This is a genomic window from Pseudoalteromonas sp. McH1-7, from assembly GCF_013366255.1.
GTDB lineage: Bacteria > Pseudomonadota > Gammaproteobacteria > Enterobacterales > Alteromonadaceae > Pseudoalteromonas > Pseudoalteromonas peptidolytica.
The window spans coordinates 57,672-115,342 of record NZ_JABWPQ010000004.1 but is presented as its reverse complement, the minus strand read 5'-3'; the positions used below and the strand labels follow the sequence as shown (position 1 = coordinate 115,342).

The following is a 57,671-nucleotide window of genomic DNA, read 5'->3' as shown; positions in this document are numbered from 1 at the left end:
TTAACTCCAATATACAGTCGGTCAGTTGTTCAATATCTTGCGTTTCAACTTTAAGGTTTAGTTTGAACTGCGCTTCTTCAATGGATTGATTTGGTGCTTGTTCAATTGAAAACCAGTGGTGTGTTTTGCGCTTATGTGCAGGTTTTTTTGTTTCTGTGAAAGCGTTAATCGGATTATCGAACCAATAGTTGAACCAAGCTTTACTACCTTTACTTTTGCTTCTGTCCTTTTCTGATATATCTAGCTTTCTTAACTGAGGATAGTGCAATAGCACATCATAACTCTTATCTGCCAACGCTCTCAATGTAGGAGGGTAAGCTATACCATCGAGCTGAACAAAGGCTTCAAGCAAAATGGCTTTAAAGCATTTTGTCATGTTGGTCACTTCGACACCCTCTTTTAAAAACACCTTGTAGGGCGCAAGCCACGTAGTTGAAATACTACTAACGCTCTTTGCTTTTACAACGAGTTCAAACCAACTTCCATAAGCCTTTACCTTCTTAAATTCACCAAACTCATGGAAAAACTCACACGCATCGGGCGCATGACCTAGTTGCTCTGTTAAATTTTGATAATCATCAAGAGCCGTGGTTCGCTGTTCTTTAGCGAGTTGCCGCCAAAAGTCGGTAATTTCTAGGTCATAATTTACAAAACATCCTTCAGGTAGCTGAACTACTTGGTTATCTTTATTTAGTTTTGTAACTAAATCTCTAGGTGAGTGCGTAGCAAAAAGTGCATAAGGCTTGTTCAAAAAACTGTGGTGGTTGCCAATAAAATCTAAGACGACCAAATGCGTTTTCTGTTGATGGGTTCTCAGTCCACGGCCTAATTGCTGTAAGAATAAAACCTTAGATTCACTGGGCCTCAGCATCATCACAGTGTCGATACAGGGTAAGTCAGTGCCCTCATTAAACAGGTCAACACTAAAAATAATTTGTAGTTTTCCAGATGCTAAATGCGCTAAAGCCTCACTACGTTTTATGCTTGACTTTCCATGTACCGAAGCCGCTTCAATTCCCGCTTTATTGAAGTAGTTCGCCATGTAGTCGGCGTGTGCGGTCGAAATACAAAATGCCAGTGTGCGTGTTTGCGCTAACTGTTTCCAGTGCTGTAAAGCATGCTTTGCCCTGTGCTCTGTGGCAAATTGGTTGTTTAGACTGGTTGGATCAAACTTGCCGTTACGCCAAGGAATTGCGGTATAGTCAACGCTTTCATCCCAAATACCATAGTAGTGAAACGGTGCGAGCGTTTTGGCGTCAATCCCCTGCACCATATTCCGCTCATAGACGAGGTTGTTGTCACATAGACTTAAAATATCGGCTTGGTCAGTTCGCTCTGGTGTAGCAGTTAACCCAAGTAAGAATTGCGGCTCAAAATAAGACAGCAAATTTCGGTATAATTTACTACTCGCGTGGTGAAACTCATCAACAATAATGTAGTCAAAGTAATCAGCTGCAAACTGCCTCAAACTCTCTGTTTTACCAATGCTCTGTATAGAGGCAAACAAAAAATCGGCATCACTTTGTTTTTGCTTGCCGGTATAAAACCCTGCGGTACAATCAATTAATCGTGCAAACGTCTTGGCCGCTTGCTTGAGAATCTCTTCTCTATGTGCCACAAATAGAACTTTTTTAGCACCTATTTGTTGAACATCAAAAGCAGCAAGCCATGTTTTGCCCATTCCTGTCGCTAATACCACTAAGCCTCTTTTATAGCTTTGTGCTCTTGAGTTATTCAGTTTTTCTAGGGCTTCTTGCTGTTCTACTCTTGGGCTAATTAGCTCAATACTTATGTCGTCATCGACATTATTGCTAACGGCTTTAAACTGTGGCTTCTTACGGCGCTCTTGATAGTGCAGTATCCATGGGTAGCTTAAACATACTGTTTGAGAGTGAGTAAATAAACTTGCAAACGCAGCCTTAAACTGCAAGAACGTTGCCTTGTTATTAGCACTGTGACTAGCTATAAAATCATGCCGAAAACACCACTCTAACCCTTGAGTTAGTGCCACTGCACTTATATTGTTTGAACCAATAAACGCACTACCCTCATAAATTTGGCCATCTTCACCTTTGGTTTTGGTGAAAATGTATGACTTCATATGGAAACTCTCATTTCCGCGTGTTTCATATACTCGCAGCTCAGCCCCTAAAGTATGTAGTGTCATCAATTCTTTAAGTGCGAGCGGGCAAGTGAAGTCTAGATAGTCTGAAGTAAGTAACTTTAAGGTGGTGCCGTTTACTAGGGCGTCATACAAAGCATCAAAGAGTAAATCAAGACCAGAGCGCTGAATAAATGAAACGGTAATTTCAATCTCGTCAGCTTGCTCGATGGCATGAAGCAACGCAGGCAGTAAGGGGTCATCGCCCCCTACATAAAGTTGCTTATCCGTGCACAGCGCAAGTTTTCCTCCTTGGTAATTACTGCTCACTTGATTAATTCTTCCTAAGTAGAGCGTTTAACCAAAGCTCATTATCTCGGTTGGGTCTTCTATCTTCCGTCACCCATAGCTTAATGATGTTGAGGTTTGGACATGCTGCGATAACTTTTGATAACCCCTCTTCATTGAGATCTGTAAATCTGCGACCATTGTGCTCTCGTTCACCAGCACCATATTTGAACGAAACATACAACACGCCATGAGATTTAAGCGCGTCTTGTAACTTCACAAAAACATTGGATAGATCTTGCTCTGCGACATGTAAAAGACTGGCACAGGCCCAGATACCATCAAAAGCAGCAATATCTTGTATCTCTTCAAAGAATTGGTGCCTCACTTGCTGGCCTAGTTGTGTAGCGGCAATCTTCACTAGCTTTTCGCACGCATCCATTGCGCTGACTTCAAAGCCAAGTTGCTTAAACGCTACCGCGTCGCGGCCACTGCCACAGCCTGCGTCAAAAATATGGATATGACGTTTCTCACGCTTTGGTAATTCAGGAAGAAACTCCCGATAAAGCGGTTGCATGTCCACATTGAGTGTTGAGTTTGCAAATTCTTCTGCGTGTTGATCGTAATAAGCGAGCGTAATTTTGGACATTTTTTACCTAACATAACTTCATTTAGTGGCGCAGTGTAAATGACGAAAAGTATGATTTCCATGTCACCATTGAAACTCCGTCAGCTCACATTTGCTGTCCATTACCAATGTGATGCCACAGTAAAGCTGATATTACTAATCTAAATGGTTAGATAAACGCTCAAACACATAAAGATCCTGTTCGTGAGCGGTTACTTTATCCTTAACCGCTGTAAGTATTCATTTGAAATTAGATGTAAACGAATGCTGAGAGTATTAAACCCGAAAATCCATACGTTTTGTAGTGATTTGCGTCAAATTTCGATGCTTTTGTCACAAAAGTGTTAGATATATTTTGCTAACCCATTCAAGCCAGATTTAATTTAAACTGGTAAAAATAACAAATATAGATGAACTAGCCTATTACAGTACATTACAGCCATTTTTATCGATTTGCTGATTCTATTGGTATTTGTTGTGTTTATCCTGCGGTTACTTCAGTTCAGAGGTACTGCGCAAGCTTGTCTTGTATGAGGGCTTGCTTGTAGCCTGGCTAAGCGAAGTGTCGCTACGGTTTACAACTTTTACACATTCACCTACATTGGAAATGTAGCTTGGGTCTCAACAGGAAAGTCGCATGCACTTCAAAAATAAAATAACAAACGAGCGTTCTTACAATACCGGTGGCAGCGAGGCGAGTAGTCTTGAGAGCGACCGTGGGCGTATTATCAACAGTGCTGCACTTAGGCGGTTGCAACAAAAAACTCAGGTATTTCCGCTTGAGCGTAATGCGGCGGTGCGCTCGCGCTTAACGCACTCGCTGGAGGTGCAACAAAACGGCCGTTACATTGCTAAAAAAATTGTTGATGCGCTGGGGCTGCAAGGTAAGCAAGATTTGCTGCAATATGAAGATAAAAACGGCCAGCTAGTGGATTTGTCTGAGTGTTTGGTCACTCTGTCTGAAATGGCCTGCTTGATGCACGATATTGGTAACCCTGCATTTGGTCACTTTGGCGAGGCCGCTATCAATGATTGGTTCAAGCGTTATTTGAGTCAACATCGACGGTTTGCAAAAAGTACTCAGGCGGCACTCAGATATGGTTCAAATAAGAGCAAAGCGTCGGACTTGGCGGTATTAAATCAAGAAATGGAGTTACTGCTCGATATTTGTAGTTTTGAGGGTAACGCCCAAGCTATTCGCGTTATTCATACGCTTTCTCGCCTTAATCTTACCTATTCACAGTGTGCTACTGTGATGAAATATACCCGCTGCGCAACTACACCTAAATCAACTGTGGCTACTGACAAGTCTTATCTACAAAAAAAAGTTGGATATTACTTTAGTGAAAGTGGGTTTGTCAGTGAGCTGTGCGACAAACTGCAGATCCAAGTAGGTAATCGCCACCCTGTAGCTTACATCATGGAAGCGGCTGACGACATTGCTTATTGCCTTGCTGATATGGAAGACGCTGTAGAAAAAGGCATTATTTGCGTAGATGAGTTAACGGGCTGTTTAATAGAGGAATATCAAAATATCGCCGCAGGGTTTGGTATTACTGATGATAAACACTTGGAGCTAATGAGCAAAAAGCTCCACTACGCCAATGATAAAGCCAGTAAGCATATGGCAAATTTTGATAATGAGTTTTTTATTTGGCTCCGCGTGGGGTTGTTGCACCCGCTTGCTGAACATGCCAAAACGCGTTTTATCGATAATATTGAAGCGATCTACGAGGGGAGTTTTAACGCTTCGTTATTGGAAGATAACAGCCATCTTCATGCTATTGTAAAGTCGCTGAAAACGGTGGCAATCAACAAGGTGTTTTCGAACAAAGAAGTCGAGCAGTTGGAGCTTCAAGGTTATAAGATCACCAGCAGTATATTAAACGAATATCAGCGGGTGCTTGATTTAGATTCCGATGATTTTCACGCTGCATTAAATGGCGAGCATAGTTTTGCGATAGAGTCGCGATTGATTAATCGGATTTCCAAAAAATATGTTGCGGTATACCGCGAGACCATAGCGCAGCTTAGTGAAGCTGAACAAGCAGAGCCGATTTTTGAGTTTTATTATCGCTGCCGCCTTATTCAGGACTTTATCAGCGGCATGACTGACCAGTTTGCTTATGATACCTATCGTGCGTTGACCGCGTTGGATTGAGGTTGATGTTTGAGCCTTGTTGAATAGATCGCCGTGTAAAACGGCTCCCACCAGCCGTGGCATTTAAAGAATTACCCAGTGGTAATGATATGCTGTAGGAGCGGGTTTACCCCGCGATATTGTTGAAAAATCGCCGCGTAAAGCGGCTCCTACCAGCCGTGGCATTTAAAGAATTATCCAGTGGAAATGATATGTGTTGGGGGTGAGTTTACCCCGCGTTCTTGTTGGAAAGATCGCCGCGTAAAGCGGCTCCTACCGGTGGTGGCATTTAAAGAATTATCCAGTGGTCATGTTACGTGTTGGGGGTGAGTTTACCCCGCGTTCTTGTTGAAAAGATCGCCGCGTAAAGCTGCTCCTACCGGTGGGGTATTCGAAGAGTTACCCAGTGGTAATGATATGCTGTAGGAGCGGGTTTACCCCGCATTCTTGTTGAAAAGATCGCCGCGTAAAGCGGCTCCCACCGGTGGGATATTCGAAGAGTTACCCAGTGGTCATGTTATGTGTTGGGGCAAGTTTATCTCGCATTCTTGTTGAAAGATCGCCGCGTATAGCTGCTCCTACCTGTGGGGTATTCGAAGAGTTACCCAGTGGTAATGATATGCTGTAGGAGCGGGTTTACCCCGCGATATTGTTGAAAAATCGCCGTGTAAAACGGCTCCCACCAGCGGTGGTATTCGAAGAGTTACCCAGTGGTAATGATATGCTGTGGGAGCGGATTTACCCCGCGTTCTTGTTGAAAAGATCGCCGCGTAAAGCGGCTCCTACCGGTGGGGTATTCGAAGAGTTACCCAGTTGAAATGATATGCTGTAGGAGCGGGTTTACCCCGCGATATTGTTGAAAAATCGCCGTGCAAAGCGGCTCCCACCAGCGGTGGTATTCGAAGAGTTACCCAGTGGTAATGATATGCTGTGGGAGCGGATTTACCCCGCGTTCTTGTTGAAAAATCGCCGTGTAAAACGGCTCCTACCAGTGGTGGCATTTGAGGAGTTATCCAGTGGTCATGTTATGTGTTGGGGCAAGTTTATCTCGCATTCTTGTTGAAGGATCGCCGTGTAAAACGGATCCTACCGGTGGGGTATTCGAAGAGTTACCCAGTGGTCATGTTATGTGTCGGGGTGAGTTTACCCCGTATTCTTATTAAAAAGATCGCCGTGTAAAACGGCTCCCACCAGTGGTGGCATTTGAAGAATTATCCAGTGGTCATGTTATGTGTTGGGGGTGAGTTTACCCCGCGTTCTTGTTGAAAAGATCGCCATGTAAAGCGGCTCCTACCGGTGGGGTATTCGAAGAGTTACTCAGTGGTCATGTTATGTGGTGGGAGCGGGTTTACCCCGCATTCTTGTTGAAAAATCGCCGTGTAAAACGGCTCCTACCGGTGGTGGCATTTGAAGAATTATCCAATGGGTGGTGTTTGAGGTTTATCCGTCTGTGAACGTTTTTAGTGCGCCGCCCCCAGCCGTAGTAAGTTACGATTATTCTAAAACTTGAAATTTACAAGTAATTCACTAAAGTTACAAACTAGTCTATTTCGACTTTCTCGTCTTTAGTCATGCAGTATAAGGACAGCTAACAACATAATAAAAATAAGGAATATCCAATGAAACATTCCATTTTGGTATGTTCAATACTTCTTGCTGGCTGTAGCGGTAACCCAGAGTATTCTCATACAGGGGACAATAGAGTAAATATGGCTGGTGCATCACAGCTATTTCCTCATGGAGAGTTTGTTACCATCGACTTGGCACGGCAAATTGCCAACGACACACAACTGCAAAAGTGGGAAACAGATAACGGTTATATGGTGTTAGGCTATGAAATTAGTCAGGGGTCTCAAACCCCTCCAAAGGGCAAACATAAAACTGTCATTACCAGCAAAAAATTATTTTGTGAACCAGACAGTGATCCAAGTAGCAAATCTTGTATCCTCGCTCGGGCGAGACTAGATTACGCTTTTGAGCTTTACACTCAGAAGCAACCAAAAGCACAAAAAAAAATCAGAAATGAATTACAAGATCGTATTATCGCGGCATCAGAGCAGCGCTGTAACGTGTATAAAATGTATTTGAAACGCTCAGAGTCACGAAATAACTTTTGGTTGGGCACATTAACCACTGTACTTGGTGGTGCAGGCGCACTTTTTACTAACCAAGTTGGAAATCGCATTTTATCGGGTCTTGCCGGTATAAGCAGTGGTATTCGTGCTGAGTTTAACCAAGCTTACCTTGCCAGTCAGGCCGCGCAAGTAATCACAAAAGGTATTACCTCTCGGCGCAATGAGTTACGCAAAAAATTACAAGCTAAACATAATGAAGATACAACCGTATATACATTACAAGCCGCGATTGCTGATGCTATTGAATACCATGGAGCCTGCAATATTTTAACTGGTCTGGAAGCTGCTGAGTCAGCTATCGAAAAAGTAGAGAATCCAGGTCTGGATATGATGGCTAAAACGTTATACAAAAGCCGGCACATTGAAGAAATTCTCAAAGGCACAAACCCAGAACAATTTACATTTGATAAGCTGGCTAATGTTGGCGCGGCTTCTCAGTCTTCAAGCCAAGACACGGTAGCCATGCCATTTGCAACGCACTTTGTTTCATTAAAAGGAAATTTAATACAAGCGCTGTATACAAAAGCATATGCGAAGCCGGAAATAAGCGAAAAGCTATTTGCACTAATGGATGAAGAAAAGTCGGCAGGCAAAACTTGGTTAGATGCAATTGATGAAAAATATAATGACTTTGAGACAAAAATCCAAGCGGCTTATATTGATGAATTAAATAAGCTTAAAACACCTGCTTCCGAGCAAGAAAAACTCAAGGCAGAGTTAAAGTTACAGGCTTTAGATGCACAGTTAACAGCACAACGCCTGTATGTTTCGACACTACTCGAGCAGTTTTATCAGGCGCTAGACACTGTCGACAATAAAACACAATCTATTGCAGCTTATTTTCAGTCTTTGTTTGACGGATTACCAAGCTATTCGTAGTGTGTTTTTATGTGTCTATTTGATAGGCTGCCAATTCATGCGTAGCCTAATTTAAATCTCCATTCGACGAGCTACCAAGTTGTTCGTAGCCCGAGGGCTGGGAAAGTTTATGCCGCTAGCGCTAAAACTAGCGGCGGCAAGGTGTTAACTATTTGCAGCGAAAATTGACCGTAAACTATCAAATACTCGCAGGCATACCCATGCAGCTGGCATAGTAAGTCGTTGTTGCCGGCCAATCTGAAAACACACCTAACACACCGACTTCTTTTGCCAACACATCTAATACTTCGAATGTATCGCCATCGTTGTTTATCATCGTTTCACCCGCTAGGCTGCCGTTAATGCTTTGGTAATACCAGCCGCCACCATTGGCTAAGTGACCTGAACGCTCTAATGTCCATGTTATTATGCCAAGTCCTGCTGCTTTGGCTGCATTGGCATATGCTGAAGGTACGATTTTTCCATTTTCTTCTGTCAATAACATCCAAAGTGGTGGCGCAATAATTTTCACACCATCAGCCGCAAGCTCCTGCATGGTTGGTGATAATAGCTCGGGGCTATGTATTATTTGTTCAGATGAGAGCATTGCTTCCGCAGCAACCGATTGTGCCTCATATCTATCGTCAAGATACACCGCTTGCGTGCCAAACTCAGGCGCTTCTTTTATCCAGTAAAGTACATCTTCTAGGTTAAATGACTGTGCTAAAACATCTTTGGGATCAACGTTGGCAGTCTTGTACTCATTAATCATTTTTTGCGCATAGTCAGTTTGTGTAAACCCATCAAAAGGCATCGATACTGAGGGTGCTTTTAGCTCAGGTGTCATTTTGACACCTAGGCTTTTGAATAACTCAATGCTTTGCGCATGTGTCATCAAAGTCCCTCGACTTGCGTATAAGTCTGTGCGCCAGTTTGCGGTACCATTTAAATATTCATCTACTGTAGTGGCATTTGGGTTTGCTGCATCCATCTTACCTTGCAGCGTAATAAACTCCGCAAGAGTGATGTCACTGGTACAACATTTTGCTTGCGCGGCAATGCCATTGGCGGGATCTGCGGGTACAAACGGTGTTGTGCACTTCTTACCAAGCTCAGTGGCTAAAATATTGGTTGTAGTATGTAAATCACATTGAGAGTGGCGACACACAAGCGCTTTGTCTTTTGTGAAGGTTACGTCACATTCCAGCACGCCAGCACCCATTTTTGCAGCTGCTATATAAGACTCTTTGGTATGTTCAGGAAACTGCATCGGTGCTCCACGGTGCCCGATAGAAAAGTCAGTTTTGTAAAAAGGTCCGTTAGCACATTGGGCTAACTTGGTTTTCAGTGGGCTGCTTTGCATATCTTGCACCAGAAAGTCTGGTCGTGTACCAACTTGTATGTTGTCAGCACTGCCCGCAGATACTTCAACAATGACAGGAACCTCTACTACCTTCACCTCGGTTTTTGTTGTAACGACTGGCTTTTCTACCTGTACTACTTCGACGGAGTCGTCATCACACCCACAAAGTACGAGCGCCGCTGTCAGTGCTGACAAAATACTAATCTTATTCATTGTAAACCTATGCTTATTTTAAAAGGGATTAACATAAATTTGCTGACCATCTGTTCTGAATGAGGAGCGACATGTAAAGCTATCGGCTCAGAATATCGGTAAATCTCCCAAAAAAGGGACGATTACCGTAGCAAATTTGGTCATACGCTATAAGTAAAAGGTGACAATTGTAAGAATAATTAGTGATATTTATGTTAACACAATGGATTAACTACTCAGTAACCACACACTCTCAAAGGCGTGGCTCACTTCTTTTAACCCTCCTTCAAGAACCGTGCGTTCTTGAAGCTCGATGTGGTAGTGGGCACCATAATATCGCTCAACCATTTCCGGTGATACAGCAAATGGTGGTCCAGACATTAAACCTTGCTCATATTCAAAACAAATGAGAAGTTGCTTAGCTTCTTTAGTCAACGATACTAAGTGTTTTGTATAATCAGTCCGCATTGGCTCAGGTAAGGCAACTAATGCAGCGCGATCGTACACTGCATCAATACGCCCTAATAGCTGCGCACTCACAGCAAAAAAATCGCCGACAAATATTGTTAAGTTTGGCGCTTGATATACTCGAAACGCACCTTGTTGGTGAATACGAGGACTGACCTTTAATGATTCAAATAGCGCTACAACGGCTCCTTCATATAGCTCTACGCCAACCACATGTTGGCCGTGCGATAAGAAATGGGTGATGTCCATAGATTTACCACAAAGTGGTATTAGCACTCGCTCCCCCACTTTCAAATCGAGTAAGTGGTAGTACTTGTTAAGCATCCTATTAACTTGCCCTTCATGAAACCCGGTTTGGCCACTTACCCACAAGTCTTGCCAATATGTTGCTTCCATCCTGTTCTCCTATTATCAATACCTTTATTTGTACCAATTATCTTAATTAAGATAATTGGTATTATTTAGCTATTTTTGTACGGTTAAGCGGTAATCCCCGGCTCCACGGTAGGAATAAATGATAATACGATAATAGCCAGCGCTTGCGGTATAACGTATGGTTTCTTGTGACGAGGGAGTCTCAGAGATAGCGACCTGCTGCCATTGGCCATTTTTCCATGCTTCCAGTTTTAAATCAAAATCAGCACTTGCAGGCCCTGAGAGTACGGCGTCTATCACGCCGCCATTATATTGAAACCAGCGACCATTTGGCTGGATAGCTTGCTCTTTATCAGCCAAATATCCGCTATAAATATCTCCTTTAGGAGGAGGCGGTAGTGTAGCACTTACGGTAAAACGGATCTCAGCAGCGGGATCTGAAATATTACTGATCCGCAAGCCCGAATCATCACCATTCCACCACAAGGCATTGGTTCCTCTTTGCGCTAGCGCATTGGGTAAAGTAGCACTAAACTCCCCTGCTACATTGAATAAGTCACCGTTATCACCACGATTTCGACCGTTTTCTGGATCACGGCTCGCATCGCCATGCTCCATCTGTATATATGGATACCATTCATTTGAGTTGTTCCCAGCTGGGTCTACATGCCAAATCGCCAGGCCCGAGTCCAATTGTTGTGAATGCTGCCCTGATTGATGAATCGCTTCGATATAAAACGCTTCATTGGTGTTATTGGGATTACTCCATTTATAAGAGGTATTCGAACCTGAAATATGGCTTAGCTGCCCTGATGGTGCATTACTATTTAACGCGGGGTTTAGTTCAATCACGTTATCCCATCCAGCAAGCGCTCTGAAGTGTGCAACCGGCGGTGTAGGTTCAAAACGGTTTGACGTACCGATAGCACCAAAACCCATCACCCCAAAACTTGCTACTGAACCTTCCGAGCTCCCATCATAATCATATAAGTCAGGCCAATTTGTGATCAGATGCCCAGACTCATGTACAAAGGTGCCTATTGCTAAGCTATCACCCATATCTGTAATTTGATACCGATCTGTGCATACACCGTCGGCACAAAAACGTGGGCTTAACCTTGCCATATGCGGCCATAACCCTTTAGACCAAGCACTATCAGAGTTGCCTGCATAGAAGATGTTTAAGCCTCGGATCTGGCCGCTGCTGTTGGTTGTCAACGAGCGAAAGTCGAACCCTTGGTTAAACTCCAACCAATTCAATGCTTCTTTAATTAACTCTTGTGACCGAACCGTTGAGCTTAACGAACTGTCAGCATAGTATGCTTTATTATTTTTAGCTGTGTAGTACGCCGTTACCGTATTGGTATAGTCTAGTTTGCCGCCCGACACGGACGTAAAATAGCCCCGCACAGATTGCGCATTGCCAAATTCAGAGTAATTTTCGTCATTCAAAAAGCGCTCAATCTGCGCTTTTGTGATCGTACCGCGTTCATCAGGGAAATCGATAATAATCGTAAGTCCTTTTACTTTACCTGTAATTGAGGTGTTCAACTGTGTAAGCTCGGTTTTATGCTCTTCGTGTCGACGGTGAGCCAAATCGTGACTTAGTAGCCCTAGCATGCTTTGCTGAGCAGTTTTTACTTTTTTTGCAATAATGGCTGACGATAACCCTTGCTGGTAGTCCTCCGACTAACGAACTTTTACTCCCTGCTTAGCGCGATTTGAGACTAAAACACCGGTGGAAATTAACGCCTCGCCGTCTGCCGATAACTGCGCATAAGCCATACCTCGCAGCGCATCATCATAGACAACTAATTTACCTCCTACTGTGCGCTGCTGAGCAAAATAGTTATTACCATTCAAGATTAACGTAATAGTCTCGCCATCTGGTTGAGTAAATTGGTAGTGTTTATCTTGGTAAGGGATAGCAGCGTTAACTAGCGTAGTACAGGTCAGTAATGCCACAGTCATTGCGGCTGATGTGAGTTTCATATTTTTGTTCCTAGGTTACATGTTGTACAAACCATTAACATAGAACCCACATACAAAATTGCAACATCCTTTGAATAATTACAGGTACAAATTTCATCAATCACATAAATAACAATTAGTTACGAGATTAGGTTAGATAGTATATTTTTACAGTTCAGTATTTAAAAGTGAACAAAAAAAGGGCATTTAAACTATTTTTTTCAATTTTTAGTTTACAAGAGATAAACATTGCATTAGCATTGGTTTCGTTCCTTTGGGGCTGCACCTTTTTACCTGCGTACTTAGGCGTGCCTAAAGTCACAATTGAACTCCCGAGAAGTAGAGCTTGCTAACCAGGACGTTGGCATTATTGGGATTTCCTTGGCACAGCTTGTTGCTATTGGAGTTTTTATGCAGGCCAGATGGCCTGCTTTTTTTTGCAAAAATGCCATCTCGTTTTAGTTGCTCCCCCCTGTTCATCTCGCTACACTCAGACCTAGACTTTTAATCTCTATAAACTGTACCTATGTTACGAAAACCTTTTTCAGTTTTAGTTGTGATTTATAATGAGCTTGAGCAATTTTTGTTGCTACAAAGAGCAGATGACCCTGATTTTTGGCAATCGGTTACCGGAGGTATAGATCATGACGAGCTGCCAATTGAAACTGCCTATAGAGAACTCAAAGAAGAAACAGGGATCGACGCAAAAGCGCTTGGAATAGAGATACATGCCCACCATAAAACCAACCGATACCAGATCAGGCCGCAGTGGCTTCATCGCTACGAACCCGGTGTAACACTCAATACCGAATATGTTTTTAGTGTTCAGGTGCCGTCGAACACCCCTATTCAACTTGCTAAAGACGAGCATACGGACTTTGTTTGGCTAGATAAACAACAAGCATGTGAACGCGCATGGTCACCGAGTAATAAAGAGGAAATACAAGCAATTACCATCGTTGAGCCACAGAAATGCTAGCACACATCCACGCTGCCAAATGTGCTTCCTATTGATAAATAAAGCCGTCTCCTAACCAGATACACGATAGACTACATTCGCCTAGACTCAAGGTAACAAATTAACTGACTCAATCCATGCAAATTAATATAAAGTTGTTGATTATCCAGAATTTAAGTTATTTAATGCAAAGAATAACTCAAACTTCATCTATCTGAAGCTCAGGTTACCTATACCAATCAACTAAGCTTAATATGCAAAGTACGAAATTATTAGGACTTATAGACTCGGGAGAACTTACATGGATTTAGTCACATTTATCATTGAATACCTTTTTACTATTCAAGCATTTTTGCTGATTTTTGTCGTTGTCGTACTTAAAGGGAGTATCAAATTTGTGCCACAAAACCGAGCGTGGATTATTGAACGTTTCGGTAAATACCAATCTACCAAAGAAGCTGGTCTTAATTTTATCCTGCCATTTATTGACCGCGTTGCCGCTGATAGAAGTTTAAAAGAGCAGGCTGTTGATGTACCTTCGCAATCGGCTATCACCAAAGACAATATCTCACTGATTGTTGATGGCGTGCTTTACTTCAGAGTGCTAGACCCTTACAAAGCAACTTACGGTGTGGACGACTATATTTTTGCGGTAACACAACTTGCGCAAACCACCATGCGAAGTGAATTAGGCAAAATGGAACTAGACAAAACCTTTGAAGAGCGAGACCTACTGAATACCAATATTGTCGCCGCCATTAATTCAGCATCTGATCCGTGGGGGATCCAAGTATTACGCTACGAGATCAAAGATATTGTACCGCCAAATTCGGTAATGGAAGCAATGGAAGCGCAAATGAAAGCTGAACGTGTAAAACGCGCTCAAATTTTAGAGTCGGAAGGTGACCGCCAGGCTGCTATCAATGTTGCAGAAGGTAAGAAACAAGCACAAGTGCTGGCTGCTGAAGCAGAAAAAGCAGAGCAAATCTTACGAGCAGAAGGTGAAGCAAAAGCCATCATTGCCGTCGCTGATGCTCAAGCAGAGGCACTTAGAAAGGTGGGTGAAGCAGCAAACACTGACGAAGGACAAAAAGCGATCCAGCTCGACTTAGCAACAAAAGCAATTGCAGCAAAAGAAGCGATTGCTAAAGAGTCTTCGGTGGTCTTACTTCCTGATAATGGAACCGATGCCAGCTCATTAGTTGCCCAAGGCATGTCGATTATCAACTCGTTGAACAAAAAACAAGGGTGATCTTCATGGCCTTTTTACTTGAACATTTAGCTCAAGCTTTAATTGTTGTTGGGATCGCCTGCCTAATTATTGAAGTGACGGTGCTAGGCTTTGCCACTTTTGTATTGTTTTTTCTAGGCTTATCTTTAGTCATAAGTGGTGGATTAATGTATGCAGAGTTGCTAGAGCAAACTTGGCTTACCGCACTGTGGTTTAATGCTTTAGTTACAACGTTATTGGCTATTTTTTTATGGAAGCCACTCAAACGAATACAAGAAGTTACCGACAACAAAGAGGTAAAGAGCGACTTTGCAGAGCTCACTTTTACATTAGAAAAGGATCTCAACACAGACAGCCGAATATTCCACAATTATTCAGGGATTGCTTGGCAACTAAAAAGTAAGCAGCCAATTAGCGCAGGAACAGAAGTCAAAGTAGTAAAAAAAGAAGTTGGTGCGTTTTGGGTGGAGCCTAACTAAAACCAAGTTGTCAGAAAGCCGACGCAATTTTATAAAGTTACTATGACGCTAATTAACCTGAACTCGAGTTCAGGTTAATTAAGACCTGCTTTGAACAGATCAGTAGCTAAATTTTTGTCTGCCTTCAAAGCAGTAGCAAGGCGCACAAGTCATGTTGTCGCCTAGGCTTTCTTGGCTAACAACCTAACAGTAGAAAGCTTGCTTTAGCAAATTGATATTATAACTGTCAGCCGTTCTTATCTCCCTTCGCTTTGTGTTTGCTAGATTTACTCAGAGTTAATGGCTTGTTACACTGAATTTAGGGACTAGGTTTAACACCACTAAACCAACTATAAAACCAATAAAAAAACAAAGGATTAAAATAAAAATGATTCGGGTCGAAAACTTAAGTCGCGTGTACGGAAGCGGAGAAACGCAAGTGCATGCACTAAAATCCGTTTCTCTTGAAGTGATGGAAGGCGAATTTGTCGCAGTGATGGGCTCTTCTGGCTCTGGAAAGTCCACACTAATGAATATACTTGGCTGCTTAGACTCTCCAACTTCCGGTGCTTACTATCTGGCAGATCAAGAAATTCAAGCTGTAGAAGATGAAGCGCTGTCACAAATTAGAAATCAGAAAATCGGCTTTATTTTTCAAACATTTCATCTGCTCACTCGACTAACTGCACTGGACAATGTCATCTTACCACTGAGGTACACCAATACCTCACCATCAGAGGCCAAAAGTCGAGGGCTTGCTATGTTAAAAAAAGTGGGCCTTGACAGCAGAGCACATCACAAACCTTTCGAAATGTCTGGAGGACAACGCCAGCGTGTTGCAATTGCTCGTGCGCTTATCAATGAACCTAAAGTTATTTTTGCCGATGAGCCAACTGGTAACCTAGATAGTAAAACTTCACATGAAATCATGGAATTACTTTGCCAGCTGCACCAGCAAGGCCATACCATTGTGATGGTAACGCATGAAGACGATATTGCCGAATATGCTGAACGAATCATCAGAATGAAAGATGGTGAGAAAGTGGAGGATAGCCAATGCGCAGTTATATTATAAGCTTAGCCCTGCTCACCTCTTCGCAGGCTTTTGCCAAGCAAATTATTATCTCAGGTGTTATTAAGGCTGGTGAAACTCAAGTCTTTCACGCACCAATGAGCGACTCTTGGAAAACGCAAGTTCAATGGATGCTACCCGAGGGGGAAGTTGCCAACAAAGGGGATGTTGTGGTTGTCTACGATTCAGGCTCCATTGCTACCTCAATCGACCAAGACAAAGTCGCGCTTGATGCCGCAAAAGATGAATACAAGCGAATTGAACAAGACGGCGCCCAAAAGATACTCGAAGCCCAGTTTCAGTTGAAAAAAACCATTTTGCTCGTTGAAAGAGCCAAAATTGATGCAAGCGTGCCAAAAGCCAATATCAGCACCTACGACTACGAGCAATACCAGCTGACGTTAGAAAAAGCGATCATTGAAAACCATAAAGCCGAAATCAGTTTAAGCAAGGCCGAAACTGAAGCAAAGGCAAATACTCAGAAACAGCGGCTGGAGATAAAGCGATTAGAAGCAAGTCTCACGCACAACCAAGAGCAGCTAGAAAAAATGAGTCTAATGGCCAGTAACAGCGGCCCCATTCTGTATGCGGATCACCCGTGGAATGGCAACAAATTATTTGCAGGTGCAACCGTACAACCAGGGTGGAAAGTAGCAGAGATCCCTTCTACAGCGGGCCTGTATTTAGAAGCTTGGATACATGAAGTGGATGCTGCTGGTATCAAAGAAGGCCAAACTGCTGATTTAAAGTTTGACGCATTTCGCCCCTCATCAACGCCAAGTACACTTACAGAATTATCAACACAACCTGAAAAACGCCAAGACTGGGGCCAAGGTATGTATTACCGAGCTAAATTCACATTCAACACCGATTTGCCACTACTACCAGGCATGAGCGGAAGCATCACTTTGCCAGGAAGGAAAAATGAAAAGTAAGGTACTGGCATTTATCATTCCACTCTATTTACTTGGCTGTACCCAGGCTCCCAGCGATACACATATCGTTAAGTCACAGACAATCACTATCACAGTAGAAGCGAATGGTGAATTAGAATCAAAAAGCCGAGCGTTGATAGCACCTCCTTCAATCAAGCGTATGTGGCAATACAAGATAAAACAGTTAATGCCTGAAAATACCCCAGTTCAAAAAGGCCAAGTTGTTGTTTCGTTTGACGATCAGAGCGTGAGAGATCGCCTGATGGAGTACAATTCGAAGCTTAGCCAAGCACAAAAAGAACTGGAAAATAAACAAGCTCAAGTCGAGGAGCAAGAAGAAGAATACAAACTTGCACTGGCTGAAGCACAGATGAACTTCGATAAGGCAAAACGACGGGCAGAGATCATAGATAACTCACGCTCAGACAACGATCGTAAAAAAGCGCAAATCGACTTCACCATTGCAACTAATGAGTTAGAGCTTGCCCGCAGCAAACTTGCTTTTCATCTAGACAACAAAGAACTGAGTATCCAATTGGCAAAAAGTAAAGTTGCACGAACAGATGCTGAAGTAAAAGCACTAAAACGTGATATTGAGCGTTTAAAAGTTAAAGCACCAATGAATGGCTTAGTTGCTTATAGAGCAAATAGAGCAGGTGAAAAACCCAGTGTTGGTGAGTCCATGCAGTTTGGCCAGCCTGTGGTCGAGTTGTCAGTTATTGAACAAATGCAAGTAAAAGCGCAAATAAAGGAAGCCGATTTTGGGCGGATTAAATTAGGGCAAACAGTAAAAGTGACCATTGACAGTGCCGACGGTTATGTCATAAGTGGAAAACTCGTTGAAATAGGAAAGGCCTTCAGGGAGAAGTCGTATCAAGATAAAAGCCGCATTGTTGATGCGATTATTGAACTGGATAAAATCGATACTGATAAGCTAAGGCCCGGATTAAGCGCTCGTGTAGAGATAGTGACGGCCCAACTCGATAACGCCTTAACCGTTCCGCTTAACGCTTTAAAACAAAGTGCTGGCAAAGTGCTGCTAAACACAAATTACGGTGAAAAAGAGGTGACAATTTCTCATACAACACCGACGCTTGCCGTGGTTTCTTCTGGCATTAGCCAAGGCACGGAGGTAAGGCTATGAGCAAAAAATTACTCGCGTTGCTTGTCCCTATTTGGTTGCTTGGTTGTCAAGAAGCATCGGATAAACCAACACAACTGCTCTACACTGTTGAGTCAAAACCATTTTCGATAACAGTGGATGCCGAAGGCGAACTAGAAGCAGCAAGCGAAACCGTGATATCTGCCCCAACTTCAGCCAGAGGAGCGCAAACACTTGCTTGGATAGTACCGGAGTATTCTCAGGTGAAAAAAGGCGATGTGATTGCACGCTTCGATGGCAGCCAGTTAGCAAGACGAAAACGTTTTAGCGAATTCGACAAAGGCAAAGTAGCGCAAGACATGACCGTGACAGATAGTGACTTAACGACAAGAAAGTCCCATTTAGATAGCGACAAAAGCATTGTCAGTGAAGAGAAGCGCTTTGCCGAAACCTTTTCAATAGATGACGAACGGATCCGCTCAAAGCTCGATATTTTAGATCAACTACAAAATGTTGAGTATCTCAACGCAAAAGAAGCATATTTTGAGTGGCAGACAGACCAATTTTCCTCCTCTGCACTGGGAGAAATGGAGCTACTGAAACTGCAATCAAAACAGCATGAAAGCAAAATTGCGATGTACAACGCAAATTTGGAAAGTCTCGAAGTTATCGCGCCACATGACGGCTTACTTACCCTAAACGCGGATTGGCGTGGAGAGAAGCCAAAGGCAGGCCAAGCATTATGGCCAGGGCAAAAAATTGGCGGGTTACCAGACATTTCGTCTCTGCAAGCTAAGCTTTTTGTTCATGAAAAAGAAGCGCTTGGCCTTGAGGTTGGGCAAACGGTTAAGTTTACTTTACTCTCCAATAGTGATGAACGCTTTGATGGTAAAGTCACAAAAGTATCGCCCTATCCACAATCTATTCGCCGTGGAGATCCACAAAAATACTATGAGGTTATAGCTAGCCTCAACGAAACTCCAAGCCACTTTACACCTGGCAATAAAGTACTCGCTACATTGCTTGTTCAAGAACGTAAACAAGCACTACTTGTGCCGAAACATAGCATTATCAATGACAACAATGCGTTTTTTGTGCTAGTGAAAGACGGTAGCCAGTTTCAACGTGTAAAAGTGGAGTTAGGGCAAAGCAACCTAAGCCACACCGAAGTACTGGAAGGTTTGTCCCCTAACCAACAAATTGCACTGGTCGCGAATAAGGAATTGTAATGAAATATGTAGAGTTATTTACCGACGCCATGGTGCAATTAAAGCAGCATAAGCTCAGAACCCTATTGACCTTGCTCGGTATGATTTTTGGTGTGGGCGCCGTGATTGCTATGTTAAACATAGGTGAAGGTGCTGAACGAGAAGCGCTTAAAATGATTGATTCCATGGGGATTAATAATGTTATTGTCAGCGCCAAAGACATTGAAGAGAATGACCTAAAAGAACAACGAAAACACTCGCAAGGTCTTAACTTATTAGACGGCCAAGTGATAGTCGATGCTTTGCCCTTTGTTAATGATTTTTCTGCTGAACGACTGGTAGATACCTATCAGATATATAGCGAGTTCGGCAGCTTTGAAGGTGAAGCTGCCGGTGTCACTGCAAACTATTTTAGTCTTGCCCATTATGAGCTTGCGGATGGTCGCCTACTTAATGCAGAAGATAGCAAGGAATATAGGCAAGTTGCGTTACTTGGTGAAAATACCGCAAAAACGCTTTTTCCCTTAGGAGACGCAGTTGGTCAACAAGTAAAAGTAAATCATTTATGGTTTGAAGTTGTTGGTATTTTGCAAGCACCACACCTAAATAAAAAGGAGTTTCAGGGCGTGGCATTAGGTGGTGAGCAAAGTCGTATTTTTGTACCTCTGACAACCGCTATTTACCGTTTTAATAAGGGGCTACTGGAGCCAGAGATCACTGAGTTGAAACTGGCCATCGACAAATCTCACAGTCCAATTTTAGCATCTCAAGCTATTGCTAACATTCTCATGAATCGCCATAGCGACATTGACGACTATAAGTTAACCATACCAGCTGCCTTGCTTGCTCAGCAAAAACAAACGCAGGCCATTTTTAATATGGTGATGTCTTGCGTAGCCGGTATATCCCTCCTTGTCGGTGGCATTGGTATTATGAATATCATGCTCGCGACTGTACTTGAACGAACTAAAGAAATCGGATTATTACGTGCAATAGGTGCCACTCAGAAAAATATTCAGGTTCAGTTTATTACAGAGAGCTTTACTATCTCAATCTTAGGTGGGCTGCTCGGGGTGGTGTTTGGCATTGTGCTTTCAGAGATCATTGCATTTTATTCAAATTGGGCTGTGTCTTGGTCTCTCAGTGCAATTGTGCTCTCTTTTAGTATTTGTGCATTAGTTGGCTTAATATTCGGTGTATATCCCGCCATTAAAGCCTCAAAGCTGGATCCTATCGAAGCATTACAGAGTGACTAATTTTATATTTTGTATGCGCTTTAATTTTGTTTTTGAAAGCTAAATGAAAAATAGAAAAATAGAAAAATAGAAAAATTAAATTATGTTACAAGGACTTAATTCTAGCGCGAAGAAAATCTAAACACCGACAGGCCTGTGCTTTGTAATGATACCAATTAGCGTAAATACTTGCTCAAGCTGAAGGAGCAAGTTTGACACTAGTTGGTATTATAAATTGCTAAAATTTAACTCTCCTCCTCCCTCACAGTTATCAATGAGAAGCGCCTATTCAGTGTAATTTATTCGTGAGGTTTGGTATTTATTTGCTACATTAATAGAAGAACTTACCCCCAAGTAACGCGGCATCAATCTGAGTGCTTTTTTATTGATGCAAGCTAGGACATAAAGAATGAATCGTAGCCCTCAGGAATTGGAACAAGAAATACAAACGCTAAAAGCGCACTTGGCGGCGACCACATTTGAACGGGATAAATATAAATCGCTATTTCTCGCCTCAGGCGACGCGCAGTCTATTGTTGATTTGGATTCAGGGAAGTTTGTGGAGTGTAACCAAGCCGCCGTAGACTTACATGGCATTGATAGTAAGGACACCTTTTTAAAGCTTGCGCCTTCTGATATATCCCCTCCATATCAACCTTGCGGCACATCATCCAAACAATTAGCCACCTATTTTATACAAAAGTGTTATCAAGATGGCGCACAGCTTTTTCATTGGAACCACAGTAAAACTGATGGCACGGTATTCCCTTGCTCTGTTTCCCTTACTGCCGTGCACATACAAGATAAACGCTTAGTGCTCGCTACTGTGAGAGATATCTCTGAACTTATTGCAACGAAAGAGAAATTAGATAAAGCCAGTACCGATGCTAAACAGTATAAAACTGCCTACCAGACAGAAAAAATGAAATTCGAGCGCTTTGTTAACTCCGCACCTATTGGGATCGCAGTAAACGCGATGGACGATGGCATTTTCCATTATGTTAATGACGAATTTAGTGAGATGACGGGCTACTCGGTAGAGGAATTAAACAATACTGACTATTGGAAAATCACTCCCGAAAAATATAAGGCACAAGAACAGGTACAGCTCGATAATTTGCAAAAAACTGGCCGTTACGGCCCGTATCAAAAGGAATATATTCACAAAAGTGGTCAAGTATTTCCAGTTCTCTTGTCTGGCATTAAAGTAGCAGATAGTAACGGCAAAAACTTCATTTGGTCAGTTATCCAAAATATATCATCACAAGTTGAAGCGCAAAAACAACTCAAAAAAGCGAGAAACCAAGCGGACTCGTTGGCACTGAGAATGCAGCTTGCAAATAACTCTGCCCAAATCGGGGTTTGGGAGTGGGACTTACTCACCAATGAGCTGATTTGGGATGATTGGATGTTTAAATTATATGGGATCCAAAAAGCACAATTTTCAAAGGTATATGAAGCGTGGGAGAGTGCTGTTCACCCAGATGATATCAAGTTCGCCAGCGCACAATTACAAGACGCTATCAATGGTACCGGTGAATATGAACCTGAGTTTAGAGTCGTTCATCCAAACGGTGATATTAGAACGATAAAAGCCAGTGCCCAAATCATGCGCGATAAGGATAACTTGCCCATTAAAGTGATTGGTGTGAATTATGATGTGACAGAGAAAATCAAAGCCATCGAAGTATCTGAAACCGCACGGCTAGCAGCTGAACATTCTTCTAAAGCAAAAAGTGATTTCTTAGCGAATATGAGTCATGAGATCAGAACCCCTATGAATGCGATTTTAGGTGGCTTGCAGTTACTAGAAAATGCAAACCTTGACAGTGACTTAAAGAAAATACTCACTAACGCGATATTTTCAGCAAAAAGCTTGCTAACCATCATCAATGACATCCTAGATTATTCAAAAATAGAGTCTAACAAAATAGAGCTAGAAAGCGCGCCGATTTCAATTCGCAATATTCTCGATTCTGTTAAGTATGATCTTGATGCTTTAATTAGTAATAAAGGGGTAGACTTTGTTGTCAACATTGATAAACACTTTAAAGATGGTTGGCTTGGTGATTTGGTTCGAGTCAAACAGATAATACTAAACCTGGCATCAAATGCGGTAAAGTTTACACACAAAGGTAAAGTGTCTATCACAGCAACTAACGTTATACACAATAACAACGCGGCAATTCATCTAAGTATCCAAGATTCAGGGATAGGTATGGATGAGCAAACCCAAAAGCGAATATTTGAGCGGTTTTCTCAAGCAGATACCTCTACTACTAGGCAATACGGTGGTACAGGATTAGGTATGTCTATCACGGTTAATTTGATCAAACTTATGAACGGCACGATTAATCTAACCAGCAAGGCAGGAAAAGGAACCACTGTTGATGTAACACTTCCGCTTGAACAGTCCAACTCTCAATCACAAGTAACACAAACAAAAGCGCTGACGCCACCAAACTTACAAAACCTAGAGATCCTGATTGCTGAAGATAACCCGATTAATCAGATATTAGTGAAAACCATGCTAAAAGAAACGGGAGCAATTATTACGGTCGTTGAAAATGGTGACCTTGCTGTTAAAGCTTGCCGCGAAAACTCTTTCCATCTAATACTAATGGACATACATATGCCAGTAATGGATGGTGTTGATGCGATTAAAGCGATAAGGAAGCTAGATATTAAGATTCCAGTCATTGCTCTTACTGCTAATGTGATGGTTGAAGATGTAAAGCGATACTTTAAAATTGGTTTTAACGCCCATATTCCAAAGCCAATTGAGTTGTCTATCCTCTACGGAGTGTTATCGGACTATACGAGCTAAAGTCGACATCGCTGCGGATTGTAATGAACAGCTCCCCCTTATACCACTTCTCATGGCTTTGTTATTCGACTCCCCCAAAGTAGCCATTTCCTGGAATCAATAAGCTTGAATTGGACAAACATATTACTGTTTAAATTGATCGGATAGTTAAGCTTTTTGATCCGCTGGCAAATTGACCTAAACCAATAAATAATCCGCTTTTTGTTGGACTTTTTTTCACCACACGGTAAACTTTTGTGCGATTCTTATCAAAAATGATACCAATTATCTTAATTAAGAGGTCTATTTTAAGGCGAGAAAATTTTGTCGATAGCGAGGCAAAAATTTTGCTATTTAGTTGCTCTAAATAAGAAACTTTTAACGCTGTTAGCGGCAGGTTTACTCCTTCAAATTGAACAAGTATTGAGTCTAATTGGTATAACAGGAAGCATTATCGGGTATATTCGCCCAATTTGAGGGAGAGGACTGGTATTGAATTGAGATTAGGATAAGGAGTGGTTGAATATCAGTCTAGTCGATTAAGTGAGTAATCTGGTGAATTAAAGCCCCCCATACTGGAAAGTAGGCAGTAAATTTAGCAAAATTAGCTCTTAAGTAGTTGATTAAAAAAACCAGTTACTCAAAAGTCAGATCACTAACAATGAAAAAAACCGCATCACAAGAATAAATACACTTTAGAGCTAAATGCTCATACTCTCACACAGACTAGCACCGTGATGTACGCAATAGTTGTACAGTCAAGGGGCAAGCAAGTGAGCAGTGGCGATACTCATGGAACTTCAAGGATAAATAATGAAAAGACTTACACTTATTGCGCTTTCAATGGCCTCTCTAACCGCATGTAAAAGCAACGATATAAACCGCGTGGTTAATGATGGTGTAGACGGTGCTATCAACGGTATTTTTGGCAGCTCTGGCACCGTAGTGTCAGCAAATAGTAGTGGCTCGAGCAGTGACTACTCAGTTAAAAAGGAAAAAGTATGGACACATCACGCGGAGAAAACTCCGCGTAACTATGGCTCACTTGCGTTTGTTAAAACCGCTAAAAACCCTGATGGGAAAACTAGGCTAAAATTTAATGAGTGCAAGCACCCTCGGATCGGAAATATAAAGTGTAGGGGCTACTTATATGAGGTCTCACCTGAGGGGTGGCTTGTAAAAGGTGATACCATTCATTTTGGTACAAACCATTATTCAGACATTGTCATCCCAGCCGGTCAATATTATATTAAAATTGAAGGCAAGGACGTGAGTAAAGATGTTTATGCCACAGGTACTATTGAAATAGCGCCTTTTGTGACCAACTATATTAACGTCACTGTACAATAATATAGCAATAAAAAGTACCTAGCCCACCCTTACAGCCTAGGTACTTTTTACCAGAGACTGATAAATCTAATTATCCCACTTAAAAGCGACTCTCCTTATTCATTTTATTTCATCAATATTGCAAAAAAGTTCCTAATAAAAGAACAACCGCCACTACAAAAAATAAAAAAATAACGTTTTTTTACATTAACTTAGTAATTAACTCCACACTTCCGTCAAGTCCCCACAACTTTTACAGCACAAAACCGTTGAGATTTAACTAACAATAACAACCACTAACGTTAATTCATAAAAAACCAATGTTAAAATCTAAATCACCAAAGAAAACAAGAAGATATTAAATTGTTTATTTTTTGTTATTTATTTATTTGAAATTCTTTATTACCGTAGAGTTTGTGCTCAAAGTAAAAGCACTAATCGCAGACCACACTCATTCGCACAGAAGTAGTCTCAAATTGAGCAGTGACGTTTAGGTGGGAAGGAATCTTAAAAATAATTATGGAGTTAATATGCAAGGGTTTAAATATCTGTGCGTTTTAGCGTCAATGTTTTCGTTGCATTGCCACGCAACTGAACGAATTTCTCTATTTAATAACGCAGATCACATTACATCTGCATTACAAAAAAAACAACCACTGTTGGGGCGTATGGACGTGCAACAGCATAACTATTTGCTCGCATTAAACACATTCGCAACCCAATATACAGGTCAGTCGTTGGAGTTTCATCAAGAACAAATAAGCGAAACACAGCACAGCCACACAATTACTCAAAAATATCACAACATCCCAATTTGGGATCAGGATCTCGTTGTACTAACTGATAATAATGGTGTTGTCGAGCAAGTATACGGCGACATTATCGTTAATATTGAAAAAGATATTCCTCACATTGCTGAAGTAAAAGCGCAGCAACTGGAAGATGCTTTAGCCGCTGTTATTGCCCAATTTCCAGCAGAGCGCCCACGGATTTTTAAACGCAAACATGCTGAAGAGGTGATATACATTGATGATCAAGGCAAAGCCCGACATGCGGCAAAAGTAAGCTTTTTCACTGACTTTCACTCAGCGCCTTATCAGCCTCAACGAATTTTAACTTTTGTGGATCTCACCAGCAACGAAGTTATAACTCAGGCAGATGTATTACAAAAAATCGTTCATGAAGGTGGCAGTGGCCCGTCTGGAAACGACAAAGTTTCTCGTCAAGATTACAAACAAGCCGACTATGTATCATACCCACCAAAAACTTTTGTTGTGTCTATGCAAGCAAATGGACAGCAAACCAACTGCTTGTTCGATGCAAAAAATGTTGAAACACGCAACTACAATCATAGTACGGCACAGATAAGTGTCCCCTATAGCTACGATTGTTCAAATTCAACAAGAAACGACTATAAAGAATATCATGGCGCTCGTTCGGCATTGAATGATGCCCACCACTTTGGTCAAACAGCGAGCTTGATGTTTGAAGCTTACCTCGGTCAGAAACCCTATTTTGATAAAAAGATCATTCAAAATGTCCATTACGGCCTAAACATGGACCAAGCATTCTATGAAAGTGGTGAAGTGTATTTTGGTGATGGTGATTATCTCTTTTACCCTATGGTTTCTCTTGATGTAGTCGCGCATGAAATAGCTCATGGCTTTACTGAAGAATATGGGTCAAATACACCAAAGTCTATGCTCACTGGGCAGGCTCGAGCAATTAACGAAGCATTTTCAGATATGGCTGGAGAAGCAGCTGAGTTTTTTTATTCCGGTGTCAATGACTGGAAAAGTAATCATGAAACGTTTCGGCTCGGTGATGCTTTGCGTTATTTCAAAACCCCCACCCTCGATGGCAACTCGATTGATCATATAGATGATTATGATGACTCCATCACGTCTCACCATGGTGCCGGTGTATTTAATAAGGCGTTCTACTATCTCTCTACAGCAGAGCTTGCCAATGAACCTTCGCCATGGAATACCAAATATTCTTTTATTCTTTTCGCCAATGCTAACAAAAACTGTTGGACGAGTAACAGCACCTATCTTACAGCCGCAGATTGCGTGATGCGACAAGCCAGCAGTATAAGCGATCGATTAAGACAAGACGGCGTCAGCAAGCAAGACGGAAGCCAATGGCAAACCTCTGAGCTGAAAAACCATGTTCGTAAAGCTTTTTCACAAGTGGGAATTAAGCTAACAGTTAATCAAGGGTTAGAGTCCGAGCTTAACTTTGATCGTAAATTTTTATCTTTTGATTTTAAGAACTTAACCAGAAAAGATGGACAGCACATTTCCGCAGAAAACAGTGAAGGTTGGCAATGGGAATGGAACTTTGGAGATGGTAGCGCAACCAATAGTGCCTTTGAAATCAGCCATAGCTATAACGCCGCAGGAAAGTATGATGTCTCCTTGAAAGCAACCGACCCATCTGGTCAGTCAGATACCTACACACTCCCTATTGACGTGTACGCTGACTATTGCTCGGCACAAGGGGTTAACCATAGTAAATACTACCTTTCTTCAGTCACATTGAATGATTACATAAATGAATCTGCTTCTAGTAATTACAGTGATTACTCAAGCAATGTCATTGATATTAAAGATGGAAAAGCGCTGAACATCACACTCGTGGCAGCCCCTCATCCAGATACAAAGGATAAAACTAAAAACTTTTATGTCTGGTTGGATAGGAATAACGACGGCCTCTTTCATAAAACTGAAGAGCTGGCACTTTTTGGCAGCAATAAAACACAGTTGAGCGGAGATATTTCACTAAGCGGCGAATTAAACCAAACTTATCGCATTCGTACCATGGTGTCATTTGGAATTGTTAAGTCGGCATGCGGCGATATCTCTTGGGGTGAAATCGAAGACTACACCGTCAAGTTAATTGAAAATAACGATCCAGTAGAGATGAAGATCGCTGCAAATCAAGGTGTCAACCAGATCAACTTTGTTAATAACACTGTTGATGATCGCGTTAAGCGTTGGCAATGGCAGTTTGGAGATGGAGCAACAAGCTCGAAAATGTCGCCATCACATGCCTACGCAAAATCAGGAAGTTATGCCGTTAGTGTAAAAGCGTACGACAGATTTAATAAAGAAATCGGTAGCTGGAATAAACAAGTACCGTTTAGCACCACGATTACACCATTGTTTACTCCGCGTGTTTCAGGCAACACTGTGTTTGTAAATACTGACCAAAGTGTGATGCCAGCAGGAAGCACCGTGGAGTGGCAATTTGGAGATGGTGCGACTTCGTTGGTGCAAAATACCCAGCACACCTATCAAAATGATGGCGAATATACGATCACGCTAACCATACGCCATGAAGATGGCGAGCAAGCGCTCAGTAAAGCAGTAAAAATAGGCCAATCTTCTTTTACTCCAGAAGTCAGTTTTACAGTAACAGAGTTGAGTGATGGTACGTTTGAAGTCACATTTAATAACACTACCTCAAAACCAGATAATGCCGCACGCAACCCAGATGTCACCCTAGTCTGGAACTTTGGCGACGGTACTACGCTGACCCAACATGGCGACTTTGGCCAAGATACACAACACATATATCAGTCTGCCGGAGCGTTTAGTGCCAGTCTCTCAATCAGTTATGACAAGCCTTGGTGGGATGACTGGGGAGATAGAGTGACAGGCACCAAGAATATGTTGATAACGCTTGAGTCTGCGCAGCCTGTTGAATATTGCACAGCCGCCGGTCTGACCGATTATGAACACATTGCAAACATCACCTTTAACCAAGATGGGCCATTTGATAATAACCAACAAGCTGGTGTGGTAAACCCTAACAACCCCATCAAGCTATACGCAACACAAAATAATACCTATCGAATTGAAGCAGGTTATGCCGGTAGTGAGGCATTCGCGGAAAATTACCATGTTTGGATAGACCTCAATGGTGACGGCCAGTTTGGCAATGGTGATTGGAGAAATGACAAGTCTGAATTACTCATTATGGACTTTGATCAAACAAACCAAGACTACGGTAAAGGCTATGTTGAGGGAGAGTTTAGTATCCCAAGTAATCAACTCTCACAACCTGTCACAACAACACGAATGAGAATTTTGCAGTACTACGGATTTAGCAGAGTAAATAGTATTGACCCTTGCTCTGACTATAGCAGTGCCGCTACCTCGGGGAGCGGAGAAATTGAAGACTACTTAGTAGAAATTTATAAGAATTAAGGAAAATAATATGAAAAAGTTTAACAAAAAGATATTCATTCCGCTCACAGTCGCGCTGGCCGTCAGCAATGCAGTAGCAGCCAACACTATCAACGAGTCGCACTTAGACAGTAGTATAGTGTCAACTCAATCAGGGCCTGCTGCTTTATATGGTCAAGCAGTTACAACGCCCGATAAATTCGGGATCCGTAAATTAGACATGAGTAACCCGCTTCATTATAAGTTGGCTACATCACGCCTCAATCAAGCTGGGCGAAAAGAAAGTCAGTTCCCACAGCTACATAAAACACTAGAGGTTGCCAAACAGCAACATCTCGTAGCAAAAACAGCGAAGTTGACAGCAACGCCACCACCGGTAAGTGAATCAGAAGTTGATATTATCAAAGAAGCACATTTCTTTATGGATATGAACTTGGCTATCTCAGCAGATACCAATGAGCCTTACATCATTGTCAGAGCAAAAAGCACACGGTTTGGAGGCACAAAAGCGACTTATATTGACCTACTACTTGAAGATGAGCACGGTAACCAATTGGCACCAGCGGGGTCTACATTGAATGTGCTTGACGGTAAAGATACCACAGCTGTTTCGACTATTTCACTTAAGTCTTTAAAGAAGCACTTTCCAAACATCGACACTATCTATGCTAGCTCTTTTGTAGAATTAGAGAATGAAGATGGCACCATCAGCTCGACCATAAAATATACTGAGTACCCATTCTCATGGGAACACGCTGAGACAATATATGGCGCGGTTGCTAAAGACAGTACAAATAAATCCAGTGTAGCAGAAATGGGTATTACACCAGCGCTTTATGATGGTCGCCCTCAATACAACGCAACGGCACCAATAGATAAAAATAACGACGCAGTAATTAAAGTTTGCTTAAACCGCCAACACTCAGACTGTGATTACATGCCAGATCAAGTTGGCGATCCAAATGAAATCACCGATGTAAATATTCCGTTCAATGGTGAGCTTCGTGTCCCTCATGAAATTTTAGAGATCTACCCTACTGAGGGCGCGTTACCAAATGGTATTGATGAACCTACTAATATCTACCTCCAAGAGGGGGTATACGGTGGGGCAACAAAACAAAGCTACCGAGGTATCGAAAATGCAATCAAGCAATTCTCTGACTATCTAGACGTGGAAGTCGATCCGGTCAATAAAGAATCCATTATTCGCTGGAATATCCCTCGCAACGAAGGACGCTTTGGCAACGCGAAATTGTTTTCCAATATTGCAACAGCAAACTGGTACATGACATTTGCAGTTAAAGGGAACCCATATTTCAAAACAGGCCGACGTGGGCCGGTGGCTTTCCAAGTTTCATTAACGTCTGAGGCGTCAACGCGTTTTGGTAACTTCTATAGTGAAGTACTACCTATGATGAAATTGGGTTATAGCTGCCTAGCAAAAGGTACGTTAATCACCATGGCAGATGGCTCTCAGCAAGCTATTGAAAATATCGGTAAAGGAGATCTTGTGCTTGGGGCATTGGCTTCCAACGCAAATGTGAAAGAGCCGATGCAAGTGGTCGATGTGTCAGTCGGTATCGAAGCTATCAAAATGTACCGCATTAAAGGTGCAGATGGCTCTGATATTTTAATGACAGAAACACACCCAATCTCCACGTCTAACAAAGGCATAGTATGGGCAAAAGAGCTTAAAGTGGGCGACCGTATTTTAACTGAAGGGGGTTCTGTACTCGTCACAGACATAACCAAAGAAAAATATAAAGACAAGATATACAACTTAAAACTTGCGCCAACAGCGGAGTCTGTATTGTCTGAGTCTCGTAACTTTGCCATGTTTGCCAACGGTATGGCGGTTGGTGATTTAGCAACTCAAGATGAGTTTAACTATAAAGATCAGGAAATTCGCATGTCAGAAGAAGAAATCCTACAACGTCTTCCTGAGAAATGGAAAACAGATTACATCAATAGTTTGAACTAATCACTACCCGGTGACCTTTCTGCTTGAAAGGTCACACTTCTCTGTAAGGAATTCAATATGAAATTTAGTTATTCTCCATTGGCACAGGCCATGGGGGTAGTGGGACTTTTTGCCTGTAGTTTGTCAGCAAACGCAGCTGATACCAAAGAGTTCACTGCCCAAAAAAACAATTCAAACCTAGATTCGGTAACATTGGGCACTGCATATCATAGCGAAAAAGAAGGCTTTTATGCGTTGCAAAGTGTACAAGGAATGGTTGATGAGACCTATGGTAACACTGAAATGGATTTTGTCGTTGGCGTCGACATGAGTTATAGCCAACTCTCTAGTATGTTGGACGGTAACTTAGGTGCAGCACTAGATGTTCCCGTTATCAAAGTTGGAGTCGGAGCCAGCTACGCCAAGCAAAACGCCGCTGATAACTACACCGGTACTTATACTCTGTTTCTTTCTTTGAAGCCAAAAAAACGCATGCTGGTTGCCGATCCGCAAATTGGCTTTCGACCAACTCAAGTTGCATTGGACTTAGCGAACGCCAATCCTGGCGACAAATTTAACAATATTGGTAATGAGTTTGTATCAACGATTGAGTATGGCTCTCAAGTGATGATTAACCTCAAATTTCAATATAAAAATGATGAAGATAAGGTGAAATGGGGAGGCCAGCTTGGTGTTGACTGGGCCGGCAAAGTCAGTGTCAGCGGTAAACTACAAAAAGTTGATGAAGACGTAAAACGTAATATTAAAATCACCGTTTCAGCGTTGCAGCTTGGTGGTGACCCTACTGAGCTACTGAAGGTGATCCCAAACCAGCTCGTAAATTGTACGATGGAAAATCCTACACCATGTTTCGATGTGTTCAAAAACAGTATTGATTACATCAAAACCAACTATGTCACTCAATTTGACACTTTAGACAAATATAACGTCAGCCGTGTATTCACTGAAAGCTATACCGATTCAGGACCAAGTTTATCTGCATTGGTACCAGATGATATCTACCCTGCAAAAAGTATCTTAACCAAACTGGCACTTAAAAATATGAGCGATGATTGGGTGCAGGCGATCCTTGATAACCGTCGCGCCGACAACCTCCTGAATTACTATGCAAGTGAGCTCAATAACGCACACCGAACAGCATTAGAAACCATTCGTGATAATGCGTTATTCAATTCGTTCATCCTTGCTGACGCAGTTGATTATTGTAAACGTAATCCAATTGGTAATTACTGCCGCGATAGAGAGCTACAAACCCGTGATCGCGTTCATCAGTATGACCGCAAATGGCTAGAATTATAAGGAATAAGACTATGTTAAAAGTCATGCTTACCAGCACATTTATTGCCTCTGTTGCGGCCATTATTGCGCCGACCGTACAGGCAAATACAACGCTATTTGAATCCCGTGATGTGTTAACTCCCCAGCAGGCGCTTGGGCGTTTTCAATGGTTAGAGAAATGCTATCCGGGGTTACTGGTGGAAGTCTCTGACAATATCTTTGATCCCACAACCCCAATTCCCAACGAAGAAAAAATTGCTAACCTCAAAAAAGTCATGCTGTATAAGAATAGCGCGCTGAGAAATGATGCGAAGTACCTTACCTTTGGGGATGAAGACAACGCCAACCCAAAAAATTGGTTTGCTGGCATATCTCCAACAACCTCCTGCTTACAAATCCCTTCAGATTACCGTATCAGCGCTGTAATGGTCACCCCAGCAATGCCTAACTATTGTGAGACTCGTTCGCGCGAGCGCGATTATGAACACATCAAATCGGTGAAGTTTTCAAATCTCGATAACACCAGTAGCAATACTTTCTACAGTAATTATGTTGGTGATACGGCAAAAATATATGCGGACAAAAGCTACCAGCTGACACTTACTCCAGGGTTCAGTGGTGCTGAAACATACCCTGAAACTTGGCATGTTTTTATTGACTGGAACCAAGATGGTGACTTTAAAGATAGCAAAGAGATGCTATTTGCAGGTGTCTCTGAACAAGCGCTACAAGTTGAAATCACTCCTCCGACAGGAGCGAAGAAAGGAATGACAAAAATGCGCGTAACTATGGACTACTTAGGTGGCAGTAATGACGCATGTAAAGAAGTAGACTCAGGTGAGGTAGAAGATTACCTCCTTTACGTGAAGTAATAGGTGGCAACATGAATTTATACAAAAACACTATCGTGGCACTACTTGCAAGCTCAGCTCCATTTGTTTGGGCTGAAACCAACTTTGTAAATGAAGCCACATTGATGCAAAAAGCACAAAATGTAAATACGTTTCAAAGTGAAATACCCGGCTTGATGAATGATCACGTGGTATTGGGTACCGCGTTTAATAGCGACCAGAAACGATTTCTGAATGTACAAACTGTTGCTGGTGAAACCGTAGAAACTCTTGGTAATACCCGCGTACAATTCGAACTCGTTAATAACGGCAGCTACGATGAAGTTCTGCGCCAACTAAACGGAAATGTTGATGTTGATGTAGGCTTTCCCGTCATTCGCGTCAAAGCTGGAGGCCACTTAGCTAAAGAAATGTCCTCTACTGAGTTTTCAAATACTTACACCTTTCAGGCATCATTAACACCGAAAAAGCGTGTGCTCATGCCCGACGATCCTAATATCGGTTATACCCTGACTCCATCAGGAAACACATTAGCCAATGAATATCAAAGCAAGCTAATGAGTATGGCTGGCGATGCGTTTATCAGTGAAATTGAATATGGTGCTCAGCTACTCATTAATATGAAAATTGAATATTTGAGTGAGCAGCATAAAAGCGAGATTGGCGGTTACTTAGGCGTCAGCTACGGTGCTGGAAATATAGGGATAAGCGTTGATGGTAAACTTAACTATATAGATGAAGATCTCAAAAAGAGTGTCCGAATTACCGTCAGGGCGTTACAAAAAGGCGGTGATCCGAAACAACTGTTGAGCATCATTCCAAACAATATTATCACCTGTTCGCTTGATAACTACGAACCTTGTTTTACCTTGTTTGAGCAAGCGGTAAATTATGCAAAAAATGACTTTGGTGATCAGTTTAATGCGTTATCTGATTACAACGTAGTGCGTTACAAAGCGACTCCATACGAGATCAGCTCACAAGATGTTCGTCGTTTAGATTCTGGTAATAAAGATATTCGTTTTGAAACGACCTACCGTACTTTGTGGCTGGAAGATCAATTTAAAAAGTCAGTTAATCATGAACATCGTGCTAGAGGCGTACTTGCACAATACGCCAGTTGGATGAATGATGAGCAAAGACAAAAGGCGCAAGGGGTGCAGACCGCGGCGTATAACAATGCGTGGATCTACGAGCAGTATGCCAGAATTTGTCGTGATAACCCTTATGGTACAGCATGTACAGATGCCTGGAATGATTATCAAAATACCTGTAGTGGCAGCGGTGTTGGCTGTATTCAGAATTACACGCTGGCTGATTTGAATATTCCTTCAGATAATATGACGCAATATTTCAAATGTGAAAATGCGCGAGAAGCAACGGCAAACTTCGGTGTCGAGGAAAATCACGTTTCACTCGGGTTTAGACAGCTTGGTTGGGCACCGTCTTTTGTTGATGCTAACGACCCAGCAGCTGGAGTGATGGTGTGGCTGCCATGTAAATCGGCACTGCCCACTTACGGGACAGCCTTCGAAAACTAAATGCCATTTGTTCACTGGGGTATACTTGCGCGTCGCCGTGAGCATACCCCTAATACCGTTAATCATACCGATTGTATTGATTTAAAAAGCAGCTTGGAAGCAGAGCACTCCTCAGCAACAAAGTTAACGTTAGCCATTTTGATATGAGTAAATATAAATGTGGCTTAACGCAGTTGGATCAGCTCCAAAGCGCAGCGAATTAAGTCAATTGGTTTCACCTACAGGAATGTATGTATGCACTTAAGATCCATACTAATAGTGCTCTGTGGCCTGTTGAGCTCTACTGCAAATGCACACACCTACTACTCATTAAACACAGCAAAAGAAACGCTAGGTCAAGGGTTCGAACAAACGCTTGGCATTCCCTTAGAGCCCTGTTTGGATGGTCAATGGCAATTTCAAGGCGGCAGCATGGGCGACTTGGTTTATCGTGGCGATTTTGACTCTGACACCATGATCAATACCATTACTGGTAGTGTAAAGGCTGGTATCAACTTGGTTATTTTTGGTGGCTCAGCCAAATTTTCCATGCGCAGAAAAGTAACCAAAAATAGAAATTCAGCAGCTTCAGCGGTCGAGTTAACTTATGAAAAAGGCAGCTACAACTTTGAAAATAGAACTACAAAGCCCAACATCTCTGACCTATTGAACACCAGCCCCTCTGAAGTCAGAGGTCGCTGCGGCGATAGTTTTATCCACAATATAAAGCTAGGTTCTCGTATTTATGTCACTGCAAAACTTCACTTTGCAGATCAAACCAAATACGAATGGTTTCAAACTAAAATCAAAGTAAAATTTTTATTTTTTAGTAAAACATTTACCAAAACAAAAGTGTTCCAAGATGCAACCAAAGATGCTGTATACACTATTCAAGTAAATACCGACGGTGGCATGACACCAGAGCTGGCAAGGCTAACTAAAAATGGCACAATGCACTGCAAAACCGATAATCTAACTCCTTGCATAACATACGCAGACAACTTATTTAGCTATTTGTTAGATGGTGGAGATTATGTAGACGACCTTAAAGATGAACATTTAAACGTTTTAAAATACGAAGTCGAAAGCTATGAGGATTCCGGCCACTATGACCTAGCTTACGCAGGCCAACCAGCAATATCAGAGCGTTATATTGCTCTATCGGCTCGACTAAGGGGTTATCAGGACCTTGTATACGATGAAATTGAACGCTTAACTGCTTTTAGAGCTGTATCTGAGGATCCCAGCGAAATTGCACAGCTCAATACTCGCCTTCAAGCTCGAGAAAACCAGCGTATCAGCTTAGAGCAAGCGGGAGAATACTGTGCAACTTTACCCGGCACAACCTTATGTGAAAATAGAGTTGAATCAGCCATCGCCACTGTAGATTAACACCGACTCTCCCCTACTTTATGAGGCTAAAGAAGCCTCATTTCACCTTAATGGCCCTCATTAAATTGTGCACTTATTGGAAACATTTACCCTAATCAAGTACACTACGCCGGATAAACAATTTAACAATAACACTAAGTAAGATATCAAGATGATAAAAAGCTCTATATACAAAGGGATCTTCGCTTCTCTCCTAGCATCTACTCTCGCAGCCTGTGGCGGGGGCAGTAGCGATAAAAATAATGCAGATACCACTGTACCTCCGCCAACAAACAAAGCCCCTGTTATTGCAAGTCTAGCCCCAGTCACCGCCATGGAACGAGACAATATCACCGTTGTAGCGAGTGCAAATGACGAAGATGGCAGTATTGCAACATTTCTATGGGAACAAACAGCAGGTACAACTGTTGAGCTAGCAAACAACAATAGTGAAACGTTAGAATTTAGAGCTCCTGATATTGATGAAACAACTACGCTCACGTTTAAGCTAACAGCTACCGACGATAAAGGAAGCGCAAGCTCACAAGAATTAACGGTCAACCTAAGTGCGTACGCTCCACTTTCAAGTTTAACGATTTCAGACGCAGCGCTGGCGCAATGTTTATCAGATACACATCAAGACGTGGGTATTTCTGTTGTTGATTGTACAGACTACCCAATTGCAACATTAGCAGGGCTCTCTGGTATTAGTGGTTTATCTAAGGTGGCGATTAAAAACGCAGAGCTGAATAATCTTGAAGAGTTAGCTGAAATTTCTACGCTCACCACGTTAAAGCTCGATAACGCGTTTGCCGCGCCCCAGCACAGCTCAAATAATGATGCACATTTAGAACAAATTAGTAAGCTCAATAAACTTGAGTCATTGTCTATTGTTGAAGCCCAAGGAAGTGATAATTATAGTAAACGCCTAGATTTTTCTTTGTTAGATTTATCAGGCTTGGCACAGCTTCATACGCTTGAAATAGACAACGACAGTAACCAATATGAAACGATACAGCTTAGTCAACTTCCAAGTGATAAGCTCACTCGTTTGGCATTACGTACTCTAGACATTGATGATAAAAATACTCTAAAACGCTTTAGTAACTTGCAAAGTTTATCTTTGACATATATATACGATCTGAGCTCGCTGTCATTTTTAAACTCTATACCTAACCTCACAGCATTAACACTTAATAATATCGAAGCCGCTGACTCAACGGCAATAGAAGCTAAAACAAATCTGACAACTCTTGAACTCAACAGGACGCAGATTGAAGATTTCTCATTCTTAGAAAAGTTTAGTGAGTTGGAAAAACTAGATCTTCGTACTTATTCCGACAATGTTAAGCTTGATATCGCGGACATCAGTGGTAATGCGAAGCTGACCTCTCTGTCATTAGGCAATTTAACCGTTGATAATGCCGGCAAGCTTTCAACTTTTACGGAACTACAATCCTTATCTTTGGAGAGCCTGAACCTTTCTTCTCTTCGGTTTTTGCAAATGATGCCGAAGCTAACATCATTGAAGCTCAATCAGTTACACAGTGTTAATGACCTAGGCTGGCTAAGTTTCACACCAAACCTAATCGAACTGTACATTCGTAGACTGGATAATAACACAGATTTTAGCGCATTATCTGAGCTTGAAAATATGCGCGACCTGACCGTCTACAACGATTACTCAAGCTTTGCACTAGATACGTTAAGTAAAATGCAAGCATTGGAGAAGGTTAACCTGAACGTTAGTTTCGTTGAGGCTTCAAATGCGGCAACATTACCGAACTTAAAGACATTAAACGTAAAAGGTAACAGCTATTCAAACATGGTCAACTTGGCTAACTTTCCTGCGCTCGAATCAGCTGAGTTATTAAAAGTATACCATTATAGTAATAAAACCAAAATCACAACACTTGACGCTTTAGGTGTAAACACAAGTCTGAAATCGCTAAAGATCGGCGGCTTTACAGAACTAGAAGATATCACCCATGTATCTCAATTTGACAATTTAGACACCCTCTTTATTGACTATGCTCAAGCGGCTGATATCTCAGAGATAGCATCACTAACTAAACTTAAGTCATTAACACTAAGCAACTTTTCTACGTTTTTTAGAGCTGACATGCTTGCCAGTTTAAACACACTGGAAAGACTTGAAATAAACAGTAGTGCCATTTATTGTGATGATCAGGAGCTATTAAAATCTCTTGATGGTGTCACAGCAAGTGTTTCTAACTATAACTGTATTATGAAGCCGGTCGATTTGAGCTTAATTACCGATGAAGCATTTAAGCAATGTATTGAAAAGCGCGGATACCAAGATGCTGTACGTAATACCTCACTCTCTTGTGATGGCTCAGCAATCGAATCATTAAATGGAATTACACAGTTTGAAGCTATTAATAGTTTAACACTAAGTGGCTCCGTGAACAGTGCGTTGTTGCGGGATCCTAGCTTAGCTCAGCTACACACCTTAAAAAGTCTAGATATCTACAGACTCACGGGTGAACTAACGGCTAAGGCTACACTCCCTCCATCATTGACCTCCTTTGAATTAAATACAAATCGCCAAACCGTATATGACTTCGCGCTTTTTGGCTTGCCTACTACCTTAATTTATTTAGACTTGGATAGCACCAAGCTGACAAACTATGGCTCACTTAAAGATTATGCCGAACTTACCCGCTTAGAGTTGAACTATACCAACGTTTCAGATCTGTCGCCGCTATTCAAGTTGACCAATCTGAATTATTTAAGTCTATATGGAAACCCAAATATCGACTGTGCTCAAGTAAGCACACTAAAAGAGTCGTTACCCAATATTTGGAATATCTCAAGTAGCTGTAATTAACTGCTAGGACGTTAGGTAATTCAAACAAACACAGTCTCATTGCGAGGCTGTGTTTCATATCCACAATCGCATTCTGTAGTGTTGTTATTTCGACCCCTGATTAAATACCAATTGAATTAATTCTCTAATCAATTTGAAGGGTTAAATACTCTCTTAGCTTCGTTAAAATTGCTCATTTGGAACAACTAAACAGCAAAATTTTTACCTTGCCTATATGGATATAAGTAACTTGGCGATAGCAGGACGCGAGAGCGGTGCTACTTAAGCTATTGCCCTGCCTCAAAATAACGCATTTACTTAATACAACTGGTATAAAATCCGCTATACTGGCGCAAAAATTTTTTAAGCAAGTTTATGGCGCTCAAATCTACAATTATCAAAGCCCAACTATCTCTCAGTGATATGGACAGGCATGTTTACCAAGATGTTAATTTAACACTGGCTCAACACCCCTCTGAAAACGAGCAACGTTTAATGATCAGGCTACTTGCTTATGCACTAAATGCCTGTGAAGGACTTGAGTTTACAAAGGGCTTATGTGCTGATGATGAACCTGAGCTATGGGTTAAGAATTACAGCGAAGAGATTGAGCTTTGGGTTGAACTAGGACTGCCTGATGAAAAACGCCTTAAAAAAGCGTGCAATAAATCAAAGCGAGTGATCCTTTATACTTATGGTGAGAACAATCAAGCTATTTGGTGGCAAAAACATCAGCCTAAGTTATACGACTTTAACAATCTGAGTATTTTCAGCTTGGATTATAGTGCGACTCAGGCTTTAGCCCAGTTAGCAGATCGCAGCATTAAGCTTACTATTACTATTCAAGATGGCGAGGTATGGGTAAGCTCTGATAGCGCTAATATTGAAATCAAACCACAGCAGTTAATGTAAGCTCCAGCCACAAAATTACGACTAAGAATGTGTGGTGCTGACATTTGTACCTGAATTTTATGCTAGGTTTGCACAAGTAAAAATCCTCCCTCATCAAGCCAAGGGTGACATTTGATGAGGGAAAAATCAGCACTTACAACTGCTTAGCAACGTCTCTTAACAAGCTTGAGTAAACAGAGCTATCACCCAAGCGTTTCGCCTCTGCTCGCAAACGCTCACGGATCTGCAACCGGGTATATTCATCAGGTAACAATGTGTTTAATTCATAAGGTGAGCGGCTTAATAGAATGGCTTGCTCAAGTAGGTTAGTGGTATTATTTATTTGCTTTTTGTATAAGCTCTCACTGCTATGTAAGTCGTTTCCTTGCAACTTAGCCATGGCTATTGATAAATCTGCATATAGCATAACCGCATCGTAATTAAACTCAGTACTTTCAACTTCAATCTTTGGTAATTCGGCCACTAAGAAATCTTTTACCGTATTTTTAAACTCTTGTGGTGCTTTAGCAATAAATCTATCTATTTTAATAATATTAAATAAATCCTGACGTAAAGCTTCCTTTTCTATCGTCTTTTTAGGGTCTGCACTTAACGATTCAATATATTGCGGTAAAAACTCATTGCGAGAAACAGGGTTAGCCAAAGCGAGTCGATTGTAAATTCCAGCTTTTGTTGCTCGTGAGGTTTCACCCTGTTCACCTGATACAGTCATAAAGTGGTCATCAATCAGTAATTTGGCTTGGTCAAATGGAAGATATCCAACCACAGTTTCTAAAATTGAAAAACCGAGTTCAACATTATTGTCTACATTGACTAATTGAGCACTGATAGTATCGAGCATTTGCTGCTTAGCTTGGGCTAAATGTTCAGCAGAGACTTTTGCTGCAGTGTTGTCCAAACGTAAAATGGACTCCATCACGTAAAGAAGGCCCAGTTTTGCTCGCGCCGAAACATTTGTGAATAATACTGTAAGCTCCTCGGACAACTCAACCGGCGCTAACGTAGCCATATATTCAAGTACATATAGACCTTGCTCTGTTTCTACTCCCAGCTGGTGAACCATCGTCCATAAAAGGTTTATTTTGTCTTGTCGAGATATTGCCGGATTTTTCAAAATAGCAATAAGCTCAGCTTCAAAATCAAGCATTTCTTTTTTCCCAAAGCTGTGCCTAATCTTGGATACTAAATTATTTGCTAATATTTCTTTATTTTTGTCGCCATCGCTTATTTCCTTATCCATTACATAAAAGTCAGGTAAAGTTTCAATAAGCTCAGACTGGCTTATAAAAGGAGTAGTCGGCTTATCTGGCGAATTTATATTGTTCTCATCAGTTGATGTAGATATGAAATAAAGGACAACCAAAATAACAGCCAGAGATATACCTAGTAACAATCTTGCATTTAATTTCATATCCACTCTCACTTATCGACTGCTAGGGAAACTATTATATAGATTTCTAGGAGTGAAGACGGTAACCAAGTTACTACCAGTTACCTTTTTAAAAGAATAGTTCACAAATGTATCACAGCGGAACTTTGCTTTTATTTTAACTAGACGACCATTTACTTCATCCCATTCACCTTCTCTATATTGTGCAGTGATAGTGTATTCAGGATCGAAATCTTTTTGAGCCCACCCAGCATTAATTATTTTATCATGCTGAGAGCCACGACCATATTTTGCTCCCCAGTATGATGAAGCGCTTTTAAAGCTACTCAATGTATTTTTATGAATCACTTTGTCATCATTCAATACTTCCAATACTTTTGAACCATCCCAAATGCCAACATGCCCAGCCCAGCCTAAGCCACTAATTGACAAGTCTCTTGCTACAACATCTCCAACACTCTTCGGGTTACCTGCAAACGCAGAGCTGCTTGCCACTAAAAGCAAGGTACTAAGTGATACTAATTTCATAAAATGTCCTTTTATTAGAAAAACCAACAAAATAATATCACCAAAACAAAAACGTTCAATAACTATATAAACCATAAAATTTAAGATACAAAAAAAGCAAAGATTCAACGTTGCGAAATATTAAAAAATAAAATAATAAAACACATGAAATATAGATTTTTATTTTATTTTTTTTTGATGGTGACTTGCTTGATTAAAAATTATTTTTTATTCACACCAAGTGACTGATATTTTTAAGACTTTAATTACGTACTAGATGTTTAGCGCCAAGCACTCGTCCATGGTGCCTAAAGCAGCATTTCTAAAATACTCGCTCAGAATTACACTAAGTGTAATCAATCATGTTTTACTCTATTTGAACTGGCAGGATATTTTCATGACACCCAGTCTGCATTCAAGATACTGATAGCACACCTACCAGTACCTTAAATACCACCAATTGGTTACAGTTTACGCCAAACAACTTAGTGCCTAGCTGCTGACCACGCGTCCATCAGTGAGCTTGGTATTCAGCGCCTTGATAAGTCACTTTGCCTCCGCCGGTATACGCCTTATTGGCATTTCATTCGTTACTTACCTATGACTTATCAACTAGCTCCCACGCATCACTTTGATCAGGCTTCTGGTCTTTTACCCACCATTTAGCGCAATAGCTTTTACCTTGATACACCGCCGTATCGCCAGCTGTATATATTCGCTCGGCACGTCATATGCCACCATTTGGTGATGTGCTTTGATTGGTAACTGTAATGGTGAAGCTCACTGCTTTGTCAAGTGAGCCATCAGAGACAGTTACTTGCCCTTGATAGTCGATATTTTACTGAACCTCAGACGCAGTCAACGTGATAGTTGTACCGCTACCGCTGTTGGTCAGTGGCGTAGGGATCTGCCATGCAAAGGTGAGCGGTCTTGTGGTTTAGCTAAAATGAAAAAAGTGACGTGTGTTGGGGATCACTGACAGTTAGCTGATTAGTAGCTAGTTGTACAGCATCGAATACAATACTATCGTCACTTTGTTGTAAGCCACTCAGATTTAGATTAGAGTTGGCGAATGTTGTCTATCGATGTTTCCCACTAGAAAGTTACCCCTGTCTTACGAATTCCAATGCAATAAACACAAGCTCGATAGGCCATTGCACGCCTATGGCACACTCGCCTTCATCTTTGTGTTATAAAAAAGTATCTAGGTTAATTAAACTGTGCATTTTGGAGGGGTTTTATCCACAGAAAAAACAATAACAATAGCCAAGATTATTAGTTACATTTAGTACTTTAAAACTAACTTAAAGGTATCTCTGATCACAATGATGGCTATAGTCAACTGATTACTATAACTATTACTATAAAACAAATAATTAAAATATTTTATTCTAGAATGGTTAACAATTAGAAAAACCAACCGTTTGTAAACATTTTTATGCATAAAGAACTAGATTACATTCAGTAAAAATCCTTTAAACAATCAATAAATATAGAAATTAAAACTTTTTAATTAGATACAGCCAATAGCTAAGTATCGCTATTTGACTATACTTCTGGTTTACGATTCATTTGGAGACGACTTTGCGAGCATTTCTTACCCTACTATTACTCATTGTGGTGTTTGTCACCGGCTTTGTTGCTGGTGTGTATACCTTACCGATAATGACGCAACCTCCAGCAGCCAGCAACGCTGAAATTCAGGCAATTAGTAAAGCCGCGACTCATAAAGGCCAATTTGTGAAAGCACTTAAAGACTCTGATGCGTTGCACTATGCCATCGGTGAAATATATTTCTCAGACAAGCATATTGCCTTTGCAGGTGAAATAGCCCCTGGTCCAGATTATCGGCTATACCTTGCCAAGACTTTTATTGAAACTGAAGCAGACTTTAAAATGCAAAAACACACGATGCTCGAAGTTGCAAGAATAAATCAATTTTCACAATTTGTGCTACCAAGATATCTTCAGGCAGACTTAGCAGAGTTTCAAAGTGCTGTTATTTGGTGTGAACACTTTGAACAATTTATTTCAGCAGCACCGTTAAACGCTCTAAAATGAATGCAGTAACCTACTCTTTTTTAAACTTATATCTAGGAACTTTGTGACAGCAAGAAGGCACAAGGTAGCAATAAGGTTCACGAATAATATTCATATCACACCAGTTACATTACTAATGCAGCTAAAACCACCACACTAAAAAATTAACTTATGTTGCTTAAATGCGAAAAACGAACTTGTAGATTATTTCATTTCGTCGCATATCTGTTGTATTAATTTTGATACAGCAGTATTATAAAACCACTACTTTATGGAGTGGTTCGTGTTTTTGGTCAGCCATTGTTATCTCACTTTTCACACAGAATAAGTAACACAATTTGTTTACATAACGAAGCGATACAAACTATAAAAAGGTATGATCCTAAATCTGTTCCCCATCAATAAAGTAGATGCTGGAAGTCGTTTTCAAAGAAGGAGTTAATAGATGAATACGGTAGCCGCAAATTCGTCTGACAACGCGATGGAATTAAACAAAGGATTCATTTTTTATCATGGTGAGGATTATATTCTCTCTGAGAACCAAGAAGTCGTTAAACTTGAACCTTTAGCATCCAAAGCTTTGCTTTATTTAATAGAGCATTCAGAGCGCGCAGTATCAGTCGAAGAGTTGTTGGTCAAAGTTTGGGGAAGTAAATTTAAATCGATGAAAGTCGTAAACCGCTGTGTGTGTTTGGCACGAAAAGCGTTAGCAGATGATATGCGTAATCCTAAATTTATAAAAACGATCCCAAAACGAGGGTATAAATTTGTTGGACACTGCATGATTAAAAATCATTGTTTAGAACTAACGGCCCATTAATACCAATTTTTCTTAATACTTGCTCAATTTGAAGAAGTACACCTGACGCTAACTCCGTTAGAAATTACTTATTTAGAACAACTAAATAGCAAAATTTTGGCTTGCCGATATGACCGTTAGTACCTTAGCGTGCATAAGATGCAGTAGTGGTGTTATCAACAAGGTTTTTTGCTTCAAAATAGATCACTTAATTAAGCAAATTGATATAACAAGCAATAGATAAGGAGACACGATGCTAAACACAATAGAAATGTATACGGTACTCATTAATGCTGAAAAGCAATATTCAGTTTGGTCCGCAACCAAAGCAATACCAAAGGGGTGGAGCCAAATTGATATTCAAGGCAGCTTAGAAGAGTGTAATGCCTATATTAACGAGCATTGGAAAGATATGCGTCCAGAAAGCCTACGAAAAGCAATGGAAAATAGTTAATAGCAAACCGCTCAAAAGTTACCATTAACAATAACCATATAACCTTATGTTGGCAGGTTAACTACGAAAGCAAAAAGCAGAATATCAACATTTTGCTTTTTGCTTTTTATTATTTCGCTCCTAAAATTGCATATTTACTTGCAACAACGGCACACTACCACCATGTTCTAACTCAGCTATTCCAGCAATAACATTTATCCAATAATGAACAGCAACTGATTGTTCTAGGTCATAGTTATTACGTTGATGTAGCCAGCCCAGATAACCACCGATCGCCGTCGCAGCACCAAAACTTGCTTGGTTACCACTGCCGCTGTGCAAAGCACCAAATAAAAGGGATGACACAACGAGGCCTGAGCGTTGTCCCAGTTGATGGCTTAGTTCAGTGTTGAGGTAACCACGGAAAAACGCTTCTTCGCCCACCGCAGTAAACAGGTTGCCAGCAAGATTTGCACTGTGTGCCTCAAACAAACTAACACTATCATCTCTTTCTATGGCATAGACGTTATCGCGTGAAGAAACATAAGCCGCAACCAATAACAATGGAATATAAGTACTTGGTTTGGATAGATTCTCCCACTTGAATGGGGCTTTCCATAATTGTGATACTGGCGTGGCTGACACGGTGACGTCATGATCAAATTGCCGGTATTTGGCTCGACTTTGATACGCGTCGTAAGATGACATAAACATGCTGTTTAATGCCACATTTGAGGTGAAATCGGCCTTTAGCGTAGTGGCATTTAAATATTCAATGTCTAATACGTCGTTATCTCGATCATCATCATCGATATAATCATCTTGATCAGAGTAGTGGCCATATCCCGCAAAACCGACCAAAGTCGACGTGGCATACCATGTGGTTTTTTGGTATTGCCCATCCAAACCTTGGATCACTCCTGGAAGGACAAATCCTGATAGCGCCCCTAAATTAGGGCTATCACTTAATATACTCGGCTTAAAATCAAAATCATAGGGGTCATTATCAGAGACTTCAGCATTTGCTGTATAAGAAAATAGCCATAACACAATGACCCCACCAATGGTCGAAAACTTCATGCTCTTATTCCTTTAACGTTAACTAGTTGCGCCACTTGCTTAGAATAAAAATCACGCAAGTGGTGCTGCTACCAATGCTACTTTTAGGTAGATTGGCAGTACCTCTTGACTACCTAAGAGACATAATTGAGGTAGCCTTTGTACAATCGGAAAAACACCCGCTCTGGTAACAGCTTCATCAACCTTAATAAACATAAAAAGTTGTAATAAAAGTTAGTTACTGGTATGCCCTCGTATAGCGCTTTAACACCACGCCACGCGCTATGTTGATTATGAAAATCAATATTAAAAGACACGCAGGTATCCATAGAGCGAACATGATGCAAAGTACCGCTTGGCATAAACAAAATATCACCGGCTTCCACGTCGACGACTACCGCTTTGTCCTTATCGTACTGAGCATATTGCTGTAGATCAGGTTGCTCGGGGTCAAGTTTGAACCAACGCCAGCCATATCTGCCACAATGACGACTATCTTCATATGGCAGTAGCGTAAAGCGTTTAGTCCCCTTGATTTGGAAGAACAAATTGTGCGTCAGTAAGCAGTCAAAATGTAGCGGTGTGACACTTTGCGAGGGGCCAAGAAAAAACTGGCAATATTTCCACCAATTACTATAAGCAATTGGCATAAAGTTACTAGGAAAATCATTTATTTCCTGTTTCAATTCCGGTAAGGCATGAAATATTGGAATATCGTGACAATAAGCTGGAAACTCCCCTTCACCTCGCTCATACGCATCTAATTGGTCGCAATAATCTCCAAGCGGCATTGCCTCTTTAATAATATTGCCTTTTTCAAACCGCTTTACTGGTACTTGCTGATCTGGAAAATGCTGCTTGAAATAGCGGGTTCCCCACCCTTGGGTTGCTTGCCAATGTTTGATGGCCCCCTTAATCAGTACAGGGCGGCCTGGTTTTAAATAATTGCGCTTAAACTCAGAAGCTGTCAGCGAATCTACAATGTCAACTTTATACTTATCCATGAATTTTCCTTATTAACCCAAGTCAAAATTTGCAGCAGCGATAGTCGATTTATTGTGTTTTACTGCCGCGCTTTTTAGTAGTACAGGCAACATAAATAATGTTGCAAAAGAACTGGCTATCACCCCAAATGCTAAAGACACCGCCATTGGGATCACCATGTGTGCTTGTAAATCTGTCTCAAACATTAGCGGCAATAGACCGATAAATGTCGTCAACGACGTTAAGGTAATTGCCATAAAACGCTGACTAGCCACTTGTACAATGCGACTGCCCGGTTTTGAATGGGCCACCAATAAAATCAAGGCATCATTGACCGCGACACCAAGTGCTGCAATTACACCAAATAGCGACATTACGCTCATACCTAGTCCCATAACCCAATGCCCAAATACGGCACCAACGAAACAAAATGGCAGGACACTCAAAATCAGTAGAGGCTTTTTGTAGGAGCGCAGTGGAATGGCTAGTAATGCGTAAATACCAAAAAGCGATAATAGGAATAGCACCGCTTGACGAGACATCCTGCCTTGTTGCTCTTTGAGCTCACCGTTTAGGTTAAATGTCAGCCCTGGAAACTCAGTGGATAGATCAGTGAGAATACTCTGCTCTAACAGCTCTGAGATATCATCAGGGTCCGCAAGCAGCGGGTCCACTGAGGCCATTAAGACAACATTTTGTCTACCATTATCGGAGCGCATTTCTGTGGGCGCTTGGATCAACTGATAGGTGGCTACGTCCGTAAACAACAATTCAGTCCCATCATCTAGGTGAATATATATGTTATCGAGCTGATGTAGTTGAGCACGATAGTCTTGCGGATACTTGAGCATCACCTTGACTTCAAAGCTATCTCTTAGTACTCGCTGTACCTCAATACCATAAATTGCTGTGGTAACCTGAGACATCAACATCTCTGGTGTGAGACCTAGGTTCTGTCCCATTTCATTTAATGCTAACCGAACCTCTATATCCATGTTGCTTTGACTGTTTGTCACATCATAAACCGCAGACAAGGCGTTTAGCTTTTGCTCTAGTTGCTTAGCGGCAGCATCGACTTGTAAAGGGACTTCCCCCACTACATTGATCTGAATATCTCGCGATTCAGGGTCACCATCTAGTGTTTCTTGGATCCGATACTCTTTTAACCCTGGCATGTTAGGAAGCGCTTGCCTCCAAAGCTTTGCCAATGCAAAAGTGTCTAATTTTCTCGCCTCATCATCTACCAACTTAACGTATAACTCCGCATTTTGCGGACCATCAAGGATCACCGCAGTGTGGGCAACCATACCTTGGCCATATTGTGAAGCCAGCGATTTATCAACATCTAACACGCTTTGTTCAAAAGCTCGTATCGCCTCTACCGTCATGGCTTCAGAGGCTGTACTTTCCATCCGAAGTTGAATTGAAGGGAAATCATGAGGAACACGGGCATCTCCAATCCACTTTACATGACCACCTGAGAGCATACCCATTGCAACCATAAATAACGCAAAAAATGCACTGACTACTGGCCAACGTTTTGGTAGCAAAGTTCGCAGCACAGGTTCATATACGCCACGAATAAACGACTGCATACCAAGCGCAATGGTGTTGCGTAGTTTATCTAGCACAGGAGTCACCCGCTTCTTTGGGCCTATCGCAGCAAGGTGAGCCGGTAAGATCAATTTAGATTCGATGATTGAAAACAACATCGCGAACACCACAACAAACCCAATACTGCGAAATAACTCTCTTGATTCCCCTTCTACAAACAGCAGCGGTAAAAATGCAGTAACTGTGGTGAGTACGCCAAATACCGTCGCGACTGACACTTTTTCAACTCCTTTTATTACGCTGGCTTGTTGATAGCCTGTACGCTCACACTCATGATAGACACTTTCTGACACCACGATGGCGTCGTCTACTACGATACCCAGCACCAAAATAAAGCCAAACATGCTCATTAAATTAAGCGTTACCGATACACTTTCCATGGGCAGCAGCATCATAGTGCCAAGATAGCTAATGGGGATCCCAGCCATTACCCACATGGCAATACGAGGACGTAAAAATAAACTCAGAACCACAAAAACTAACAAAGCACCTGCAAACAGGTTTTCCATCATCATGTCCAAGCGCCCTTCAACATAGTAATTAAAGTCGAGCCAAGCGGTCGCCGTTAAGCCAGCTTCTAATGACGCTGAATGCGTAGCTAGATAGCGTTCAACCGCCTCTGATACGACCGCGATATCTTGCTCAGGGGCGGCACTGATTTGGAAAATACGAGCCGGTTTACCATCAAAGCTTGAAAAGAAAGCCCCATCCGCCAAGGTGTCGTTTACAGTGGCAACTTCCCCAAGCAGTACCGTAGCACCGTTGGATAAAGTAAGTACTGGGATCGTCGCAAATTCACCTGAGCGGTATGCCTGATTCTCCATTCGCACAGTGATTTCACCTTGCTCATTTCGGATAAAACCACCCGTTTGGTTTATTGAGTAAGCATTGATCCGTTCGCTCAATTGCGTCATGGTTAGGCCATAACGCCTCAGTGCATCAGGGTCTACTTCAATACTGACCTCAAAATCGCGACCACTGTCATGATCAACATATTGCACCTCAGGTAACAGTAAGAGTTCCCGTTGTAGCTTGGCTGCCGCCATTTTTAGATTTTTTTGATCTGCACTGCCGTACAAGGCTAGAAACATTACAGTATGGCGTGGCGGTATATATTCAATCACAGGACGTTCAATGCCGACGGGGAGTGTTGATAACGCGTCAATTTCACGCTTCACACGGGCTAACAATTGTTGCGCATCACTATCGTCACTCAAGGTCAAACGAACTCGGGCCAACTCCTTGTTGCTGAGCCCCACCATACGGCGCACCTCAGGTAACCCTTGCAGTGCATTCTCTATTTTTTCGGTCACCCCAATTTTTACTTCAGCAGCCGATGCTCCTGGATACTCAACGATGACCTCAATTTGCTGATTGGGCTCAAGTGGCAATAACTGCTTATTAATAGACAAAAACGATAACACACCGCCAATCAATAAAAACAACATCAGTAAATTGACGGCGATAGGGTTTTTAATAAACCAAGCAATCACGTTGCGAAGCATCACTGCATCTCCTTGTTCGGTGTAGCCGTCTGTACCCACTGTTCACCTGATGAGATGTGTCTGACTTCAACTTGCATCCCAGCAACTGGGTTTTGCAGTGGAGTCACTATCAAGCGATCACCCGCTTCCAACCCAGCCGAAATTAATGCCTGATCTTCATAAAAGCTTTTAACGGTTAATTGCCTGTGGTGTAAGCGGCCCTCGCCATCTACAACCCACGCACTGCCTTGACGTAAAAATCGAGCTGGGATCGCTGTGTGAAGGACACTCTGCTCAAGCTCTACCTTTGCTATTACATAATCACCAAATCGCAGCGCATCTAGGTCTGAATGTAAGGCTAACGGATCCATAACACGGACAACCACGTGATTTACCGCATGTTCACCCGTGGTGTTTTCAATACGTACAATTTCGCCATAGCGTTTTTTACTCAGCGATGAAGTAAGTTCAACTCGCTTTCCAATGAGTGATGGTGCGCGCTTTAGCTGAGCAACACTTAGTGGTAGTCGGATCTGTGCGATATCTGTGCTCATTAACTGCCCTAACACCTCTCCTTGTTCGACGTATTGACCCAGTCCCACCGAGCGCGTGGCTACAACGGCATTAAATGGTGCTCTAATCACCGTTTTGTTTAAGTCTCTTTGGGCAATCAGCAAGTCCGCCTTAGCAGCTTCAATGTTTGCCAGCTCTCTGGCTAGTTGTGGCTTATAAAGCGCAAGATCGGAAGGTGTTTGATCTGTGACACCTTGCCACTCTTGCTCTGCGACCTTGGCTTGCGCTTCGATCAAAGTGTACTCAGCTTGAGTGCGGCTAAGTTCAGCTTTTGCTTTTAACAGTGCGGCATGATAACTGTGCTGTTCAATACGGAGTAACGGGCCTTGATTACTGACCAAGTCGCCGTCGTTAAATTCGGTAGCCACTTCTTCGATCCGACCACTCACCTCCGCCGCCAGCTGAGTGTGATACAAAGGTTCAACTCGACCTCGAGTCGTTAGGGTGATCGGTGCTTCCACTTCTTGCACTGTGATGGCACTTACGACGGGCAGCTGTTGCTGTGGTTCAATGACATCCGGCTCATCTTGGGCGCTTAGTCCAACAAAAGCGACCACACCAAAAACCAAAATTGCACCTGACAAGGCAACCGTTTTCAGCTTATTCATGGTGCGCCTCCAGCAGTAATACTGACAGCGATTGTAATTGATTAAGTAACGCAGGGATCCGAGCGCTAGCCTCGTGAACTGAACCAAGTACGGTGTCGGAACCTTGCTCCGAACGACCACAGACATACTCTTGGTGACGCCATAAAAGATATAACTGACGTAAGAACGCCTCAGCATAAAACGCAGTTTTTGGTACATGTTGGGTGATGCAGGTTTGCAAAAACCCTTCCCCTAATGGCGCTAAGTTCGTGACCCAAGCTCGCTCATCGTGCTGTGTCATGTTGCCGCCTAGAAGGAGCGGCCAAAAGTATGCACAGTTAAGCCAAAAGTGCGCTAAAAATCGCAGTCCTGAATCGATAGATACTTGCGGGTCCATTACCGCAAGTTGTCCATTGTGCTGCAATACCAAGTTTTCTGGATGAATATCTTCATTTACCAATGTAAGCGGCCATTCATGTAACGCTTGCAGCTCATAACTCAGCGTTAGCGCGTCAATTAATGCCGTCGCTTCTGTTTCTATGCTTATTTCTTTAATAAGATTGATAAAGCGTTGTTTTTCAAATTGGTACTGAAGCTGTTGTGCGGTTTCATTTTGGCCCTTCAAACCGCCTTCAGTGGTCAAAAGTAACTTGCCCATACCGTCACAAGGCGCTGGCTTTTTATAAGCACTGAGTAAAGCTCTCGCCAACGTGCAACCTGCCTGATGAGCTTGCTCAGAAGTAAAATCGGCAAAGGCCACTGCCTGTTCTAATTTTGACTCTATGACCCAAAATTGACCATCTAACTGGCCACTTTGATATTGCTGAGGGACTGCCAACTCACTACCTGCAAGCGCTTGGTAAAACAATTGCGTGCCTTTATATTCTCCGGCAATCAGCGACGCTGAATGGCTCTCTACTTCGCCATATGGAAAGCGCTTTCTAAACTTAACCACCATTGCGGGCTGTTGTGGCGATGTCACTTCATACGCAACGTGAATGTCCCCGTTTCCAAGCTCTTGGTACTGTATTCCTTCATGGCTTACAAACTGAGCAGCAATGAGGTGATTAAGCTGAGTTTGACGACGTACTGATAACATTAGATACCTCCTGCTTTAACGGCTTTATCCAATGCGGGATAGCTGGTTTTTAAAAAGTCACCCGCCTGTTCGGCTTCTAGGCGCATAAAGGTTTTAAAATGCGGCAATAAATACAGGCAAGGTGCAACCACTAATGCAACAGCTCCTAACACCAATAATGTAGTTGAAAAGCCCACTTTATCTACACTTATCCCGACCGCAGACATGCTGACAGGCTCAATCCCTTTACCCATAAATCCAAGTGTTGCACCAATTCTTGAACGCAAAATATCTGGCACGGAAGCCATCACTTGCGAAGACAGAACCACATTTGCCCATACGGTTGCCAAACCAATTAGCGTCAATGAAACAAGTACTTGGTAAATGTGAATGTTAAATGCCATGGAGCCGATACACACACCAAGGAGTAGAAATGCAAAAAGCATGATGCGGTCTAACGACACTTTTTGGGCAATAAAACCGAACAACACCACACCTAAAATACTGCCGACTGCCAGTCCTGATTCAAGCAAACCTACGTACCAAGCTGGCAATTGCTCCACTTCTTTCACAAGGTAAGGAACCAGTACTTCCAATGGCGCAACAGTGAAATTGATAAACATGACAATCAATGACAAACCAAGCAGTATGCGTACTTGAAAAACCACTCTGAATCCCTCTAATACTGCATTCCACCAAGTTTTCACTCCCATCACACCACTACTCTCGCTGGCTTTTGTGTTAGCGCGGATCAGCAGTGAGCAACTCATCGCCACCAAGAAAGTCGCCGTATTGACCCAAAACGCCACCATCACACCAAACACAGATACTAATGCACCACCGAGCAGGCCACCAACGATCCCCGCCATCGCGTTGATACCCTCTGTTTTATTGATGGCCTCTTTGAGTAACGCTTTATCGACTAGCTGAGCAACAATACTGCGAGACGAGCTGCTAAAGAGCGCCCCAGCGGTCGTGTTCACAGTGAACAAGGCAACTAACAGTGCTTTATCAAAGTGGTCAAACATCACACAGGCCGCCAAAGCGACAAACACTATCGCGCGAATGATGTCACTCAAGGCAATCACATGCTTACGACTGTAACGGTCTCCGATGGGACCAAATAGTGGGGTTAGGACAACCCCTATCGCCATAGGAATGGCCAACATTGTACCCATCACAGCAGCCGATCCGGTTTTTTCTAGGATCCACCAACCTAACGCCAGCATGCCCACGGCATCACCAACTAATGAGAGGCTTTGTCCCAATCGGTAAATCCAAAAGTCTCTACCTAATCCTTGCTTTTTTGTGGTGCTTTTTTGCTCGCCCATTATTCTTCCTCAGTCAGTACTGCTGCACTTTTTTCTTGATTGTTAAGTTCAGTTACACAGGGTAAAAATCCACGTTCCATCAGTCTTTGGATGTAACGGTTTACCGTACCTGCGCTAATTTCTGGTAGACTGTGATGCTCCTTTTGTAACGTTTCACAGAGCAAGTCGTTATTAAAACGAAGCTGCTTATTGACCTCTGCTTCCCCCTCTTGCGCCTGCAACATACGATATAGCGGACGCTGCTGCGCTTCTGTCAGCATCTGGGTTACCCGTTTCTCCCAAAATGTGTCATCGAGAATTTGCAGTGGATAACCTAATGATCTGGCTTGCTCGGCTAGGTCGTGGAAGGTCAATAAATTATGTGGTACTAAATGATATACCGAGCCTGCAGGTGCATGTTCGGCCAATGTATGAGTGATAGCGCAAGCTTGGTCAACCGGTAACATATCAACATATAATCCTGCCGCTGAACGAGGATAAGCCGACACTTGAATACAACCTTTTACCAGTGCCCAAATCGCATCTTTTTCATTGCATTGTCCGCTTTCTTGAGGACCGGTAATGTTACCTGCTCGCAAGACAAGCGTATCAAATCCACGTGCTTTGGCCTGCCAGATCAGCTGCTCTGCCGCCCACTTGCTGTGCCCATATCCAGAACTAAATTTGCCAGTTAACAGTTCAGGTTGCTCGGTAACTTGCGTTTCGCCCACATAAGCCGTGTTAGAGTAGACTGAAATGGAAGAGGCGAAAATAAGCCGCTTTTTCGGCCCTTGTGCGGCCAATTGCAAGCAAGTTGTTACGCTATCAATATTTGCAGCACGCAATGACTCAACACCATAGAAATGGTTAACTGAAGCTGCCAGATGGTATATTTTGCTCACTTGTTGGCCTAATGCCTCAAACGCCTCTGACGGCAGACCAAATAAAGGCTCACAGATATCACCGATGATGACCTTGATCCGCGAGCTGGCGATCTGTAGCGGCAATCCATAATGCCGAGCAGTTTGATACAACCTTTGCCTTGCGGCACTTTCGTCTTCAGCTCGGACTAAGCAATATAAAGTACTATCACTCGAATCTAGCAATTGCTGCAGCAGGTGGATCCCCCAAAACCCAGTACACCCAGTGATCAAAGCAGCGTCAACCTGAACATCGGTATTATTAGGTTGCAGTGTTTCACTCAGAGTGAGCGCGAGTTCAGTTCCATTCTTTTGCTCAGATTGCGAGGTAACAAATTGACTCAATTGACTGGCCGTAGGAGCTTGCAAGAACTGATCGAGTGTTAAGCTGGTACCGAGTTTACTGTTGATGTCTTTCAACACACTCACTAACAGTAGAGAGTCACCACCCAGACTAAAGTAGTCGTCCTCCACGGTAAGGTCATCACGGTCAAAGTAGGATGAAAAGACACTTAGGATCTGTGCTTCAGGGCTGAGTCCATGAGCTTGAGGTTCAGACTCTGGCGTGACAGAAGCAGCAACTTCCATATGGCTTAAGCGTTTTTCTCCCCACCAATAGGTTTTACGCTCAAACGGATAGGTTGGCATTACTTGACGTTGATAAGCGCCTTCTCCCAACATGGCGTCCCAATTAGGTTCAACCCCGCACGTCCATAGTTGAGCTATCGCTCGCAGCAACGACTGCTGTTCATGACCAAGCTGTTTTGCATTGCCAATGGTTGCCACGCCATAATGATAATCTTGTCGCTTCAATAACTGTGTGAACAGCTGCCCAGGACCTACTTCTACGCAAATATACTGCTGTGATTTTAGCAAGGCTAAACCATCAGCGAACTTCACTGTATGCCTTACATGCTCACTCCAATACTGGGGCGTTGCAGCTTTTACAAAATCGACCCACTCGCCGCTTCTATTTGAAATCCAAGGCGTACTAGGTTGAGTAAACTTAAGTTTCGTCAAATAACGCTCAAATTCACTTAACATGGGAGCCATTTGTTGACTGTGATAAGCATGAGAAGTCTTTAGGCGTTTTGGTGACAGCCCTTCTTCAGATAGGATTAACTCGGCTTCCTGAATTGCCTCAAAACTGCCCGCAATAACACATGTGTCGTGACTGTTTTCAACGGCTAATTCAACACCGTCTGGCATCAAATCCGCAATACTTTGCCAACTTTTCGAGATACTTAGCATGGCTCCTGTGGGCATGCTATCCATTAATCTCGCCCGTTCAATAACGGCACCAAGGGCATCTTCTAGCGACAATAACTCACTAAGACAAGCCGCGACCCACTCTCCTAAGCTATGCCCAAGATAAGCATCTGCTTGAATACCATAATAAGCCAGCAGCTTAGCTAAACTGTATTCCACAGCAAACAATACTGGCTGAGTGTTTTTGGTGATGGCCAGCTGAGCGTCATCACTGTGTAATAGCTGAATAATGTCTACACCGCGATTTAACGCATAGGCTGCGACTTGGTCTAAGTGACGACGATATTCAGGCTCACTGCGATATAACGCCATCCCCATTTGTACAAATTGGGTTCCTTGCCCTGGGAAGATAAACGCCACTTTGGCTTGATGTTGCGCTTGATGCTCACCAACCTGTCCGTACACTTCGCCTTGATGCAATAACACTGCACGCCTCAGCGGATAACGCTCGCGACCATGTACCATGGTTTTTACGCAATCTCGAGACAGATTGCCTCGGCGCTCAGCTTCCGCCAAAACGGCTTGGTTATAATCGCTCAACGATTTCGTTGATTTTGCGCTCAGTGGTACAAAACTCCACGGATTAAGCTGCGCTGTTGCTTGCGTTTTAGCAGGCATATTCTGCAGCACCACGTGGGCATTGGTGCCACCAATACCAAACGAGCTAACTCCCGCCAATAGCGTTTCTTGCTGATTTAACGCAACCGCTTGCTGGTTTACTCTCAGTGGACTGGCCTGCATTGCAAAGGCAGGATTGGGCTGTTCAAAATGTGGCATCGGTGGAATAACGCCTTTGTCCAATACCAGTGCCGCTTTGATGACTCCCGCGATCCCCGCTGCCGCATCCAAGTGGCCATAATTCGTTTTTAGCGACCCCACATAGGTTTGCTGCGCCGTCGCACCAAGCTCTTCATAGGCGCGACTCAAAGCATTGAGTTCAATTGGATCCCCCAACTTGGTGGCTGTTCCATGTGCTTCTACAAATTTAACTTGCTCAACGGGTAAATCAGCGGCAGTCATGGCTTCAATTACCAATTCTGCCTGTGCATTTTCACTGGGCGCGGTATAACCGACCTTCTCATTGCCATCATTATTTAGCGCTGTGGAACGGATCACCGCGATAATGTTGTCGCCATCTTCAAGGGCCTCTTTGGTGCGTTTGAGCACCACCGCAGCAACGCCACTGCCGGTCAAAGTACCTGACGCTTTTTCATCAAATGGTCGGCAAATTCCATCTTGCGAAAAGATAGCGCCTTCTATGTATTGGTAGCCCTTTTCATCTCCTAACTGAAGCGAACTGCCCCCCACCAGCGCCATATCACAATGGAAGCTTTCAAGGTGTTGCACTGCCACAGACAAAGCGGTAAGCGAAGTTGAGCAGGCCGTTGCCAGCGTCATTGCTGGTCCCCGGAGGTTTAAATGCCACGCTACGCGAGTTGCTAGTTGGTCTGGCAAGCTACCAGAAAACAAGCTCATGGCGTTGTGACTGTCGACATGATGGATCACATTTTCAATAAAGTATTGGCTTGGACTGACTCCCGCAAATACGCCAACCTTGCCGTCGACTTGGCTCGGTGCATATCCGGCGTGTTCCATAGCGGTTTGGCACACTTCCAAAAAGCAACGTTGTTGCGGGTCAATCATGGCCGCTTCACGAGCCGACAAATTATATAAATTAGCATCAAAGTCAGCGGCGCCCTCTAAATTCAGTGTTACTGGCACCCAATCCTTTGGCAATTGCGCTTGCTCTTCTGCACTCAGTTGATGCACTGTCATGCCACTTTGACCTGCACATAAGGTTTGCCAAAAGGCGTCGATATTTTCAGCTTTAGGAA

The 57,671-nt window shown here is 42.4% G+C and carries 40 protein-coding genes (2 of these 40 cut by a window edge); 24 read left to right on the top strand and 16 right to left on the bottom strand.

The annotated features are described in order from the left end of the window. A protein-coding gene (locus HUZ36_RS04030) for a DEAD/DEAH box helicase family protein (protein WP_176032062.1) crosses the window boundary here: on the bottom strand, positions 1-2,431 show its 5' portion. 566 nt of this gene lie to the left of the window's left edge; 2,431 of the gene's 2,997 nt are visible here — the first part of the coding sequence; the start codon lies at positions 2,429-2,431; its stop codon lies beyond the left edge, outside the window. Positions 2,432-2,435: 4 nt separating this feature from the next. Continuing rightward, positions 2,436-3,038, bottom strand: a complete 603-nt coding sequence (locus HUZ36_RS04025; RefSeq protein WP_176032061.1) for a class I SAM-dependent methyltransferase — start codon at positions 3,036-3,038, stop codon at positions 2,436-2,438. Between the two features lie 616 nt (positions 3,039-3,654). On the opposite strand from HUZ36_RS04025, the gene dgt reads away from it, so the two are divergent. The 3 genes from dgt (at position 3,655) to HUZ36_RS04010 (ending at position 8,171) form a co-directional block, all read left to right on the top strand. Then, positions 3,655-5,178 (top strand): dGTPase, encoded by a 1,524-nt coding sequence (dgt, locus tag HUZ36_RS04020; RefSeq protein ID WP_176032060.1) that lies wholly within the window; start codon positions 3,655-3,657, stop codon positions 5,176-5,178. Between the two features lie 995 nt (positions 5,179-6,173). Then, on the top strand, positions 6,174-6,320 hold the full coding sequence (locus HUZ36_RS04015; protein WP_176032059.1) for a hypothetical protein: 147 nt from the start codon (positions 6,174-6,176) through the stop codon (positions 6,318-6,320). Positions 6,321-6,776: 456 nt separating this feature from the next. After that, a complete protein-coding gene (locus HUZ36_RS04010) occupies positions 6,777-8,171 on the top strand; it encodes a hypothetical protein (protein ID WP_176032058.1) in 1,395 nt (464 codons plus the stop codon). 178 nt (positions 8,172-8,349) lie between these two features. Here the strand turns inward: HUZ36_RS04010 and HUZ36_RS04005 are convergent, their stop codons facing one another. The 4 genes from HUZ36_RS04005 to HUZ36_RS21660 all read right to left on the bottom strand — a co-directional run bounded on the left by HUZ36_RS04005 (position 8,350) and on the right by HUZ36_RS21660 (position 12,540). Then, positions 8,350-9,726: a glycerophosphodiester phosphodiesterase family protein gene (locus HUZ36_RS04005; protein WP_176032057.1), complete on the bottom strand. Its 1,377-nt coding sequence runs from the start codon at positions 9,724-9,726 to the stop codon at positions 8,350-8,352. A 207-nt stretch (positions 9,727-9,933) separates the two neighbouring features. Beyond that, positions 9,934-10,569 carry a thiopurine S-methyltransferase gene (gene tmpT / locus HUZ36_RS04000; protein ID WP_176032056.1) on the bottom strand — a complete coding sequence of 212 codons (636 nt, stop codon included), beginning with the start codon at positions 10,567-10,569 and terminating at the stop codon, positions 9,934-9,936. 69 nt (positions 10,570-10,638) lie between these two features. Beyond that, positions 10,639-12,168: a M6 family metalloprotease domain-containing protein gene (locus HUZ36_RS03995; protein WP_254879462.1), complete on the bottom strand. Its 1,530-nt coding sequence runs from the start codon at positions 12,166-12,168 to the stop codon at positions 10,639-10,641. Between the two features lie 69 nt (positions 12,169-12,237). Further along, positions 12,238-12,540 (bottom strand): hypothetical protein, encoded by a 303-nt coding sequence (locus HUZ36_RS21660; RefSeq protein ID WP_254879461.1) that lies wholly within the window; start codon positions 12,538-12,540, stop codon positions 12,238-12,240. A gap of 505 nt (positions 12,541-13,045) precedes the next feature. On the opposite strand from HUZ36_RS21660, the gene nudB reads away from it, so the two are divergent. The 18 genes from nudB to HUZ36_RS03905 all read left to right on the top strand — a co-directional run bounded on the left by nudB (position 13,046) and on the right by HUZ36_RS03905 (position 39,789). Further along, complete coding sequence (gene nudB, locus HUZ36_RS03990; protein WP_125251686.1) at positions 13,046-13,498, top strand: dihydroneopterin triphosphate diphosphatase; 453 nt, start codon at positions 13,046-13,048, stop codon at positions 13,496-13,498. Positions 13,499-13,778: 280 nt separating this feature from the next. After that, positions 13,779-14,729 (top strand): SPFH domain-containing protein, encoded by a 951-nt coding sequence (locus tag HUZ36_RS03985; protein WP_125251687.1) that lies wholly within the window; start codon positions 13,779-13,781, stop codon positions 14,727-14,729. 5 nt (positions 14,730-14,734) lie between these two features. Further along, positions 14,735-15,187 (top strand): NfeD family protein, encoded by a 453-nt coding sequence (locus HUZ36_RS03980; RefSeq protein ID WP_176032055.1) that lies wholly within the window; start codon positions 14,735-14,737, stop codon positions 15,185-15,187. Positions 15,188-15,554: 367 nt separating this feature from the next. Then, positions 15,555-16,241 (top strand): ABC transporter ATP-binding protein, encoded by a 687-nt coding sequence (locus HUZ36_RS03975; protein WP_125251689.1) that lies wholly within the window; start codon positions 15,555-15,557, stop codon positions 16,239-16,241. Then, positions 16,223-17,173, top strand: coding sequence for an HlyD family secretion protein (locus HUZ36_RS03970; RefSeq protein WP_176032054.1), 951 nt, complete (start codon positions 16,223-16,225; stop codon positions 17,171-17,173). The genes HUZ36_RS03975 and HUZ36_RS03970 overlap by 19 nt, the downstream gene beginning before the upstream one ends. Continuing rightward, positions 17,163-18,317, top strand: a complete 1,155-nt coding sequence (locus tag HUZ36_RS03965) for an efflux RND transporter periplasmic adaptor subunit (protein WP_128732393.1) — start codon at positions 17,163-17,165, stop codon at positions 18,315-18,317. The genes HUZ36_RS03970 and HUZ36_RS03965 overlap by 11 nt, the downstream gene beginning before the upstream one ends. Further along, on the top strand, positions 18,314-19,504 hold the full coding sequence (locus HUZ36_RS03960) for an efflux RND transporter periplasmic adaptor subunit (RefSeq protein WP_176032053.1): 1,191 nt from the start codon (positions 18,314-18,316) through the stop codon (positions 19,502-19,504). Before HUZ36_RS03965 ends, HUZ36_RS03960 begins: the two co-directional genes overlap by 4 nt. Then, entirely contained in the window at positions 19,504-20,739 is a 1,236-nt protein-coding gene (locus tag HUZ36_RS03955) for an ABC transporter permease (RefSeq protein WP_128732391.1), read from the top strand. The genes HUZ36_RS03960 and HUZ36_RS03955 overlap by 1 nt, the downstream gene beginning before the upstream one ends. Positions 20,740-21,127: 388 nt before the next feature. After that, a complete protein-coding gene (locus tag HUZ36_RS03950) occupies positions 21,128-23,545 on the top strand; it encodes a PAS domain-containing hybrid sensor histidine kinase/response regulator (protein WP_176032052.1) in 2,418 nt (805 codons plus the stop codon). A gap of 792 nt (positions 23,546-24,337) precedes the next feature. Then, on the top strand, positions 24,338-24,874 hold the full coding sequence (locus HUZ36_RS03945) for a hypothetical protein (protein ID WP_147390062.1): 537 nt from the start codon (positions 24,338-24,340) through the stop codon (positions 24,872-24,874). 509 nt (positions 24,875-25,383) lie between these two features. Continuing rightward, the gene (locus HUZ36_RS03940; protein ID WP_176032051.1) at positions 25,384-29,067 is read left to right on the top strand and encodes a PKD domain-containing protein; all 3,684 of its coding nucleotides are present in this window, start codon (positions 25,384-25,386) and stop codon (positions 29,065-29,067) included. Between the two features lie 10 nt (positions 29,068-29,077). Continuing rightward, the gene (locus HUZ36_RS03935; protein ID WP_128729959.1) at positions 29,078-31,027 is read left to right on the top strand and encodes a Hint domain-containing protein; all 1,950 of its coding nucleotides are present in this window, start codon (positions 29,078-29,080) and stop codon (positions 31,025-31,027) included. 57 nt (positions 31,028-31,084) lie between these two features. After that, positions 31,085-32,326, top strand: coding sequence for an internalin (locus HUZ36_RS03930; protein ID WP_128729960.1), 1,242 nt, complete (start codon positions 31,085-31,087; stop codon positions 32,324-32,326). Positions 32,327-32,337: 11 nt separating this feature from the next. Beyond that, positions 32,338-33,177, top strand: coding sequence for a GEVED domain-containing protein (locus HUZ36_RS03925; protein ID WP_147390058.1), 840 nt, complete (start codon positions 32,338-32,340; stop codon positions 33,175-33,177). Between the two features lie 11 nt (positions 33,178-33,188). Then, positions 33,189-34,697 carry a hypothetical protein gene (locus HUZ36_RS03920; protein ID WP_176032050.1) on the top strand — a complete coding sequence of 503 codons (1,509 nt, stop codon included), beginning with the start codon at positions 33,189-33,191 and terminating at the stop codon, positions 34,695-34,697. A 234-nt stretch (positions 34,698-34,931) separates the two neighbouring features. Then, complete coding sequence (locus HUZ36_RS03915) at positions 34,932-36,068, top strand: hypothetical protein (RefSeq protein ID WP_176032049.1); 1,137 nt, start codon at positions 34,932-34,934, stop codon at positions 36,066-36,068. Between the two features lie 151 nt (positions 36,069-36,219). Beyond that, positions 36,220-38,898: a PKD domain-containing protein gene (locus tag HUZ36_RS03910; protein ID WP_176032048.1), complete on the top strand. Its 2,679-nt coding sequence runs from the start codon at positions 36,220-36,222 to the stop codon at positions 38,896-38,898. A 354-nt stretch (positions 38,899-39,252) separates the two neighbouring features. Continuing rightward, a complete protein-coding gene (locus tag HUZ36_RS03905) occupies positions 39,253-39,789 on the top strand; it encodes a YaeQ family protein (RefSeq protein WP_128731641.1) in 537 nt (178 codons plus the stop codon). Between the two features lie 133 nt (positions 39,790-39,922). On the opposite strand, the gene HUZ36_RS03900 is transcribed toward HUZ36_RS03905, so the two are convergent. From HUZ36_RS03900 to HUZ36_RS21920, 3 genes are all read right to left on the bottom strand, one after another. After that, positions 39,923-41,200: a hypothetical protein gene (locus tag HUZ36_RS03900; protein WP_176032047.1), complete on the bottom strand. Its 1,278-nt coding sequence runs from the start codon at positions 41,198-41,200 to the stop codon at positions 39,923-39,925. A 12-nt stretch (positions 41,201-41,212) separates the two neighbouring features. Beyond that, on the bottom strand, positions 41,213-41,707 hold the full coding sequence (locus HUZ36_RS03895; RefSeq protein WP_128731643.1) for a hypothetical protein: 495 nt from the start codon (positions 41,705-41,707) through the stop codon (positions 41,213-41,215). A 577-nt stretch (positions 41,708-42,284) separates the two neighbouring features. Next, positions 42,285-42,377 carry a carbohydrate-binding protein gene (locus HUZ36_RS21920; protein WP_241651657.1) on the bottom strand — a complete coding sequence of 31 codons (93 nt, stop codon included), beginning with the start codon at positions 42,375-42,377 and terminating at the stop codon, positions 42,285-42,287. Positions 42,378-43,270: 893 nt separating this feature from the next. Here HUZ36_RS21920 and HUZ36_RS03885 point away from each other — a divergent pair. The 3 genes from HUZ36_RS03885 (at position 43,271) to HUZ36_RS03875 (ending at position 44,979) form a co-directional block, all read left to right on the top strand. Beyond that, positions 43,271-43,747, top strand: a complete 477-nt coding sequence (locus HUZ36_RS03885) for a DM13 domain-containing protein (protein WP_176032046.1) — start codon at positions 43,271-43,273, stop codon at positions 43,745-43,747. A 424-nt stretch (positions 43,748-44,171) separates the two neighbouring features. After that, on the top strand, positions 44,172-44,546 hold the full coding sequence (locus HUZ36_RS03880; RefSeq protein ID WP_128731645.1) for a winged helix-turn-helix domain-containing protein: 375 nt from the start codon (positions 44,172-44,174) through the stop codon (positions 44,544-44,546). Between the two features lie 232 nt (positions 44,547-44,778). Further along, positions 44,779-44,979, top strand: a complete 201-nt coding sequence (locus HUZ36_RS03875; RefSeq protein WP_176032045.1) for an MbtH family protein — start codon at positions 44,779-44,781, stop codon at positions 44,977-44,979. A 120-nt stretch (positions 44,980-45,099) separates the two neighbouring features. On the opposite strand, the gene HUZ36_RS03870 is transcribed toward HUZ36_RS03875, so the two are convergent. The 7 genes from HUZ36_RS03870 to HUZ36_RS03840 form a co-directional block, all read right to left on the bottom strand. Next, complete coding sequence (locus HUZ36_RS03870) at positions 45,100-46,038, bottom strand: CPBP family intramembrane glutamic endopeptidase (protein ID WP_176032044.1); 939 nt, start codon at positions 46,036-46,038, stop codon at positions 45,100-45,102. A 113-nt stretch (positions 46,039-46,151) separates the two neighbouring features. Next, positions 46,152-47,021 (bottom strand): cupin-like domain-containing protein, encoded by an 870-nt coding sequence (locus HUZ36_RS03865; RefSeq protein WP_099643593.1) that lies wholly within the window; start codon positions 47,019-47,021, stop codon positions 46,152-46,154. A gap of 12 nt (positions 47,022-47,033) precedes the next feature. Then, on the bottom strand, positions 47,034-50,159 hold the full coding sequence (locus HUZ36_RS03860) for an efflux RND transporter permease subunit (RefSeq protein WP_176032043.1): 3,126 nt from the start codon (positions 50,157-50,159) through the stop codon (positions 47,034-47,036). Continuing rightward, positions 50,120-51,280 (bottom strand): efflux RND transporter periplasmic adaptor subunit, encoded by a 1,161-nt coding sequence (locus tag HUZ36_RS03855; RefSeq protein ID WP_176032042.1) that lies wholly within the window; start codon positions 51,278-51,280, stop codon positions 50,120-50,122. Before HUZ36_RS03855 ends, HUZ36_RS03860 begins: the two co-directional genes overlap by 40 nt. Then, positions 51,273-52,358, bottom strand: a complete 1,086-nt coding sequence (locus HUZ36_RS03850; protein WP_176032041.1) for a hypothetical protein — start codon at positions 52,356-52,358, stop codon at positions 51,273-51,275. Before HUZ36_RS03850 ends, HUZ36_RS03855 begins: the two co-directional genes overlap by 8 nt. Beyond that, positions 52,358-53,668, bottom strand: coding sequence for an MFS transporter (locus tag HUZ36_RS03845; protein ID WP_176032040.1), 1,311 nt, complete (start codon positions 53,666-53,668; stop codon positions 52,358-52,360). The genes HUZ36_RS03850 and HUZ36_RS03845 overlap by 1 nt, the downstream gene beginning before the upstream one ends. Continuing rightward, positions 53,668-57,671 carry the 3' portion of a type I polyketide synthase gene (locus HUZ36_RS03840; protein WP_176032039.1) on the bottom strand. The gene runs 82 nt beyond the window's last position, so 4,004 of the gene's 4,086 nt are visible here — the last part of the coding sequence; its start codon lies beyond the right edge, outside the window — the gene reads right to left on this strand; the stop codon is at positions 53,668-53,670. Before HUZ36_RS03840 ends, HUZ36_RS03845 begins: the two co-directional genes overlap by 1 nt.

Bases quoted from the DNA above. Each gene is read 5' to 3' on its own strand.
- HUZ36_RS04025 (WP_176032061.1), bottom strand. From the start codon at position 3,038: ATGTCCAAAATTACGCTCGCTTATTACGATCAACACGCAGAAGAATTT.
- dgt (WP_176032060.1), top strand. From the start codon at position 3,655: ATGCACTTCAAAAATAAAATAACAAACGAGCGTTCTTACAATACCGGT.
- HUZ36_RS04010 (WP_176032058.1), top strand. From the start codon at position 6,777: ATGAAACATTCCATTTTGGTATGTTCAATACTTCTTGCTGGCTGTAGC.
- HUZ36_RS04005 (WP_176032057.1), bottom strand. From the start codon at position 9,726: ATGAATAAGATTAGTATTTTGTCAGCACTGACAGCGGCGCTCGTACTT.
- tmpT (WP_176032056.1), bottom strand. From the start codon at position 10,569: ATGGAAGCAACATATTGGCAAGACTTGTGGGTAAGTGGCCAAACCGGG.
- HUZ36_RS03995 (WP_254879462.1), bottom strand. From the start codon at position 12,168: ATGCTAGGGCTACTAAGTCACGATTTGGCTCACCGTCGACACGAAGAG.
- HUZ36_RS21660 (WP_254879461.1), bottom strand. From the start codon at position 12,540: ATGAAACTCACATCAGCCGCAATGACTGTGGCATTACTGACCTGTACT.
- nudB (WP_125251686.1), top strand. From the start codon at position 13,046: ATGTTACGAAAACCTTTTTCAGTTTTAGTTGTGATTTATAATGAGCTT.
- HUZ36_RS03985 (WP_125251687.1), top strand. From the start codon at position 13,779: ATGGATTTAGTCACATTTATCATTGAATACCTTTTTACTATTCAAGCA.
- HUZ36_RS03980 (WP_176032055.1), top strand. From the start codon at position 14,735: ATGGCCTTTTTACTTGAACATTTAGCTCAAGCTTTAATTGTTGTTGGG.
- HUZ36_RS03975 (WP_125251689.1), top strand. From the start codon at position 15,555: ATGATTCGGGTCGAAAACTTAAGTCGCGTGTACGGAAGCGGAGAAACG.
- HUZ36_RS03970 (WP_176032054.1), top strand. From the start codon at position 16,223: ATGCGCAGTTATATTATAAGCTTAGCCCTGCTCACCTCTTCGCAGGCT.
- HUZ36_RS03965 (WP_128732393.1), top strand. From the start codon at position 17,163: ATGAAAAGTAAGGTACTGGCATTTATCATTCCACTCTATTTACTTGGC.
- HUZ36_RS03960 (WP_176032053.1), top strand. From the start codon at position 18,314: ATGAGCAAAAAATTACTCGCGTTGCTTGTCCCTATTTGGTTGCTTGGT.
- HUZ36_RS03955 (WP_128732391.1), top strand. From the start codon at position 19,504: ATGAAATATGTAGAGTTATTTACCGACGCCATGGTGCAATTAAAGCAG.
- HUZ36_RS03950 (WP_176032052.1), top strand. From the start codon at position 21,128: ATGAATCGTAGCCCTCAGGAATTGGAACAAGAAATACAAACGCTAAAA.
- HUZ36_RS03945 (WP_147390062.1), top strand. From the start codon at position 24,338: ATGAAAAGACTTACACTTATTGCGCTTTCAATGGCCTCTCTAACCGCA.
- HUZ36_RS03940 (WP_176032051.1), top strand. From the start codon at position 25,384: ATGCAAGGGTTTAAATATCTGTGCGTTTTAGCGTCAATGTTTTCGTTG.
- HUZ36_RS03935 (WP_128729959.1), top strand. From the start codon at position 29,078: ATGAAAAAGTTTAACAAAAAGATATTCATTCCGCTCACAGTCGCGCTG.
- HUZ36_RS03930 (WP_128729960.1), top strand. From the start codon at position 31,085: ATGAAATTTAGTTATTCTCCATTGGCACAGGCCATGGGGGTAGTGGGA.
- HUZ36_RS03925 (WP_147390058.1), top strand. From the start codon at position 32,338: ATGTTAAAAGTCATGCTTACCAGCACATTTATTGCCTCTGTTGCGGCC.
- HUZ36_RS03920 (WP_176032050.1), top strand. From the start codon at position 33,189: ATGAATTTATACAAAAACACTATCGTGGCACTACTTGCAAGCTCAGCT.
- HUZ36_RS03915 (WP_176032049.1), top strand. From the start codon at position 34,932: ATGCACTTAAGATCCATACTAATAGTGCTCTGTGGCCTGTTGAGCTCT.
- HUZ36_RS03910 (WP_176032048.1), top strand. From the start codon at position 36,220: ATGATAAAAAGCTCTATATACAAAGGGATCTTCGCTTCTCTCCTAGCA.
- HUZ36_RS03905 (WP_128731641.1), top strand. From the start codon at position 39,253: ATGGCGCTCAAATCTACAATTATCAAAGCCCAACTATCTCTCAGTGAT.
- HUZ36_RS03900 (WP_176032047.1), bottom strand. From the start codon at position 41,200: ATGAAATTAAATGCAAGATTGTTACTAGGTATATCTCTGGCTGTTATT.
- HUZ36_RS03895 (WP_128731643.1), bottom strand. From the start codon at position 41,707: ATGAAATTAGTATCACTTAGTACCTTGCTTTTAGTGGCAAGCAGCTCT.
- HUZ36_RS03880 (WP_128731645.1), top strand. From the start codon at position 44,172: ATGAATACGGTAGCCGCAAATTCGTCTGACAACGCGATGGAATTAAAC.
- HUZ36_RS03875 (WP_176032045.1), top strand. From the start codon at position 44,779: ATGCTAAACACAATAGAAATGTATACGGTACTCATTAATGCTGAAAAG.
- HUZ36_RS03870 (WP_176032044.1), bottom strand. From the start codon at position 46,038: ATGAAGTTTTCGACCATTGGTGGGGTCATTGTGTTATGGCTATTTTCT.
- HUZ36_RS03865 (WP_099643593.1), bottom strand. From the start codon at position 47,021: ATGGATAAGTATAAAGTTGACATTGTAGATTCGCTGACAGCTTCTGAG.
- HUZ36_RS03855 (WP_176032042.1), bottom strand. From the start codon at position 51,280: ATGAATAAGCTGAAAACGGTTGCCTTGTCAGGTGCAATTTTGGTTTTT.
- HUZ36_RS03850 (WP_176032041.1), bottom strand. From the start codon at position 52,358: ATGTTATCAGTACGTCGTCAAACTCAGCTTAATCACCTCATTGCTGCT.
- HUZ36_RS03845 (WP_176032040.1), bottom strand. From the start codon at position 53,668: ATGGGCGAGCAAAAAAGCACCACAAAAAAGCAAGGATTAGGTAGAGAC.